This window comes from Streptomyces odontomachicola (assembly GCF_039605595.1).
In the GTDB taxonomy this organism is placed as follows: domain Bacteria; phylum Actinomycetota; class Actinomycetes; order Streptomycetales; family Streptomycetaceae; genus Streptomyces.
Window position 1 is genome coordinate 282434 of sequence record NZ_JBCFOK010000008.1, and the last position, 57187, is coordinate 339620.

Sequence of the window (57187 nt, forward strand, 5' to 3'; positions counted from 1 at the left end):
GGGTGCGGGGTGCCGTACGCGATCGGCGCGAAGTTCGCGCACCCGCACCGTCCGGTGATCGCGCTGGTCGGGGACGGCGCGATGCAGATGAACGGCATGGCCGAGCTGATCACCGCGGCCAAGTACCGGCACTCCTGGGACGACCCGCGTCTCGTGATCGGCGTGTGGAACAACCAGGACCTCAACCAGGTCACCTGGGAGATGCGGGCCATGGCGGGCTCGCCGCAGTTCGAGCCCTCGCAGCACCTGCCGGACGTGTCGTACGCGGCGTTCGCGCGCTCGCTGGGCATGACCGGGGTGCGCGTGGAGAAGCCGGAGGAGGTCGAACGCGGCTGGCGCGAGGCGCTGGAGGCGGAGGGCCCGGCGGTCGTGGAGTTCCTGACCGACCCGTCGGTCCCGCCGATCCCGCCGCACGCCGACTGGGACCAGATGGAGGCCACGGCCGAATCCCTCCTCAAGGGCGACCCGGAGCGGGCCTCGGTGGTCAAGCAGGGCGTGAAGGCGAAGGTCCAGGAGTTCTTGCAGGGCAGCAAGCCGCATCCCTCGGAGTCGCGGCCCGACAGCGGAGAGGGTGACGTGTGATGGAGCCGCATCCGACGCCCCACGTGGTCGACGGCAGGCCCGAGCTGCGCCTGGACCACTCGCGGGCCCCGGTCCTGGAGGCGCTGGCGGAGTGCAAGCGCGGCATGCCGGGCCGCAACTTCACGCCGCCCGGGCACAAGCAGGGCGCCGGCGTGGACGCGCGGGTGCGGCAGGTGCTCGGCGACGGCGTGTTCACCTCGGACGTGCTGGTGATGAGCGGCCTCGATGACCGGCGGATGTCCAACGGGTACCTGCGGCGGGCCCAGGAGCTGATGGCGGACGCGGTCGGCGCCGAGCACACCTTCTTCTCCACGTGCGGGAGTTCGCTGTCCGTCAAGTCCGCGATGCTGTCGGTCGCGGGCCCCTACGACAAGCTGCTGGTGGCGCGGAACGCGCACAAGTCGGTGGTGTCCGGCCTCGTGCTGGCCGGCATCCAGCCGGTGTGGGTGCAGCCGCGGTGGGACGCGGGGCACCACTTCGCGCATCCGCCGGGCCCGGAGGAGGTGCGGGCGGCCTTCGCGCGGGACCCGGACGCCAAGGGCATGGTGCTCATCTCCCCCACCGCGTACGGGAGTTGCGCGGACATCAGGGGCGTCGCCGAGGTGTGCCACGAGCGGGGCAGGCCGCTGATCGTGGACGAGGCGTGGGGCGCGCACCTGCCGTTCCATCCGTGGCTGCCGAGCTGGGCGATGGACGCGGGCGCCGACGTGTGCGTGACCAGCGTGCACAAGATGGGCGCCGGGCTGGAGCAGGGCTCCGTCTTCCACCTCCAGGGCGATCTGGTGGACCCGGTGCTGCTGCGGATGCGCGAAGACCTGCTGGGCACCACCAGCCCCTCGGTCCTCGTCTACGCGGCACTGGACGGCTGGCGCCGCCAGATGGCCGAGCACGGCTATGAGCTGCTCGACGCGGCGCTCGGGCTGGCCGGGCGGCTGCGCCGGGAGATCGCCGCGCTGGCGGGGCTCGTTCCGCTGGGCGCGGCCGAGCTCATCGGCCCGGACCGCGCCTTCGACCACGACCCGCTGGCACTCGCCGTCGACGTGTCGGGGCTCGGCACCAGCGGGTACGGGGCGGCCGACTGGCTGCGCGAGTACCGGCAGCTCAACGTGGGGCTCGCCGACCACAGGCGGATCGTGGCGAACCTGACGCACGGGGACGGCGAGGAGTCCTGCATGGACCTGCTGGACGCGCTGACCGAACTGGTCAAGCAGCGCGACGCGCTGCCCCCGCCCGCCGGCATGCGGGTGCCCTCGCCCGCCGGCCTGGAGCAGGACATGGTGCTGCTGCCGCGCGACGCGTACTTCGGGCCCGTCGAACAGGTGCCGGTGGAGGACGCGGCCGGCCGCATCGCCGCCGAGTACGCGAGCCCGTACCCGCCGGGCGTGCCGGCCGTGGCCCCCGGCGAGCGGATCAGCCGCGAGGCGGCCGACTACCTGCGCAGCGGCGTGCGGGCCGGGATGTACGTGCCGGACGCGGCCGACGCGTCGCTGCGGACGCTGCGCGTGGTCGCCGAGTAGGCGCCGGGGGACCGCGCAGGAACGCCTCGTCGCGCGGCGGCGAGGGCCCGCCCCGTACTACCCCTGCGCCGGGTCGGGTTCCGTGACCCAGCCCGCCGTCAGGATCAGGCCCGTCGCGCGGTGTACGGCCACGAACCCGAAGGGGCGGTCGAAGCGGACCGCCACGGACCTGGCGCGCTGGGGCGGGAGGCCCGCGGCGCGGACCATCCCGACCGCCGTCACGGCCGCGGCGTAGAAGCCCTTCGCCGAGAAGGTCGCCGTGACGCTCTGCTGGGCCGAGCCCACGGCCAGCGGCTCGCGGCGGCTGATGCCGGGGAAGTGGCCGCCCTCGTCGTACCGCCCGGCCGCCGTCGCGAGCCCGAACTCCGCGGCGTCCGCCAGCAGATCGTGCCGCGCCTCCACGGTGAACGGCGGCAGCGAGGCCGACAGCACCGAGGTCCCGTCGAAGGACGGCGTCTCGGCGACGCTCACCCCGGGCCCCGGCGTGCCGAACGGGAGCCTGCTCCCCGGCACGATCCACGGCGCCGAGTACGGCATCCGGGCCCCCGCGGCCAGCACCGCGCCCGGCGCCATCTCCGGCGCGCCCAGCAGCAGTTGGACGTCGACGCCGGTGTCGCCCCGCACCGTCAGCCGGGTCACGGCGCCCGCCGCGGTGTCCGCCACGTCGAGCTCGTCGAGGTCGGTGCCCGCGCGCGAGAGCTGCGCGCGCGGCCGCCGCATCCACGGCTCGTACTCGGTCATCATCCGCGGCGCCGCGGTGAACTCCCGCTCCCACGTGGTGTTCAGCACCAGCGCGCTGGCCAGCACGAGCAGCGTGGCCGGCTCCAGCACCACCGGCATGGAGCGGATGCGGCCCGCGGTGTGCTCGGAGGCCCAGGCGTCCAGGCGCTCGCGGTCGCGCTGCGGGGCGCCGGTGAGTTCGCCGTGTGTGCCGTACGGCAGCGCGGAGACCCAGTCCTTCTCCGGCTCCACCGAGGCGCGCGCCCAGAGGCCGAGCGCGGCGTCCATGCCCTCGATGCCGTTCAGCAGGCGCATCAGGCCTGTGGCGAGGTCCGCGGCGCGGTCCGGGTCCACCTCCAGCACGCCGGCCAGCTCGCGGCGCACCTGCGCGTCGCCGCCGGCCGCGAGGCCGGCGAGCAGCGGCCACAGGCCGGCGGCGGTGAACACCGTTCCCGCGCCCTCCCTTTGACCGCCCGACCCGCCGCCCGAGCCGCCCGGCGCCGCCAACTGCGCCCAGCGCGCGGTCATCTCGTTCACCGAGCGCACCGTGGCCGCGTCGCCCGGGCCGCCGTACCCGCCGCGCTCCTCCGCCCCCTGCTGCGTCATGCCGCTCCGTCCCTTCGCACCCGCTGCTCCGCACCCGCGTCCGCCGCCCGGACCAGCGGCCCGGGCGGGTCCGAGCATACGGACACGGCGACGTACGCGGCTGCTGTCACGGCACGAGAAGTCGGGGCACGGGAAACCCGCCCCTCGGTCACGGCACGAGAAGCCGCGGCACGAGAAGTCGCAGCACGAGAAGTCGCGGCACGGGAAACCCTCCCCTCCGTCGCGGACGGTGGACGCGGCGGAGGGGAGGGAGGCTGAAGGGACGGAGCGGACGGAGCGTGCACGCCAACCGGGCGCCGGCGCAAGGGTGCCTCTCCCCCGCGCCGCCCTCGCACGGCACGTTCCGGAACCCCTCCGTACCCGCTCAGGGCCCGGCTCAGGCCCTGGTTCAGGTTCGGTTCAGGCGCGGTGGTGCGTGCCCCGCGGAACGTTCTCGGCGGCCGTGGGCATGTCGCCCAACCCGTCGGCGGCGTGCGGCTCCTGTGCCGCGTGCTGCCGGTGCTGTCGGTGCGACTCGCGTGAGCCGTGCGGCTCGTGCGCCGCGTTGCGCAGCGCGAGCGAGGCGGCGAACAGCACGGCCGCGACGATCAGGAACGCCGCCCACCCGGGCATCACCAGCGTGAGGAGCAGACCGACCGCCAGAGCCAGCGCGCCGCCCCCGTACAGCGCGGAGGCCGTAGCTCCGCTGTAGAGCCTGAGCGTGCGCCTGCGGGGCTGCTGCCGCATTTCTTCGCGGAGTTCCGCCTCGGCGACCCTGATCTCCTGTCGCACGATCCGGGCCACCGGCTCCGAGATGTCCGTCGCCGTGGCACCCACGCCTTCGGCGGACCCCGCCCTCGGATACATCTCCTTGTCACCCATGCGAAGCCGAGTACCCCCGACTCCCGCTCTAATCCGGGGATGTGCGACGGATTGCGGGTGCGGGGGCGGCCGGGCGTGCGTACGCCTCCGCGAACGGCCCTCCCCATGTGAACGGCTCCGGGCGCGGGGGCTGAACTCACCCGTGCCCGGAGCCTTCTCTCCCACAGGGCCAAGCCGCTCGCTCTCGGCCGCCGTCCGGGTGCCCCGGGGTGGAGGGGGCAAACACGCCGCGCTCCCGGGCCGGAGCCCTGCCGGAGTCCCGGCCTGGAGCCCCGGCCGGAAGCCCCGCCGGAGTCCGGCCCGGAGCCCTGCCGGAGCCCGGCCCGGCGCGGCGGCGCCTCAGCTCTCCCGCGCCCGCGCCCCCGCCCGGGTGCGGCCGGAGGCCACCGAGCGGCGCGGGTTGCGGCGCAGGTACTCGCCCTCGAGCTGCGCGGTGCGGGCGTTGTGCGCGGCGAGCGCGTCGGAGGAGCCGTACAGGAAGGTGTCGTGACGCGTGCGGTGCACGGTCTCCAGCTCCTTGAGCAGCTGACTGTCGGACAGCTTGCGCGGGTCCACGCCCCGCTCGCCGTCGACTATCCCGGTTGTCGTCGTTTCCACGGCTCCGTCCCCTTTCGTACGGCTGCGTCCAGTGTCACCCAGAGGGCCGCGGGTACCCAGCCGGAGAGCCGGATGATCCGGAGAAGCGGGAGATTCCGCGCAGGAGAGTGCGATGACTGAGAACTTCGGCAAGAGCAACGCGCTGAACGTGCACCGCGACGACGAGGCCAAGCGCGAGATGCAGGGGCGGCTGCGCCACGTGTACCCGACGCGCGCCGAGGAGTGGAACGACCCCGAGCCCGGCGCCGACGACGATCCGGAACTGGCCGAGGGCCCCGTGCCGGCGGCCGGCACCGCCGATCCGCAGGAGTCGGCCGACGAGGCGCTCCGCTTCGATCTGGCACGGCACCTGGGGCGTACGACGTTCCCCGCCGACCGCGACGGCGTCCTGCGCACCCTGGAGGACGCGCACGCGCCCGAGCCGCTCGTGGACACCGCGCGCGGCCTGCCGGAGGACGGCGGCACGTACCGGAACGTCCAGGAGGTCGTCACGGCGCTCGGCCGCCGCCCGCGGGTCTGAGCCACCGTGCCCGGCCCCGGTCTGAACCCCGGGGCGCCGGGTACTCGCCGCGGCGACCGCAACCACTACGAGAGAGCGAAGGCCAGAGGCAATGCCACAGTTGGTGAGGGACGTCATGACCCCGGCCGCCACCTCGGTGCGCCCGGACGCCTCGCTGGTGGAGGCCGCGCAGCTCATGCGCGCGCAGGACATCGGCGACGTGCTGGTCACCCAGGAGGGGCGGCTGCTCGGCCTGATCACCGATCGGGACATCGCGCTGCGCGCGGTGGCCGACGGCGTGGATCCGCTGACCATGACCTGCGACGCGGTGTGCACGCCCGAGCCGGTGACGGTGTCGCCTGACGACGCGGCGACGGCCGCCGTCGACCTGATGCGGGCGCACGCCGTGCGCAGGCTGCCGGTGGTGGAGGACGGGCGCCCGCTCGGCGTCGTGAGCATCGGCGACCTGGCGGAGGAGCGCGACCCGAACTCCGCGCTCGCCGACATCAGCCGCGCGGGCCCCGACGAGCCCGAGATCATCGAGGGACCCGAGGTGACGGCCTGAGCGCGAGCCGCCGCACCGGAGCGGGCCGGCCGCGCACCGGCCGCACCGGGGGCGGCACGGGTCCGCACGGCGCCCTGTCCGGGGAACCGCTCCCCGGGCAGGGCGCCCGTACCGCGTGGGGCCCCGCGGACCACGAGCGGCGGAGCACCCTGGCGTACCGGCTCTCCGCCTGGGACCGCGGCCTCTTCCACCAGGTGGCGCGGCGGCACTGGCCGGGCGCCGAGAGCGTGCTGCCCCGGCTGAGCCGGAGCGCCAACCACGGGCGGCTGTGGTTCGCGCTGGCCGCCGGGATGGCCGCGACCCGCACCCGGAGCGGACGGCGCGCGGCGCTGCGCGGCGCGGCCTCACTGGCGGTGGCCTCGGCGACGGTGAACGTGCTCGGCAAGCGCTCGGTGCGCAGGGCGCGCCCCGTGCTGGACGCGGTGCCGGTGATCCGCAGGCTGCACCGCCAGCCGCACACCACCTCCTTCCCCTCGGGGCACTCGGCCTCGGCCGCGGCCTTCGCCGCGGGCGTCGCGCTGGAGTCGCCGCGCTGGGGCGCGGCGCTGGCGCCGGTCGCCGCCTCGGTGGCGTTCTCGCGCGTCTACACGGGAGTCCACTACCCGAGCGACGTGCTGGCGGGCGCGGCCCTGGGCTTGGGCGCCGCGCTGGCCGTACGGGGTCTCGCGCCCACCCGCGGCCAACTCCCGCCGCCCGCGCGCCCGGTGGCCGAGGCGCCCGCGCTGCCCGAGGGCAAGGGCCTGGTGGTGGTCGCCAACTCCGTCGCGGGCGCGACGCGCGCCGGGCGCACCCCGCCGCTGTCGGTGACCAGCCCCGAGACGGCGGTGCGGCGCGTGCTGCCGCGCGCCGAGGTGGTGGTGCGGGAGCCGGAGAACGCGGAGACGGAGGACGCGGAGGCCGAGGATCCCGGCGGGCCCACGGAGGCGCGCCGTTCGCTCGCCGCCGCGCTCGACGAGGCGGCGCGGCGGGCGCTCGCGCTGGGCGGCGCGCTCGGCGTGTACGGCGGCGACGGCACCGTGAACGCGGCGGCCGCGGCGGCCGTCCGCTACGGGCTCCCGCTGGCCGTCCTCCCCGGAGGATCCCGCAACCACTTCGCCCTCGACCTGGGCATCGGCACCCCGGAGGACACGGCGCGCGCGGTGCGTTCCGGCGCGGCGGTCGCGGTGGACCTGGGCCGGTTCAGCCCGGGTCCGAACGGTGCACCGCACGGCTTCTTCGTCAACACGCTGAGCCTGGGCTGCTATCCGGAGCTGGTGCGGCTGCGCGAGCGCTGGGCCCCGCGGATCGGCGCGGGCCCAGCGTCGGTGCTCGCCGCCTGGCGCGTGCTGCGCACGGACCGCCCCGTGGTGGCCGGGCTCGCGGGCCGGCCGCGCTCGCTGTGGCTGCTGTTCGCGGGCAACTGCACCTACCGGGGCGTGGGCCTCGCCCCCGTACACCGGCACGACCTGGCGGACGGCCTGCTGGACGTGCGGACCGTACGGGGCGGGCGGCTGGCCCGTACGCGGCTGCTGTCGGCGGCGGTCGCGGGCGCGCTCGGGAGGCGCCCGCGGCACCGTTCGGCGCAGCTCAGGCGGCTGCAGATCACCGGGGTCCCGGAGGGCGGACTGCTCGCGTACGACGGCGAAGTGGCGCCCGCACCACGGGAGTTGACGCTCGACAAGGAGCGCGAGGCGCTGACCGTGTACCGGCCGCCGGAGCCCTAGCCCCTTCAAGACGGCTGCTCACATGGTGAAACAACCTTGCTCGCATGCCGAGACGCGTCGTTAAGTGGATGCATGGCACAAGAGACCGCCGTGTACACCCACGGCCACCACGCGTCCGTCCTGCGCTCCCACCAGTGGCGCACCGCCGCCAACTCCGCCGCGTACCTCACGGGCCATCTGCTGCCGCACATGCGGCTGCTGGACATCGGCTGCGGACCCGGCACCATCACCGCCGACCTCGCCGAGCTGGTGCCGGACGGCCATGTCACCGGCCTGGACGCGGCGGCGGGCGTCCTGGAGAAGGCCCGCGCGCACGCGGACGAGCGCGGCGTGAAGAACGTGTCCTTCGAGACCGGAGACATCCACCGACTGCCGTACGAGGACGACTCGTTCTGCGTCGTGCACGCGCACCAGACGCTCCAGCACGTGGGCGATCCGGTGGGCGCGCTGCGCGAGATGCGGCGGGTGTGCAAGCCCGGCGGCATCGTGGCGGCACGGGACGGGGACTACGGCGGGATGTTCTGGTACCCGGAGGTGCCGGGCATGGCGGAGTGGCTGGACCTGTACCGCAGGGTCGCGCGCGCCAACGGCGGCGAGCCGGACGCCGGGCGCCGGCTGCACGTCTGGGCGCGCGAGGCGGGATTCACCGACGTGACGGTGTCCACCAGCACCTGGCTCTACACGACGGAGGAGGAGCGCGCGTGGTGGAGCGGCCTGTGGGCCGAGCGCCTGGTCGCCTCGTCCTTCGCGGAGTCGGCGGTGAACGGGGGCCTGGCGACGGAGGAGGAACTGCGCGGTCTGGCGGACGCGTGGCGCCGCTGGGGAGCCGAGCCCGACGCCTGGTTCAGCATCGTCAACGGAGAGATCCTCTGCCGGGTGTGAGGAGATCCTCCACCGGGTGTGACGGCGACTGCCGTCCCCAATTAGGCTCCCCCGCATGGACATTGTGGGGACCTCGCTGCGGGTGTGCGTGGACGATCTGGACGCCGCCGTGCCGGTGTACGAGAAGCTCTCGAACGCGGAGGCGGTGCGCTTCGAGCAGGGACCGGTCACGGTCGCGGCCGTCGGGCCGTTCTTCCTGATGAGCGGGCCCGAGGGGCATCTGGAAGTGCTGCGCAAGATCGTGGCGACCATCGCGGTGCGCGATGTCGAGGAGGCGGTGACCGACCTGGAGGCGGTCGGCGCCGACATCATCGCGGGCCCCAACTCGACGGGCACGGGCCACAATGTGATCGCCCGTCACCCGGACGGCTCGGTCTTCGAGTACGTGGCGCAGGCGTGACATCTCGTACGTGAGGCTCCCGGGGCGCGCGCCCCGGGACCCTCACGTACGACGTACCGCGCGGGCTCAGTCCACGTCGAGCACGAGCTTCCCGCGTACCCGGCCCTCGGCGCTCAGCCGCCAGGCCTCGGCCGCCTCGGCGAGCGGGAAGGACCGCTCCACGGCGACCTTGAGCTTGCCCTGGTCGGCCAACTCGCCCAGTTCCGCGAGCCCTTGGCCGTCCGGGCGCACCCACACGTAGTGGCCGCCGCTCTCGGTGACCCCGGCCTCGGCGATCGAGGCCACCCGGTCCGGGCTCTTCACGAGCTGCCGCGACACCTCGACGGCCTCGCCGCCGACGAAGTCCAGCGCCGCGTCCACGCCACCGGGCGCCAGTTCCCGCACGCGGTCGGCCAGCCCGTCCCCGTACTCCACGGGCTCGGCGCCGAGCTCGCGCAGGAACGCGTGGTTGCGCTCGCTCGCGGTGCCGATGACGCGGGCGCCGCGTGCCACCGCAATCTGCACGCCGAGCGAGCCGACACCGCCGGCCGCCGCGTGGATCAGCACCGTGTCGCCCTCGCCGGCGCCGACGCGCCGGATCGACTGGTACGCGGTGAGCCCAGCCAGCGGGACGCCGGCCGCCTCGCGGTGGCTGAGCGAAGCGGGCTTGCGCGCCAGCATCCGGACGCTCGCCGAGACCTTCTCCGCGTACGCGCCGAGCTGCGCCCAGTCCTTCCTGACGTACCCGAACACCTCGTCGCCGACGGCGAATTCGGTCGCGTCGAAGCCGGTGGCCTCGACCACACCGGACACATCCCAGCCGGGGATGAGCGGGAAGCGGGTCTCCATGATCCCGTCCAGATAGCCCGCGCCGAGCTTCCAGTCGACCGGGTTGATCCCGGCGGCCTTGACCCGGATCAGAACCTCGCCGGGCGCGACCTTCGGCTCGGGCTGCTCGGTGAGCTCCAGCGCCTCGGGGCCGCCGTACTGCTGCTGTGTGATCGCCTTCATGCAGGGTTCAACGATGCGACGGAGTCACACATTCCGGCTGGTCACACGGATGGCCCCGGGCGGGAGGCGCCCGCCCGGGGCTGGGCTGGGCTGGGTGCGCGGCAGCACCGGGCGCCGCGGCACCGCGAACGCCCGCCGCCGTCACGGCGTCACGACGATCTTGCGGCCCTTTCCGTCGGCGAAGCGCTGGAGTGCCGCGGGGTACTCCCCCAGCGGCATGCGGTCGGAGATGAAGACGTCGGGGTCCAGGACGCCGGCGGCGAAGAGCTCGGCGGCGCGCTCGTAGCTGTGCAGGACCGCCATGGAGCCGGTGATGGTGATCTCCTGGTTGTAGATCTTGTACGGCTCGATGGTCGCGGTCGTCGCGTAGTCCGAGACGCCGAACTGGAGGAAGGTCCCCGCCTTGGCCACCCGGCCGATCCCGTCCTGGATCGCCGCCGCGTTGCCGGTCGCGTCCACGACCAGGTCCCAGCCCTGCGGCCGGTCCAGCTCGTCGGGGCCGGCCGCGGAAGCCGAGACGCCGAGCTGCTTCGCGGTCGCGAGCCGGTCGGGGTTCAGGTCGACCACGTCCACGCTCGCGGCGCCTGTGCGCTTGGCGAGCTCCAGCATCATGAGGCCCATGGTGCCCGAACCGTAGATGAGCACGTGCGAACCGAGCTGCGACTTGAGCACGTCGTAGCCCCGTACCGCGCAGGACAGCGGCTCGATCAGGGCGGCGTCCTCGGTCCGTACGTGGTCGGGGAGCCGTACGCAGTTGGCGACGGGCGCGACGGCGTACTCCGCTGCGCCGCCCGAACGCGTCACGCCGATCGCCGCCCAGCGGTCGCACAGGTTGTTGTGGCCCGTGCGGCAGTAGCGGCACTCGTAGCAGTAGAGCGAGGGGTCGACCGCGACCCTGTCGCCCTCGCGCAGCTCGCTGACCTCGGAGCCCACCGCGGCGATCTCCCCCGCGAACTCGTGCCCCGGGATCACCGGCAGGGTCGGCGCGAACTCGCCCTGCGCGATGTGCAGATCGGTGCCGCACAGCCCGCAGGCCGCGACCTTCACCACCACGTCGCGGGGCCCCGGAGTGGGCTCGGGCACGGTCGTCAGGGTCACCTTGCCGACGGATTCGACGAGTGCGGCCTTCATTTGACAGCTCCTAGCGACAGGCCCTGGACCAGCTTGTCCTGGGCGGCGAACCCCGCGGCGAGCACCGGCAGGGAGATCACGAGGGACGCGGCGCACACCTTGGCCAGGAACAGGCCCTGACTGGTGATGAAGCCGGTCAGGAAGACCGGCGCGGTCTGCGCCACCACGCCGGTCAGCACACGCGCGAACAGCAGCTCGTTCCAGCTGAAGATGAAGCAGATGAGGGAGGTCGCGGCGATGCCGGGGGCCGCGATCGGGGCGATCACGCGCAGCAGGATGGAGGGCAGCCGCGCGCCGTCCACCTTCGCCGCCTCGATCAGCGCGACCGGCACCTCGGCGAGGAAGGACTGCATCATCCACACCGCGATCGGCAGGTTCATCGAGGTGTAGAGGATGACCAGCAGCCACACGTTGTCCAGGAAGTTGGTCTGCTTGGCGAAGAGATACACCGGCAGCAGGCCCGCGACCAGCGGAAGCATCTTCGTGGAGAGGAAGAAGAAGAGGACGTCCCGCCACTTCTGCACGGGCCGTATGGACAGCGCGTACGCGGCGGGCAGCGCGAGAACCAGCACGAACAGGGTCGAAACCACCGAAGCCGTCAGGGAGTTGGCGAGCGCGGGCCAGGGACTCGCGCCGCCGCCCGCGCCGAAGAACTCGCGGTAGCTGTCCAGGGTCAGCGGCGCGGTCAGCGACGGCGGGTTGGTCGCCGCGTCCGACTCGGAGTGGAAGGAGGTCAGTGCCATCCACGCGATCGGCAGGAAGAACGCGATGGCGCAGAGCCAGGCCAGCAGCCCGAGCAGGCTGTTGGCGGTGCGCGGCCGCTTGCCGAGGCCCTGCGGGCGTACGGGAGTTGAGGCGGCCGTCGGGGCCGAGGTCGCTGTGGCACTCATGCGCGGGACTCCTCGCGGAACAGGGACGAGACCACCCGCAGCGCGAAGGTGGCGATGATCAGCGAGCCGATGACCACCAGCACACCGGCGGCGGAGGCCCGCCCGTACTCGTGCCCCTGGTAGAAGGTCTGGTAGATCGTGTACGGCAGGTTGGCGGTGCCCAGACCGCCCGAGGTGATGGTGAAGACGGCGTCGAAGTTCTGCACGATGTAGACCGAGCCGAGCAGCGCGCCGAGCTCCATGTAGCGCCGCAGATGCGGCAGCGTCAGATAGCGGAAGATCTGCCAGGGCCCCGCGCCGTCGATGCGCGCCGCCTCGATCGCGTCGGCCGGGCGCGACTGGAGCCCGGCCAGCAGGATCAGCATCATGAACGGCGTCCACTGCCAGACGAGGGACGCCTCGACCGCGGTCAACGGCATCTCCGCGACCCAGTCGGGCTGCGCGGCGCCGTCGCCGAAGATCCAGGTGAGCAGGCCGTTGAAGAGGCCGTACTCCGGGTTGTAGAGCACGTGCTTCCACAGCAGCGCCGCCGCGACCGGCACGACCAGGAACGGGGCGATCAGCATCGTGCGCACGATGCCCCTCCCCCGGAACCTTCGGTCCAGCAGCAGCGCGAGGACGAGCCCGAGCACGAGGCTGACCAGCACCACCGTGACGGTGAGCAGGATCGTGGTGATGACCGAGTCGCGCAGCGCCGGTTCGGTCAGCACCTCCTGGTAGTTGGTGAACCACCCGAAGGTCCGCTCGTCCGGGTAGAAGGCGTTCCACTCGAAGAACGAGATGACGAGCGTCGCCGCGAACGGGAGCTGGGTCACCAGGATCAGGAAGACCAGCGCGGGGAGGAGCGGGCCGCGGGCCGCCCAGGCGCGCAGCCGGTTCGGGGGTCCGGTGCGGCGCTTGGCGTCCGGAGGGGCCGTCGTGCCGGTGCCCGGTGGGGTGCTGGGTGTGGTGGCTGCGGTGGTCACTGGGCCTCCCGCCCCTCGTAGTCCTTGGAGACGACCTCGGCGAGCTGCTGGGAGTTGCGCAGCGCCTCCTCGGTGGACTGGCGCCCCGCGATGGCGGCGCTGATCTCCTGGGAGACCTTGGTGCCGAGGTCGGGGAATTCGGGTATGCCGACGAACTGCACGCCGGGCGCGGGCCGCTTCTGCACGCCGGGGTTGCGCGGGTCGGCCTGCGTGACGGCCTTGCGCGTGACCTCGCTGAACGCGGCGGCCGTCCGCTTGTATTCGGGGATGCGGTACGTGGAGGCGCGCTTGCCGGCGGGGACGTTGGCCCAGCCCGCCTTCTCACCGGCCAGCCGCTCGTACTCCTTGCTGGAGGCCCAGCGGATGAACTTCCACGCCTTGTCCGGCTTCTTCGACGCCTTCTGCAGCCCCCAGGCCCACGAGTACAGCCACCCCGAGGACTTGGTCTTCTCGACCGGCGCCGGTACGTAGCCGATCTTGCCCTTGACCGGGGACCCTTCGGCCTCCAGCGACCCGGCGCCCGCGGTCGCGTCGTACCACATGGCGCTCTTGCCCTGCGTCATGTTGTTGAGGCACTCGGCATAGCCCGACTGGGCCGCGCCCGCCTCGCCGTGCTTGCGCACCAGATCCACGTAGAACTTGGTGGCCTCGCGGAATCCCGGCGACTTCGGGTCGTCGATCCGCGCCTTCCAGTCCTTGTCGAACCACGTCCCGCCGAAGGTGTTGACCACCGAGCTGAGCGGCGCGGCCAGTTCGCCCCAGCCGGGCAGGCCGCGCAGGCAGATGCCGCGCATGCCCTTCTCCGCGCCGTCCGCCTTCGCCGCGAGGTCCGCCACCTGATGCCAGGTGGGGTGCGCGGGCATCTTCAGCCCCTTCTTCTCGAAGACGTCCTTCCGGTACATCAGGAAGGACGATTCGCCGTAGAAGGGCTGCGCGTACATCTGCCCGTCCTGCCCGCTCAGCGACTCGCGCACCGAGGGCAGGATGTCCTTCTGGTCGAAGCCCGGGTCCTTCTTCGCGTACGGGGTGAGCGGGCGCAGCCAGTCGTTCCTGGCGTAGATCGGCGCCTCGTAATTGCTGAGGGTCGCCACGTCGTACTGGCCCGCCTGGTTCGCGAAGTCCTGGCTGAGCTTGTCGCGTACGTCGTTCTCCGGCAGCACCGTGAAGTTGACCCTGATCCCGGTCTTCTTCGTGAAGTGCGCGGCCGTGAGCTTCTGGAGCTCGGCCATCTGCGGGTTGTTCACCATGAGGACGTTCACGGCGTCGTCGTCGGCGCCGGTGCCGCCGGCACCCGCGCATCCGGCGAGCAGTACGCCCGCCGTCGCGGCGCCGACGGCCGCATGGAGACGTCGGCGGCTCCTGGTACGCATAAGGGCTCCTGGACTTCTTTGTCGGAGATCGGGAGGTCGGGGGTACGGGGTGGTGCGGGGCGTGAGGGGTGCGGGGGGGGTGCGGGGGCTGCGGGGCGATATGGGTCGGTAACGGGAGATAGCGGACTCGTGAGGGTGGGCGGGGCCGCCGCCCGGCGGTGCGCGGCGGGACGGCGCCGGGCTGCTGCCGGGGCGGCGGACCCGCCGGTCAGGCGCGGATGACGTGCGGTCCCTGGAGCGAGTAGCGGCCCGCCTCGGTGGCGGACAGGCCGGTCGAGGTCACGATCGCCTCGAAGTCGCCGACCTCGGCGAACCGGCAGAAGCTCACCGCGCCGAACTTGGTGTGCGTCCCGGTGAACACCCGCCGCCGCGAGGCCCGCACCGCCTGCGCCTTCACCTCGCTCACCGCGGGATCGGGGGTCGTCAGTCCGTGTTCGCGCGAGATGCCGTTGGCCCCGATGTAGGCGAGGTCGATGACGAAACCGGCGAGCATCTTGGTGGTCCAGTGGTCGACGGTGGCCAGGGTGCCGCCGCGCACCCGGCCGCCGAGCAGCAGCACGGTGGTCTGCTCGGCCGAGGCGAGGGCGCTGGCCGCGGCGAGCGAGGCCGTCACCACGGTGAGGGGGCGGTCCCTGGGCAGCGCCTCGGCGACGAGCTGCGGGGTGAAGCCCTCGTCGATGAAGACGGTCTCCGCCTCGCCGAGGAGGTCGGCCGCCGCTGCGGCGATCCTGCGCTTCTCCGGCACCTGCACGGTGGTGCGGAACGCGAGGGTCGTCTCGAAGCCCGCGCTCTCCACCGGGTAGGCGCCGCCGTGCGTGCGGCGCAGCAGGCCGTGCTGCTCCAGTACGCGCAGGTCGCGCCGTACGGTCTCCTTGGCGACGCCGAGCTCGGTGGCGAGCCGCGCGACGTCGACCGAGCCGGCGCGGCGGGCGGTGCCGACGATCGTGCGCTGGCGTTCCTCCGCGCTCATGGTGTGCGTGCTCCTCTCCTGGTGGGGCCGTTCGGGCACGTGCTTGCCCGTTCGGGCCCGCGGGGAGAGTTCTACCTTTTCGCGGGTGTGGTCACCAGGTCCGGTGCGGGCTGGATCACGCCCGCTTCCGCCCGCCCGGGCTGGCCCCTGCACCGCAGGTGAGCCTCCCTACGCACTTTTCCCCGCCCCTCTCCCGGGCCCGTTTCCCCTTCCCCGGACGCCCGTCTCCTCAGACCCGCCCGTACGGTCACCCTCCCGCCCCCCCCACTTAGGTGTGGGCGTGCGTTCCGCCGGTTCCCCGCTCCGAGGTGTGGGCGTGCGTTCCGCCGGGGCGGAACGGGCGGGCACACCGGAACCGCCAGCCGCGAGGCCCCGCCCCCACGCACCCAACGAACGCGCTCGCCGCGGGCGTTCACGGGGCTGCGCCCCGGACCCCGTCGGGTGCGTGGTGGCGCGGAAGCTAAGGCCGCATGCGGAAGTCGTAGTGGTCCGGGAGGGGGTCGGACGTTATCGACTGCCACGTTTCGTGGAGGGTCTCGTCGCCCTCTCGGAGGTCGGGGACCTCGAAGCCCTCCGCGAAGACGGCACGGGCGCCGGACAGATCGCCCAGCGCGACGAGCACCTGCGCGCGCAACAACCGAAACCGACCGCGCGACCGCACCCCCCGCGGCAGCGCGTCCAGCACGGAAGCGGCCTCCTCCCCCAGCCCCGCCTCCAGCAGCGCCCCCACCGCCTCCCGCCCCAGCGAGGCCAGCGCGGCCGTCCACGCCTCCGCCCCCGCCGCGCCCTCCGCGTCCGCGCGGCAGTCGGCGAACGCCTCCTGGTAACGCCGCGCCGCGCGCCCCACGTTGCCCTCGCGCAGATCGGCCAGCGCGAGGCACCGCAGCGCCGGCCACTTCGCGTTCCGCGCGACCGAACGCTCCCAGCTCCGCACCGCCTGCGAACGGTCGCCCGCCGCCCACTGCGCGACCCCCAGGTGATAGTCCAGCTCGTGCCGGTCGAGCGGCCCCGCGTCGGCCGACTCCAGCAGCGCGCGCCACTCGGGCGAGACCAGCGTCGGACCTGGCGGCAGCACCTTCGCTGGACCCGGCAGCAGCCCCGTGTGCAGCAGCTCGGCCCACGGCTCCTGCTCGGGCCCCAGCGTGTCCCGCGCGAAGGGGGTGCCCGGCAACGCGTACCCGCCGCGCAGCACCTCCAGCGCGCCCCACCCCGAACCGGCGTACAGCGCGGGCACGTCCGGCGCCGGGTCCACATCCGCCTGCGGCCGCCACACCTCGTACGCGGCCTCCACCGCGGCCCGCGGCAGCGCCTCCTCCAGCCGCTCGGCCGCGTGCCCGCGCGCCGCGGCCCAGTCGCCGCCGTGCGCCGTGCCCGGGTCGCAGCGCAGCGGCCCGTACGCCTCCAGCCAGGCGAACTCCTCGCCCGCCTCCAGCGCCACATGCTCCAACTGGGTCCGCGCCAGCCCCGCTTGGATCTCCGCATAGCCGGGCGTGCCCGGCTCGGTCAGCCACTGCTGCCAGCGCCTTCCGCCCGTACCGCTGCCCCACACGAACAGCTTCCTGCCGCGCAGCACGTCCGTCGACGTCTGCACCAGCCCCCGGCCCCCGCCGTCCAGCGAGGCGATCCACCGGCGCTCGCCGTCCGGCACCTCGTAGAAGAAGTCCGCCGGATACTCGCTGCGCAGCGGGTACGTGCGGTCCGCGCCGCGCCACTCCGGCACCGGCACCAGGCTGAGGCTGCGTTCGTAGCCGAAGTGCCAGGTCTCGTCGGCCGGTACGAGGACGCGGGTGTGCTCGTCCTCCGGCACGGCGATGTTGGACCACCAGTAGACGGGGACGGTGCGGTCGTGCGGATTGCGGATGCGCACGCCCACGTACAGGAAGTCGGAGTCCTCGGGAAGCCACAGGTCCACCTGGAACGGGGTGTCCCGCAGCCGCTCCCACTCCCACAGCCGCAGCATCGCCCCGTCGCCGCCCGGCGCCGGTACCTCGGCCGCGTGCAGCGGGGCGCAGGAGAGGGTGGTGTGGCCGGTGGCGCCGATGTTCCACTCGATGCCCCCGGAGAACCAGGCCCCGTTCAACGCGAAGCACGCGGGCTGGAACACCGGGTTGGAGTAGAGCAGTTCGCGCCCGGTGGGCTTGTGGAAGAGCGAATACACCCGGCCGCCGAGCCCGGGCAGCACGGTGGCGCGCAGCTTCGCGTTCTCCAGCACCAGGGCGTCCAGCGCGGCCGGACGCCGCTCCCTCCCGTACCCGTCCAGCACCGGCACGGGCAGCACGCTGCGCAGCGGCGCGTAGCCGACCTGTCGTGCCATCCGCGGGGGCAGCGCGGCCCGTTCGCTCTCCTCGATGCGGTGCGCCTCGTCCAGCGGCAGCAGTGCGGGCAGCGGATTCTCCGGGCCGAGGGCCGCTGCGGGCAGGGTGAGGGTGGTCCGGCGTACGGCGGACGTGGCGGCCACGGGCGACCTCGCTCTCCTCGAAGGCAGCCGGCGCCATGCCGGCCCCGCGACCATGGAACACGCTCCGCACCGGCCTGAACAGCCCCCACCCCAGGCCCCGTCGGCCCACGTCCCTCACGTCACGGACAGCCCTCCAGCACCTCCTCCAGCAGCCCCGCGAGCAGCCCGGCTCCGGGGAGCGGGGCGCCGGGGAGCACGGTGCCCGGCTCGCGGTCAGGGTCGTACACGGTCAGTGTGAGACCCGCGCAGCGCGGGGAGGCGGCGAGCGGCCGCAGCAGCTCCCGCACCTCCTCGGCGCCGAGTCCGCCGGGCTCGGTGCTGTCCACCGCCGGCAGCACCCCGGGGTCGAGCACGTCGGCGTCCATGTGCAGCCAGAAACCGTCGAGTCCGGAGTCCTCCAGGCGCTTCAGCGCGCCGCGTGCGACGGCGTCCGGGCCGCGCTCGCGCACCGTGGCGACGGTGGAATACGCGATGCCGAGCCCGGTCAACTCGCGCTGTGCGTTCTCCGGTTCGTCCCAGGCGTCGCGCAGGCCGAGCAGCACCAGGTCGGCGTCCCGTATGTAAGGGCCAAGCCCGTCCAGGTCGGCGAGGTCGGGCTGGCCGCGCCCGGTGACCAGGGCCACGGCCTCGCCGCCCGCGGCGCCGATGCGGTGCGCCGGGGCGTTGCCCGGGTGCCGGAAGTCGTCGTGACCGTCGACATACGCCAGTCCGTACCGCCCGGTGCGCCGCAGCGCGAGGCATGTGCCCAGGGCGATCGAGCAGTCGCCGCCGAGCACGACGGGGAAGTCGCCGCCCCTGATGTGCGGTTGGAGCCGGGCGGCCAGACCCTCGGCATACGCGGCGAGCTCGGCGGCGTGGAACACCCCGTCGCCCGGCCGCCACGCCCCCGTGCCGTACGGCGGCGGAACCACCACTCCGCCCTCCACCGCGCCGAGCCGCCGGGCGGTCCCGGCGTCCCGCAGCGCGCCCGCCAGCTTGTGGCAGCCGGGGACGGCGCCGGGCGCGGGCGCGCGCAGCCCGAGGTTGGACGGGGCGTCGATGAGCACGGTGCGGCGGGACACGCGGATCAACTCCCCTTGGGTGGTGGTGTGGTGCGCACCGCATACGCGGCCGCATAGCCCTCCGGCGCGGCTATGTCCGCCAGATGCCAGCCGGGCGGGGAGGCCGGGCCCTCGGCAGCGGTGCCGACGGGGGTCACCGAGGGGTCTTCGCCCAGGCCCGTGCCGGTGCCCTTGAGATACGCCTCCTTGCGGCTCCAGCAGCGCGCGAAGGCGGCGGCGCGCTCGGACACGCCGTCCAGCGCGGCGAGTTCGGCGCGCTCGGACGGGTGCAGGGTCGTGGCGACCTCGTCCACCGTCTCCGCGCGGGGGTGCTCCTCCACGTCCACGCCCACCGGAGCGGCGGCGAAGCCGAGCAGCACCACGTCCCCCGCGTGCGAGAGGGAGAAGTGCGGGCCCTCCCCCGCCAGCGCGGGCCGCCCGTGCGGTCCCCCGCACACCGGGCACGGCTCGCGCACGAACTCCAGCGCCTCGGGGCGCTCCCCGGTGCGGGCGGCGAGCTCGCGGCGGAGCGCCACATGCGCCGTGCGGTAACGGTCCCGGTCGGCGGCGCGTATGAACCTGGACACGCGCTCCCGCTCCTCCGCCGACAGCAGCTCCTCGGCGCGCTCCGCCTCGGCGGCGTACGCGGAGACCCGCAGCATGCGGAGCTCCACCGGCGGCGCGGCGGGGGCGGGGCGCGGGCCCGACGGGGTGGGCGAGGGCGAAGGTGCGGTCATATGGCGAAGGTACACGGGGGGTCTGACAACGGGCCCCGGACCGCGATCACGAGGCGGCCTCACGGGACCGGGGCGGCGAGCGCACGGAGCCAAATCGCCGAGCGCACGGGGCCAGAAGGCCGAGCGCACGGAGCCGGACCGCGGGACCGGATCGCGGGACCGGCTCACCGGGCCGGCCCGCGAGGCCGCTTAGACTCGCGGCATGGCGGACACGGTCATACGGCGGGCGCAGCCGGCCGACGCACTGCGGCTCACCTCGCTGGTCCACGCTTCGCGCGCGTACGGCGGGCCCTACGCATCCATTCTCAGCGGCTACAGCGTCTCCCGCGCGTACGTCGAGCGCGAATGCGTCTACCTCGCGCTGGACGCGGCGGGGGACGGGCCGCGCGGCGGCGGACGGGGCCGGCGCGGAGGGAGCGGCGGTGAACTGCTCGGCTTCTACGCGCTGTTGCCGCACACCGAGCCACCCGAGCTGGACCTCCTGTTCGTCGCCGACGCGGCGCAGGGGCGCGGGATCGGCATGCTGCTGGTCGACCACATGCGGGAGCAGGCGCGGGAGGCGGGCCTGGAGCGCGTGACGGTCATCGCGCACCCGCCCGCCGAGGGCTTCTACCTGCGCGCGGGCGCCCACCGCACCGGTACGCGGCCCGCCTCTCCCCCGGCCGTCCGCTGGGAACGGCCCGAGCTGTGCTTCGAGCTGTACGAAGGCGGGGACGAAGGCGGCTCCGGCGGCGGAGAGGGCGGTCCGTGGCGGCGCTGATCCCCGATGACCTGCCCGTCGTCACCACCATGGGCCGGCACGAGAGCGGCCGCGCGTGGCTGGAACGCCTCCCCGAGCTGATCACCGAGCTGCGCGAGCGGTGGCAGATGCGGCTCGGCGCGCCGTACCAGGGCGGCAGTTGCTCCTGGGTGGCGCCCGCCGTGCTGCCGGACGGCGGGCACGCCGTGTTCAAGGTGTCCTGGCCGCACCCGGAGATGCTGACCGAGCCGACGGGCCTGCGGCTGTGGGACGGTCGGGGCGCGGTGCGGATGTACGCGTACGACGCCGAGCGGTACGCGCTGCTGCTGGAGCGCTGCGAGCCCGGTACGGAGCTGGCGCGCAGCCACGAGGTGCCCGCCGAGCGGCGGCTGCGCGAGGCGTGTGCGGTGCTGCGGGAGCTGTGGGCCGCTGACCCTGCGGGGGCCGGTCTGGGTACGGTCGCCGAAGTGGCCGGTGAGTGGGCCGACTTGGCGGAGGAGCGCGCGGGGCGGCAGGGCTGGCCGCCCGAGCTCGACGCCGGTCTGTTCCGTACGGCCGCCGACCTGCTGCGGGACCTGCCGCGTACGGCCGGGCGCGACGTGGTGGTGCACGGTGACTTCAACCCGGGGAATCTGCTGGCGGCGCGGCGCAGTCCGTGGCTGGCCATCGACCCGAAGCCGATGTCCGGCGATCCGGCCTTCGATCCGTGGCCGCTGATCGAGCAGGTCGACGACCCGTTCGCCACGCCCGACCCGCGCCGCACGCTCCGCCGCCGCACGGCACTGGTCGCCGACGAACTGGGCGAGGACGTGTCCCGCGTACGGGCATGGGCGGTGGCCCGCCACGTGGAGTACGTCCTGTGGTCGGTCGACGAGGACGAGACGCTGGAGCCGAGCGTTCAGCTTTTGCGCCAGGCGCGGGTCCTCGCAGAGGTGGCGCGCCTTTAGAGCGTCCCGCTCTGACCGCCGACGGCTGCCCCGCGTGGTTGCTTCCCGCTGCGGCGGGATTCGGGTTTGTGGTTGCGCCCGGCTTGTGAGTGACGGCCCGCCCTACGACGCTCCGCGCCTCCGGCCGGGCCTTGCCCTGGCCTGCGGCGTCCGCCGGGTGACGTACGAACCGTCGCGACACGCTTGTGGGAGCCGCCTGTGTCACCTGCGCACCGGCACGTGGTGGATCCCCGCACGGCGTACGACCTCGCGGGCACGGGTCCCGGCGCGCTCCAAGAGCGCGCGGTCATCCCACCCCCGCGGCCGCCCCTCCCAGAGGCGGAGGACCCCACCCACGAACACCGCCGTGATCTGGTCGCGGTTGCCCAGCCGCACGAGATCCCACAACGGGTCCCAGGACGGCGTCAGCTCAGGCACCCGCATGTCCACGAGCAGGAAGTCGGCGGCCGCGCCCTCGGCCACGCGCCCCGTCGTCCCCCGCAACCCCAACGCGTCAGCCCCGCCCGAAGTGCCCATCTCCAGCCACATGTGCCCGCCCCCGCACACCGAATCCCCGGTGGCCAGCCCCGCGCTCAGCCGCTGCGCGCTCTCCGCCGCGTCGACGAGCCGGAAACCGTCACCGCGGGTGCCGTCCGTACCGGTACCAAGGCGTACCCCCATCTCCCGCAACACCCCCGCCTGCGCCACCGCGTTGCCCTTCCACGCGCTGGCCACGGGGTTGTAGCTGACCGCGGCCCCGGAGTCGGCCAGCATCCGCATCTCGCCGGGCGTGAGCATCGTCGCGTGCGCGCCCAGTGTGCGCGGCCCCAGCGCGCCGACATGGTGGAGCTGCTCGACGGGCCGTCGCCCCACCCGCTTCAACGAGCGCTCCACGCTGGCCAGATGCTCGTTCACGTGGATCTGGAAGACCGCGCCGGCCTCCTCGCACAGGTCGGCGGTCTTCTTGAGGACGGCGTCGCTCGCGTCCTCGGGCACCGGTACGGCCAGTGACGGGTGCACCAGATGGGCCCCGTCCCAGCGCGACAGGTGCTCCTCGCCGCCCTTGCCGTCGGAGACGACCTTGCCGAGTACGCAGCGGATCCCGGCCGCGCGCGTGCCCTCGGCGAGCGCCGCCACGTCCACCGGCGCGCGGGTCCCCGCGTCGGCGACCGTGGTGAAGCCGCCGCGCAGCGACTCCAGCGCGGCGAGCTGTGCCGAGAGCCGCGCGCTCTCCTCGTCGAGCGCGCGCTCCAGGGGCTCCCACACCGTCTTGAAGATCTCGGAGGGCTGCCCGAACGACTGCGCCTTGCCGAAGCTCTGCGTCAGGTGGTGGTGCGCGTCCACGAAGCCCGGCATCAGCAAGTGGCCCTCGGCGCGCACCGGGTGGAGCCCCGGGTGCGCGGCGGTCACGCGTTCCGCCGGCCCGATGTCGCGGAACACGCCGTCCTCGATCACCACGGCCTGCCCGGTCACGGGCTTGTCCTTGCCGGGCAGGAGGAGCAGTTCCGGCAGGAGAAGGAGCGGCTCCTGGCGCCGCCCGCCGTGCCCAGCACCGCGTTCCAGTTCCTCGGGCCGCAGCGGCGCAGGCTCCGCACCCTGCCGCGACGCCGCTCCGTCCTGCCGCGACACCGCTCCGGCCTGCCCCGGCGCCGTCTCGCCCGCTCGCGACGCCGCCTCGGCCTGCGGCCCGGCTCCCGCGCCGAGCAGCCCCGCCGTGCCGGTCAGTCCCACACCGGCCAGGAACCCCCGACGGCGTACCCCTTCGTTCTCACCGGCCCCATCGGCCTCGTACCGCTCGTTCTCGTACGTCATGCGCACCGCTCTCCCTCGTCCCGGCGGGATGGCGCGCCGACCCTAAGTCGCCCCGGGATGCGGAACAAGGCTTCCGTATCCCGGCAGCCGAAGCCCGGCGGGCCGAACCGGCGGATCTCCCCGAGAGCATCACCAAACGCGCTGATCAGAGCGTCGCCGCAGGTCACAGTGGGTGGCGTAACTTCGACGCAACACGGCGGCCCTAGCGTCGGGCACCGGGTGGCGAGGACGGACCGACGGGAGCGAGGTGGGTGCGGCATGCTGCGGGCCGACGAGGCGCGCCGGGTGGCCAACGTGCTGCGGCGGCAGATCGCGCGCGGCGACTTCCCCGAGAGCGTGCTGCCCGACGAGCGCATGCTGACCGGCGAGTTCGGCGCCTCGCGCAACGCGGTGCGCGAGGCGCTCGCGCTGCTCGGCGCCGAGGGCCTGATCGAGCGGCGGCAGGGCGTGGGCACGGTGGTGGTCAGCCGCCCGTACGAGCATCCGCTGAGCGATCTGTCGGGGCTGGCCGAGGTGCTGCACCGGCACGGGAAAGTGGTCAACACGGTGCGCGAGGCCCGGCGTACGCGGCCGCCGGCCGAGGTCGCCCGGCGGCTGCGGCTGCCCGAGGGCGCTGAGGCGGTCTACCTGGAGCGGCTGCGCGAGCTGGACGGCGTACCGGTCTCCCTCGACTGCACCTATCTGCTGCCCGAGGTGGGCGAGCCGCTGCTGGCGCTGCCGCCCGCGCGGCTGCGGCACCACGACGTGTTCCATCTGATCGAGACCGCTGCGGGCGCGCCGCTCGGCGGCGCCGAGGTGACCGCGCAGGCCGTGGTCGCGGACGCGGCGACCTGCGCGGTGCTCGGCATGGAGCGCGGCGGCGCGGTGCTCGCGCTGGAGCGGCTGACCCGCCTGCGCGACGGCAGGCCGGCCGACCTGGAGTTCATCCACCTGCGCGGCGACCGCCTCACCCTGCACGCCGAACTCGACCCGAAACGACCGCACACCCGCAACAGCGGCAACGACAGCAGTCACGACAGACAGCAGGCACGGCAGGGGGACGCATGAGCGCCACCGGTGAACGCACGCCCCGCGGCCTCACCTTCGCGATGTGCCTGTGCGTCACGCTCGTCGTCGGCATGGTCTCGGCCGTCAACCTGTCCATTCCCGGACTGTCGGCCGATCCCATGCACCCCTCGGCGCAGGCCGTGCTGTGGGTGGTGGACGGCTATGTCGTCGTGTTCGCCTGCCTGTTGATCCCCGCGGGCGCGCTCGCCGACGGGCGCGGGCGCAAGGGGACGCTGCTGTGCGGGCTCGCGCTGTTCACCGCCGGCAACGCGGTGTGCGCCCTCGCGCCCCAGGTCGGCGTGCTGATCGCGGGCCGGATGCTCAGCGGCGTGGGCGCCGCCGCCGTGCTGCCCACCACGCTCGCGCTGCTCGTGCAAGGGCTGCCGGCTGCGCAGCGTCCTCGCGCCATCGCGGTCTGGGCGTCGATGACCGGGCTCGCCGCCGTACTCGGGAACGTCGGCGGCGGCGCCGCCATCGAATACGGCACCTGGCGCACGCTGTTCGTCTGCATGACACCGCTCGCGCTCTGCGCGCTGCTGCTCGTCGCCGTGGTCGCGCCGGCCGCGCCGCGCAGCCCGCGCCCGGTCTCCCCGCTGGGAACGTCCCTGCTCACGGCCGGTTTCCTGGCCCTGCTGTACGGGATCGTGTCCGGGCCGCAGAACGGCTGGCTCAGCCCGTCCGTGCTCGGCGCCTTCGCGGTGGCGGCGCTCGCGCTGTTCGCCTGGGCCCGGCACGAACTGCGCTCGGCGCACCCCCTGTTGGACCCGCGGCTCTTCGCGCTGCCCGGGGTGCGTGCGGGCGCGCTGGGCATGGCGTTGCTGTTCACCGGCATGTTCGGGCTGTTCCTGCTGAACGGCCAGTACCTCCAGTACGCCAAGGGGTACGGACCGCTCGGCGCCGGCGTGCGGCTGCTGCCCATGGCGGCCGCACTGCTCGCCGGGCCGCGCTGCGGGCTGCTCCTGGAGCGGCTCTTCGGCCGCCGTACCGCCGCCTGCACCGGCATGCTCGTGCTCGCGGCCGGGCTCGGCACCGTCTCGACGGTCACGGCCGCGACCCCGTACGCGGTGTACGCGCTCGGCGCCGTACTCACCGCGCTGGGCTGCGGCATCGCCACGCCGCTGTTCTCCGACGCGATGATGTCGGCGCTGCCGGCCGAGCGCGCGGGCGTCGGCTCCGGGCTCCAGAGCCTGGCGCGGGAGCTGGGCAGCGCGCTGGGCATCGCCGTGACCGGCAGCATCGTCACGGCGGTCTTCACCGCGCGGCTGCCGGGGGCGCTGAGCGGGCCCGACGCGCCGACGACGGTGGCCGCTGCACGCGCGCGGGTGGCCGGGCACGGCGGCCCGGCCCTCGACTCCGCGATCGTGCGCGCCTTCACCGACGCGCTGCACGCGGCGACCCTCACGCTGGCCCTGGTCATCGCCGCCTCGGCGGTGCCCATCGCGCTGTGGACGGGACCTCGTACGCGTACGGAGGCGGACCGACCGGCGGGCGCCGCGACGGAGTTGGAGGACAGCTCCGCGCATTGACGCGGCGGGGCCCGTTCTACGCCAGTGCCGCCTCCTCGTACGTCAGCGTCCCCGACGCCGCGTCCAGCACCGCGGGCGCGCCGAGCGGCAGGGTGAGCGAGGTGGGATCGTGGCCGAATTCGAAGCCCGCGACCACCGGAACGCCGAGTCCTGCGAGCCGGTCCCGCAGCACCGCGCGCACCTCCTCCTGCTCGCCGCAGTCCGTCCAGGAGCCGAGCGCGATCCCGGCGACCCCCTCGAACCAGCCCGTGCGCAGCAGTTGGGTGAGCAGCCTGTCGATGCTGTACGGAGGCTGGGCGACGTCCTCCAGTACGAGGATGCCCCCGGCGGCCGAGGCGCGCGCGTGCGCGGTGCCGCGCTCGGTGGCGAGCAGCGAGAGGTTGCCGCCGAGCACGATGCCTCGGGCGCGGCCGGGCGCGAGCGCGGCGCCGTGCTCACCGGTGGTCAGGACCCGTGCGGCCTCCGCCTCGGGCTCGAACAGCGCCCGCCGCACGCCCTCCTGGGTGCCCTTGTCGGACAGGAACGACTCGGTCGCGATCATCGGCGCGTGCACCGAGCCCAGGCCCAGCCGCTCGGCCAGCGCCTCGTGCAGCACGGTCAGGTCGCTGTACCCGACGAAGACCTTGGGCCGCGCGGCCCGCAGCGCCTCCCAGTCGAGCAGGTCCACCATCCGCTGCGTGCCGTAGCCGCCGCGCGCGGCGAACACCCCGGCGAAGCCGTCCTCGCACCAGGCGTCCTGGAAGTCCCGCGCGCGGTCCTCGTCGCGGCCCGCGATGTTCTCGAACTCCGGGTGCGCGTCCAGGACATGGGGCATCACCACGGGCTCCAGGCCCCAGTCGCGCAGAACCCGCACGCCGCGCTCCAGACGCTCCCGCGGCAGCGAGCCACTCGGCGCCACGACGGCCACGCGGTCGCCGGGTACGAGCCTGCGCGGCCTGGCCAACGGGCCTCGGGCAAGGGTCACTCCACCCACTCCTCTTCCGACAGATGTTCGCCCCCGTACCCGCGCGACTCTACCCAGCCGGGAAGATCACGACCGCTCTCCGGGTTGCAGGGGGCGGCCCCGGTGAGGGAGGGGGCGTACGAGGTGCACGAGACGGCGGGAGAGCGGACCCATCGAGACCATCGACGGAACGGCACAGCGGGATGGCTCGACTCCCGCCCGTACGACTCCTTCCCGTACGACGGCGGATGCGGCGGCGCATGCGCTCGGCCGGGCGCCCGCTCCCGCGCTGGTGCTGTTCGGCGTGTGCGGCATGCAGTTCGGCGCGGCCCTCGCGCCGCGCATCTACCCGCAGGTGGGCGCCCCCGGCGTGGTCGCGCTGCGGCTGGCGGTCGCGGCCGTGGCGCTGGTCGCGCTGTGGCGGCCCGGGCTGCGCTGGAGCGGGCGCACCTGGGCCACCGTGCTCGCGGCCGGAACGCTGCTGGCCGGGCACCATCTCGCGTTCTACGAGGCCGTGGACCGGGTGCCGTTGGGTGCGGTCGCGACGGTGGAGTTCCTGGCGCCGTTCACCATCGCGCTGGTCGGGGCGCGCCGCGTACAGGACCTGCTGTGGGCGGCGCTCGCCGCGGCCGGAGTGGTGCTGCTGGGCAACGGCGGGGTCCCCCTGGAGGCCGCAGGACTGGCCCTTTCCGCCGCTGCCGCCTGCTGCTGGGGCGGCTACATCCTGGTCTCGGCCCGCCTCGCGCGGCGGGTCAGCGGCGGCCAGGGCCTCGCCCTCGCCGTCGCGTGGGGCGCGCTGCTGTCCCTCCCCTACGGCGTCGCCCACGCGGGGAGCGCGCTCCTGGAACCCCGCGTCCTCGCCGTCGCCGCCGTGATCGCGGTGCTCTCCAGCGTGCTGCCCTACTCCTGCAACCTGGAGGCGCTGCGTCGCCTCCCGCCCCGCGTCTTCGGCGTCCTCACCAGCCTGGAGCCCGCGGCCGGCGCGGTCTTCGGCCTGCTGCTCCTGGGCCAGCACCTGGCCTGGCCCCAGTGGCTCGGCATCGCGGCGGTGGCCTCGGCGTCGATAGGCGCGACGGCGGTACGAAGGCGCCGCCCCTCCACGTCCGCTAGCGGAAGGGGATGTTGAGCCAGGGGCTTCCGGGGTCGGAGGTGAGGATGTGGTGGGCCTCCCGCATCTCCTCGTACCAGCTCCCGAACTCCTCCTCGTCGAAGTGCAGGCAGCGGCCGAGCGCGAAGCCCACGGAGAGGTCCTTCCACGAGTGGTACTCGCGCGCGCAGTGCCTGCCCGCGGTGATCACGTGCCGCTCCGCCTCCTCCAGGGTGCAGTAGCGCGCGCCCAGGCCCCACAGGGCCATCGCGGAGGCGCGGCCCAGGTCCCAGGCGTCGGCGGAGCGGACGAACTGGTCGCCCTCCAGCAGGCCGTCGGCGCGGAAGCGCGCCTCATACCGCGTGATCCGGCCGATCAGCCGCTGCACGCCCACGATCTGGGCCTCGACCTCGGACTCCGGCCGCGGGTCGGACGTCACGCCGTCCGGGGTGATCACCACCTCGGAGGCGCGGCCGCGCAGGACGCGGGCGGCGGCCTGGCGCCAGTATTCGGTGTCGACGTGTCCGCCGAAGTCCCGGGCGAGACTGCGCCGCAGGCCGAGCACGAACTCCCAGACGGGGCTGACCATGTCGGCCTCCTGGAGCCGCCGCAGGGTCTCGGCCCACTCCTCGCGGTCGTGGATGCCCCACCACTCCTTGAGCATCCGGCGCTCGTCGATGTACCCGGTGCCGTGCCAGGCCATGGCGTTCCAGATGAGCCTGTTCTTCACGCTGAGCTGTGCGGAGCAGGCGAGGCCGTGCGCGACCGGGCCGTGCAGCGGTCCGCCGACGCGCAGCGTCCTGAGGCGTCTGGGCAGGTCCAGGAGCGGTACCTCCGACTGGTGCCTGGCCCATGCGTCGGACTGCGGCGGCGCGGCGGGCAGATACGCCTCGCACGGGGAACCGGGGTTCACCACGAGGAACGGCGGGTCGCTCTTCCGCCAGGTGCGGGCCAGCCAGCGGAGGGTCTCGGAGTGGAACACCTGGTCAGGACCGGGCGCGGGCAGCATCCCGGCCGTGTAGACCGGCCACCAGCTCTCCTTGGTCCGCGGCAGCCTGGTGAACACGGGATATATGCCGCCGTCCTCCGCCTTCTCCCGCACCACCTCGAAGTACAGCAACTCCCGCCCGAGCGTGGCGAAGTACGCGTCCCAGTCACCCCGCACCTTCGCGTCGTACAGCGCCTGCTCGACGTCGGTCGGCGCGACCCACCCCGGCGCGGACGGGGGTACGGATGGCTGCTGGGCCGCAGGCGGCGAACCCACAGGCGCGGCCGGCGAACCCGCACCCCGCTCCCCCTCGGCCTCCGGCGGTGGCCCGAATCCCGCAGGTGGCGGCCCGAACGACACGACGTACCCCCTCATTCCGCACGACAGCCGCAGCAGGCTACCCCGGCCCCGCGCGGCCCTACTCGCCCACCTCCCCGTCGGTCATCTCGCGCACGACGTCCAACTGGCCCACGTGGCGGGCGTACTCCTGGAACAGGTGGCACAGGATCCACGCCAGCGTGGGCGCCTCCTCGGCCGTGGCGAACCGGCCGCCCACCGCGGCGCGGGCGGCGAGCGGAGCGCCCTCCACGATGCGGCGCGAGTCGGCGCACTGCTCGCGGAAGGCAGCGAACACCGCCTCGGCGGACGCGTCGGCCGGCACACGCCAGCGGCCCTCCGCGTCGGCGTCGCCCCACGGCGCGGGCACGTCCTCGCCGAGGAAACCCCAGCGCAGCCAGCGGCGTTCGACGTGCCGCAGGTGGTGGACCAGCTCCAGCGGGGTCCAGCCCGAGGGCAGCGCGGAGCGGCGCAGCTCCGCCTCGGGGAGGCCGTCGAGCTTGCGCAGCAGGGCGTCCCGATACACGTCCAGATAGGCGGAGAGCAGGGCGTGCGGCTCGGCGAGTGTGTGGTCCGGCTCGCCGAAGGGGTCGGCCGCGGTGCCCTCGGCCGCGGTCACTTGCTCAGCTCCAGGGTGGGGACGTCCTCGCGGGGGGTGCCGAAGGTCTGGGCGTACAGGGAGAGTTCGGCCTCCAGCGCGTGGACGATCGTCTCGGCGCGGCGGAAGCCGTGGCCCTCGCCCTCGAAGGCGATGTACGCGTGCGGAACGGTGCTGCGGCCCACCCGTTTCAGGAAGCGCTCGCACTGGACCGGCGGACAGATCACGTCGTCCAGGCCCTGGAGCAGCAGGAACGGCGCGGCGATCCGCCCCGCGCGGGTGATCGGGGAACGCTCGCGATACCGCCCGGGGTAGTGCTCCAACGGGCCGACCAGGGACTCCAGATACTGCGACTCGAAGTCGTGCGTCTCGCCCGTGGCCCAGCCCTCCAGGTCGAGGATGGGGTAGCTGATGGTGCCGCAGGCGTACAGCCCGGCCGTGGCGGGTGCGGTGAGGGACGCGGCGCTGGTCCAGCCGCCCGCGCTGCCGCCGCGGATGGCGAGCCGCGCCGCGTCGGCCGTGCCCTCCTCGGCCAGGGTGCGGGCGACCGCGGCGCAGTCCTCGACGTCCACGACGCCCCACTGCTCGCGCAGCCGCTCGCGGTACTCCCTTCCGTAGCCGGTGGAGCCGCCGTAGTTGACCTCGGCGACGCCGATGCCGCGCGAGGTGAAGTAGGCGATCTCCAGGTCGAGTACGAGGGGGGCGCGGCTGGTGGGGCCGCCGTGCGCCCACACCACATAGGGCGGCGCCTCGTCGTCGGGCGCGCGGTAGGAGGGGTGGTGCGGCGGATACAGGTGGGCGTGGATCTCCCGTCCGTCGGGCCCGGTGAACGTGCGGATCAGCGGCTCGGGGTAGAACGACGGGTCGACCGGGTCCTCGTGCTTGGCGGCGACCACCAGGCTGTGCCCGGTGCAGGTGTCCAGCTCGACGATCTCGTACCCGCTGCGCGGGCTCGCGGCGATGCCGGAGACCCGGGTGTCGGTGACGGCGAGCTCGGGCGCCCACTCCGTCCAGGGGCCCGGCGCGTCCACCAGGTCGCCGGTCTCCGGGTCCAGGACGCCGAGGGTCATGGAGCCGCGCCCGTGCACAGTGGCGATCAGGCCGCTGGGCAGCGGCGCGAACCAGCGCTGCCCGATCTTCCAGATGCCCGCGGCGAACTCCTCCCTGCGGCGGCACAGCGCGGTGCGGGCACCGCCGCCGGAGTGCACGGCGTCGGCGCCGACCCGGTAGAGATTCCACCAGCCGCTGCGGTCCGATGCGTACAGCAGGGAGCCGTCGTGTGCCCACTCCGCCTGCGGTACGGACTCGCCGTCGCCGCCCGCGACAGTGCGCACCCCGCCCAGAGTCCCGTCCCCGTCGATCCGCGCGGTCTTCACCACCGTGCTGTCCCACGGCATGTCCGGGTGGTCCCAGCCGATCCAGGCCACGGAGCGGCCGTCGGGCGAGACGCGCGGGCCGGTGAGGAAGCGGTTGGCGTCACCGGGATTCAGCCCGCGCACGCGGGAGCGGTCCTCGGCGGCCGAGCCGTCCAACGGAACGGCGGCCAGCACCCGGCGCACCTCGGTGGCGCCGCTCCCGGTGAACTCCTCCATCACGCACCACACTTCGCCCCGCTCCACCAGCACCACGGGGTCGCACCAGCGCAGCCCCCCGGGCACGGCGGCGGAGAGCGGGGTGAGCGGGCGCGGGGCCCCGCCGCGGTCCGGCTCCACCGCATACATCCGCTGGTCGGCGAAGTGCGTGAACACCACGACGGGCCCGCCCTCGCCGCGCTGCGCGCCGGCCCAGGGGCGGCCGCCGTACTCGATGACGCGATTGCGCACGTTCCACGGGGCGGGGAGCACCGGCTCGGGGGCTTCGTGCCGGTCGGTGCGCAGCCGCATCAGGGCGCGCCTGCCGCCCTCCTCGGGGCGGGGCTCGGTCCACCACACCTCCTCGCCGACGGCGCCCAGATACTCGGGCCTGCCGTCGTGCGCGGCGACGAGCCCGGCGTCGATGGGGGACGGCCAAGTGCCGTAGGGGGCCTGGGTGATGACCATCTGCTGTCAGCCTCCTGGGAACGGACGGAGAACCGCGGGGGTCGCGGCGGGTGCGCCCTGTGCGGCGCGCGGCCAGGGCGGAACGGAGCCCTGGGGGGTCAGAGGGCGCGCAGCGCGCGGTCCAGGACGCGGACGCCGAAGTGCAGCGCGTCCACCGGAACCCGCTCGTCCACCCCGTGGAACAGCGCCTGGTAGTCGAAGCCCTCGGGGAGCCGGAGCGGGGAGAAGCCATACCCCGCGATGCCCAGGCGGGAGAACTGCTTGGCGTCGGTGCCGCCCGACATGCAATACGGCACGACGCGGGCGCCGGGGTCGAAGTGCTCCAGCGACTCCCGCAGCGCGGCGAAGGTCGGGCCGTCCACGGGGGCCTCCAGGGGCACTTCGCGGTGCTGGTAGTCCCAGTCGACGTCGGGTCCCGTCAGCCGGTCGAGGGTCTCGGTGAACTCCCGCTCGCCACCCGGCAGCACCCGGCCGTCGACGGAGGCGGTGGCGGTGCCGGGGATGACATTCACCTTGTAGCCCGCGTCGAGCATGGTCGGGTTGGCGCTGTTGCGCACCGTGGGCTCGACCAGCGAGGCGGCCGGGCCCAGCCGGGCCAGGAAGGCGTCCATGTCGAAGTCGGTCGCGTCCACGTCGGGGGCCGGCAGGCCGCGCGCGAGGGCGAGTTCGCCGAGCGCGGCGCGCACGGTCGGTGTCAGGCGCAGCGGCCAGTGATGCTCCCCGATGCGGTGTACGGCGGAGGCGAGTCTGCTCACGGCGTTCTCGCGGTTGACCTTGGAGCCGTGGCCCGCTCTGCCCCTGGCGGTGAGCCTCAGCCACGCGGTGCCGCGCTCCCCCGCCGCGACCGGATAGAGCCGCAGCCCGTCGCCCGCGTGGAAGGTGAAGGCGCCGGACTCGCTCAGGCCCTCGGTGCAGCCCTCGAACAACTCCGCGTGCTGCTCGGAGAGATAGCCCGCTCCATACTCCGCGCTGTCCTCCTCGTCGGCGGTGAAGGCGAGCACGATGTCGCGGCGCGGGCGGACACCGGCGCGCGCCCAGGCGCGGACGGTGGAGAGGACCATGGCGTCCATGTTCTTCATGTCGATGGCGCCGCGGCCCCACACGACACCGTCCCTGATCTCGCCGGAGAAGGGGTGCACGCTCCAGTCGGCCGGCTGGGCCGGGACCACGTCCAGGTGGCCGTGCACCAGCAGGGCGTCGGCTCCCGGGTCGGTGCCCTCGACGCGGGCGACCACGTTGGTCCGGCCCGGCGACTTCTCCAGCAGCCGCGGCGCGAGGCCCGCCTCGGACAGCAGCCGGGCCGCGTACTCCGCAGCGGGGCGCTCGTGGCCCTCGCCGTGGCCGTGGTTGGTGGTGTCCATGCGGATCAGCTCCGAGGTGAAGGTGACCACCTCGTCCAGTGCCCGCGCATCGATGTGCTCCGGCGCCGCGCCCCGCGAGGCCGCCTCGTCCCTGTCCGCTCCGCGCACAGCCACTCCGTCTCCCCCGTCGTACTCAGCCATACTGCTCCTCCACCGCTGACGAGACGACGGTCGTGACCGCCTTGAAGCAGCGGATTCCCTCATACATGTCCGGCGCGGTGTATCCCACCCGCCTCTCGCCCGTGCGCTCGACGCCCGGCACCACGGTGGCCGCTCCCGCCAAGTGCTCCGCGTCGAACTCCATCTCCACCTCGCGCGGCCGGGGCGGGGCGGGCGCCCTTCTCCCGGCGAGCGCCAGTGCCTCGCGCGCGGCGGCGCGGATGTCGGCGGCGGTGCGGGCCGGGGTGCGGCAGACCGCGGCATACCGCGAGACGTAGTCCTTGACCGCGACGGCGCGGGCGTCAGGGGCATAGCCCTTGGCGTCCTCGACGGTGCGGTCGTCGCCGGTCACGAGCACGACCGGCACCCCGAACTCCGCGACGACCAGGGAATTGAGCAGGCCCTCGCTCGCGCGCACGCCGTCCACCCACACGCCCGTGAGGGAGTTGGCCAGATAGGTGTGCGCGAGGACGCCCTCGTCGCCGGCGCCGGTGTGATACCCGACGAAGGCGATGCCGTCGGCGTCGCCGTGCTGCACGCCCTCGACCATGCTCAGCGCCTTGTGCCGCCCGGTGAGCATCTGTGCCCGCTCGTCCAGCTCCTCCAGCAGCAGATTGCGCATGGTCCAGTGGGCCTCGTTGATGAGGACCTCATCGGCGCCGGCGTCGAGGAAACCGCGCACCGCGGCATTCACGTCGGAGGTGAACATCGACCGGCAGCGCTCCCACTGAGGAGTGCCGGGCAGCACGTCGGCGGGCCAGGTCACGCCCGTGGCGCCCTCCATGTCCGCACTGATGAGGATCTTCATGCCCGGAACGTTACGCGGTCGATGATGCCCGTAACACCCCTGTGGATAACTGCCCGCGCGGTATGTCGCCGCACCCTCCCGCCGCGGCGGAACACGGTGTTTCCGCCGCGGCGGAAGACGACACGAAGGGCGGTCGGCCATCGGTGACAGGCCGCGCGGTCCGATCCGGGCCGCGCCGTACGACACGCCCTGGGTCCGCGAGGCGACACGCCCTAAACCCGCGAGGCCACCAGCCAGTTGCTCGGCAGCGTCACGTACGAGCCGTCCTCCTCGGAGACCGTCAGGCTCAGCGGCATCGTCCCGCTGGCCAGGACGGTGAGCCCCTCGCCGCGGAAGTACGCGGGCAGCTCCTCGTCCGGCATGTCCATCGGCTCGATGCCGTGCCCGAAGATCGCCTCCAACTGCGGCGGAGGCCCCTCCTCACGCCCCATCAGCCGCAGCATGACCTGCTTGGCCGCCGCCGCGGGCTCCACCACCAGCGCGCACCCCCGCTCGCCGATCAGCGCCGCGAGTGAGGAGGCCACCGTGCGCCGGTCGTCCGGCTGGGCCTGGTGCAGGACGCCGCGCATGTAGACGTCGGCGTCGCCGAGTTCGTCGTGGAGTTCCCGTACGGCGGCGAGGTCGGTGGCGTCGAGCTGCCGGAACTCCACCCGCGGCGCCTGACCCCCGCGCCCCGCTCTCCCCCGCTCGCCCAGCTCCTCGCGCGCGGCCTCGGCCGCCTTCGCCGCCCGCTCCACCGCCTCGCCCGACAGGTCGAAGCCGAGCACCCGCGGATAGCGCTCGGCGAGGAACAGCGTCTGCGTGCCGTTCCCGCAGCCCGCGTCGATCATCGGCAGCCCGCCGTGGGAGTAGCGCTCCAGCAGCGGCAGATGGAGCGCGGCGGTGCTGTCGGGAGCGGCGTCCCAGGCCACCGAGCCCGCTCCGGGCGGCGCGTCCCTCCAGAAGCTCTCCCAGGACTCCGCGTACCGCATCGAGACGTTCATGGGTCTCCCCCAGGCGCGTGGTTGAAGATTGCAGGGATCAGGGAGTATGTCCCTCAACTGTCCCCGCAACCAGGGGGTTTGCGCCCCCTCGGGGCCCGGTTCCGTGGCCGTGTCAGGGGCGCACCGCCGCGTCCACCCGCGCCCCCGGCTCCCGAACGGGCCCTGAGCAGGCCCCTCAGCCCGGCAGCGCCTGCTCGCACCACACCGTCTTGCCCCTACGGGTCCGGCTGGTGCCCCATTCGCGCGCGAGGCGGCTGACCACCCGCAGCCCGCGTCCGTACTCGTCGTCGGGCGCGGCATCCACCAGCACCGGCAGCGCCGGGTCGGCGTCGGTCACCTCGAACTGCAGCGCATCGGCCCGTACGAGGCGGAGCTCGGCGCGCTCGCCGTCCGCGTGCCGTACGGCGTTGGTGAAGATCTCGCTGGTCAGCAGCACCGCGGTGTCCTCGACCGCGCCGCCGTCCAGGCCCCAGGAGGCGAGCTGCTCGCGGACGAGTTCGCGTGCGCGGCGCACCGCGCGCGGCTCGCGGGGCAGCCGCCAACTGGCCACGTCCTCCAGCGGGATGCCGTTCAGCCGGGCCATCAGGAGCGCCACGTCGTCCTTGCGCCCGCCGCGCTCGGAGAGGGTGCTGCGGGCCAGCGCGCGGATGATCGTGTCGCAGGCGTCGTCCATGGAGGCCGCGGGGTGCGCCGCCGACTCGCACAGCGCGGCAAGGCCCTCGCCGATGTCCGAACCCCGCACCTCCACCAGCCCGTCGGTGCACAGCACCAGCCGGTCGGAGGGCCGCACGGGGACGGTCACCGTCTCGAAGGGAACGCCGCCGACGCCGATCGGGGCGCCGGTGGGCAGGTCGAGGAGCCGGCTGGAGCCGTCGTCGGCGCGGACCAGAACGGGCGGGATATGACCGGCGTTGGCCATCCGCAGCTCGCTCCTGATCGGGTCGTAGACCGCGTACAGACACGTAGCGAGGTATCCGTCACCCAGCCGCTGCGCCAGGTCGTCCAGCTTGCGCAGCAGATGCGCGGGCTCCAGGTCGAGGGCCGCCATGGTCTGCACGGCGGTGCGGAGCTGGCCCATCATCGCGGCCGAGTTGAGCCCGTGCCCCATCACGTCGCCGACCACCAGCGCGGTGCGCGAGCCCGGCAGCTTCACGGTGTCGAACCAGTCGCCGCCGATCCGTCCGAGCCGCGTGCCCGGCAGATAGCGGGTGGCCGTGTCGCAGCCCGCCATCCGCGGCTGGATGCGCGGGAGCATGCTGTCCTGGAGCGTCTCGGCGACGTTCTCCTGGTACGTGTACATGCGCGCGTTGTCGAGCACCAGGCCCGCACGCGCGGCGAGCTCGGCGCCGGTGACCCGGTCCATGTCGTTGAACTCCGCGCGCAGCGGATGCCGCAGCAGGATCATGAAGCCGAGCACCACGTCCCGCGCCTTGAGCGGGACCACCAGCATCGAGCGGTTGTTGATCAGCGGGCTGATGTCCCGCTTCTCGAACTGCGAGGCGATGCGGTTGCCCATCTCCTCGCTGATCCGCGGCACCAGCACCGGCTCGCCGGTCGTCATGCACTGGAAGAAGGGCGTCTGCACCGGGAACGGCATGGTCTCGCCGACCGGCACGACGTCGTCCCAGCGGCCCGGCTCGTCGTTGTGCTCGACCGCGACCCGGTGCCACATGGTCGTGGCGTCGGGCGTGCCCTCGGGGAAGCCCTCGCCCGCGACGACCTGTTCGCGCAGATAGGTGCCGGCCACGTCCGTGAAGCGCGGCACCACAGCCTCGCTGACCTCCTGGATCGTACGGGCCAGGTCGAGGGATGAACCGATGCGCCCGCTCACCTCGTTGAGGAACTCCAGGCGCTCGCGCACCGCCGCGTACTCGAGGTCGGACTCCAGCTCGTGGGCCGCGGCCTCGGCGGCCTCCGGGTCGATGTCCCGCTCGGCGGCGGCGCGCAGCAGCCGCGTGCGGCGCTCGACCCGGCGCGGCACGCCCCAGTCGGGCGTGACCGGCACCCGGTCGTGGCTGCTCACCTCCAGCACCGGATAGCCCAGCTCCAGCACCTGCGCGACGATCCTGGCGCCCTCCTGCGGGCTCATGCTGGGCAGGATCTGCGGCAGCTCGCGGGCCAGCCGCTCGGCCCCGGGGAAGTCGGTGTGCAGCGCGAACCCGGGGACCACGCGCCGCCGTTCGACCTCGGCGCCGGCCGGCTCCAGCGGCTCTGCGCCGACCGCCTCGGCGCCCTCGAGCCGCGCGCCCGCGGCCTCAGCACCCTCGGGCCGCACGTCCTCCGACAACGCGTCCGCCGACCGCGCGCCCTCCGACAGCGTGTCCGCCGATCCGTCCGCCGCGGCCCCGTCCTCCACAGCCTCGTCTTCCGCGCGCCCGTCCTCCGCGGCCGCTTCCGCCGGGTCGATATGGATGCGCGAGGCGTCGGCCGCCAGCACGAGCAGCCGCCCGATGCCGGGCCCGATCAGCGGATACGCCCACCAGACCAGGTCGCCGTGCCGCCCGTCGGCGCTGCCCGAGCGCGCCCACCCCGCGGTGGGGAAGCTCGTACGGCCGCCGAGCGAGGCGTCCCAGTCGGCGCCCTCGCCGACGCCGGTCACCGGCGTGCCGGGGCCGCCCAGCTCCTCCAGCGCGCCGGACACCGGCATCAGATCGGCGGCGGGCATCCCCACCGCCTCCTCGCGCGTGTGCCCGAAGAGCCTGCGCGCCCCGCTGCTCCAGTGCGAGACGGCACCCTCGTCGTCGACGACGACCACCGCGAGCGGAAGGCGCCCGGGCATCCGTGCCCGCGCCCCTCCCACCGCATCTCCTCCCGCACGTTCCATGGGGACGCTCTCCCTTCCCGCACCGGCCGACTCCACGGTACGGCGGCAGGTGCGCGCCGTGCGGGGCAACGCCGGAATCGGTGGTGCGCCGGGCGCACGCGCACCGCGCGCGATCGCGCCGGAAGCTCTCCCGGAGCGGCCGCCCGGCACGTCCGCAGCCCCGCGAACGTTCAGTCCTCGTGCCCCAGTTGCAGGTCGCGCTCGGTCCTTCCGCCCCCGGCGATCTGCAGCACGGTGGCCACCGGCGGATAACCGGAAGCGACCACGGTGTACTCCCCCGACGCCAGATCCACGAAGCGGAACCCCCCATCGGCCCCGGTGGTCGCGGTGTCCACCACGTTGCCCGCCGCGTCCAGCAGCGTGACCCGCGCATCCTCCACCGCACGGCCCCCGTTGGCCCGCACCGTGCCCCGCAGCACCGCACCCCCGGCGAGCTCGATGTCCTGCCGGGTCTCTCGCGAGGCCTGCACCGAGACGGGCAGTGCCGCCGGCCGGTACGCGGGCGCGCTCGCCGCGAGGGTGTATTCGCCCGCCACCAACTCGCCGATCACATACCCCCCTTCGCGCCCGCTGCGGGTGCTGGCCACCACGTCGCCGCGCACGTCGGTGAGGGTGACCGAGGCGTCCCGCACCGGGAGCCCGTCGGCGGTCAGCACGTTCCCGGCCAGCCGTCCCGCGCCGCCGAGGACCACGTCCAGCTCGACCGGGTGCTCGCCCACGCTCACGCTGACCGCCTGCGGCTGGTGCCCTCCGGCGGCGGCGATCATCACGTACGCGCCGCTGCCCGGGGTGCTCAGCGCGTAGCGCCCGTCGTCGCCGGTGGCGCCACGTCCCACCTGGCGGCCCGAGGTGTCGATCAGGGTCAGCGCGGCGCGCGGCACCGTGCTCCCGTCGTGGTGCCGCACGCTGCCGCAGACCGGTACGCCGGCGGGCGGGCACTCCACGGTGGTGCGTACCTCGGCCGAACGTGCCGCGGTACCGCGGGTGCCGGGGACGTGCGGTCCGGGTGCCGTGCCGTCGCCTGCGGTGGAGCCGGGGACCGGGGCGTTGTGGGACACCAGGGTTTTCTCCTTCAGGAAGAGGGCGAGCAGGAGCCCGAGGAGGAGCACCGGCACGAGGTAGAGGAAGATCCGCGGCATGGCGTCGGCGTACGCGCGCACGTACCCCTCGCGCAGCGGCTCCGGCAGCGCGTGCACGAGCTGCGGGGTCACCGACTGCGGGTCGGGCAGCCGTACGCCGGGGTCCGGCGGCAGCTCGCGCCGGAGCCCCTCGGCGAGCCGGTGGGCGAAGAGGGTGCCGAAGACGGCGGCGCCCGCGCTGCCGCCCGCCTGCCGGAAGTAGTTGTTGCCGCTGGTGGCGGCGCCGAGGTCGGTCGCGGGTACGGAGTTCTGCACGGCCAGCACCAGCACCGGGACCACGAAGCCGATGCCAAGGCCGAGCACGCCCAGCCAGAGGCTGTAGGTCTCGCGCGGTGTGTCCTCGCCCAGCCCCGAGAGCAGCCACATGCCCTCGGCCGCCAGCGCGCAGCCCAGCACCACGAAGACCTTGTAGCGCCCCGTACGCGAGATGAGCTGCCCGGAGAGCACGGAGGCCACCACGACCCCGCCCATCATGGGCACCATCAGCAGCCCCGACTCGGTGGCGCTGACGCCCTCGACCATCTGGAGAAAGGTCGGCAGATAGCTGGATGCGCCGAAGAGCGTGACGCCCACGGCGGCGCCGATCAGCCCCGTGAGGGTGAAGACCTGGTCGCGGAAGAGCCGCAGCGGCAGGATCGGTTCGGCGGCCGAGTGCTCGACGATCAGGAAGAGCAGCAGGCTGGAGAGGCCGCCGGCGCCGAGCCCGAGGATCACCGGGTGGTCCCACTCGTACGTGGTGCCGCCCCAACTGGTCAGCAGCACGAGGCAGGTGGAGAACACGCCGAGCAGCAGCGGGCCGATCACGTCCATCCGGCCGCGGTCGCGCGGCCGGGGCATCCGCAGCACCAGACCCACCACGAGCAGGGTGAGCAGTCCGCCCGGCACGTTGAGGTAGAAGCACCAGCGCCAGGAGTACGCGTCGGTGAGCCACCCGCCGAGCAGCGGCCCGGCGATGGAGGCGAGCCCGAACACGGCTCCGATCAGGCCCATGTAGCGGCCGCGCTGCCGGGCCGGGACGATCTCGCCCATGATCGCCTGGACCCCGATCATGAGCCCGCCCGCGCCGGCGCCCTGCACCGCGCGGTAGATCACCAGCTCGTCCATCGACCCGGCCCAGCCCGCGAGCCCCGAGCCCAGCAGGAAGACCACGATGGAGAACTGGAAGACGTTCTTGTGCCCGAAGAGGTCGCCGAGCCTGCCGTACACGGGCATCACGACGGTCGTGGCCAGCAGGTACGCGGTGACGACCCAGGACATCCTGTCCAGGCCGTGCAGTTCGCCGACGATGCGGGGCAAGGCCGTGGCCACGATGGTCTGTTCGAGCGCGGCCAGCAGCAGCGCGAGCATCAGCCCGAGGAAGACGAACCGCACGCGGCGGGGGCTGAAGCGCGGCCCGGCGTCCTCGCCGCCGCTGCCGTCCTCCTCGGGCGCCGGCTCCTCTTCGTACGTCTGGCCTGCGAGTTCGGGCCCCGGGGCCGGTGGCCCCTGCCCCGGCTGCGGGCGCGGCGCGAGCACGGGCGGCGCCTGCCGTGACGCCGTGGGGTCGTACGCGGCCGGCGCGTGGGTCGCTGCCTGGGCCTGAAGGTCGTCCTGGGCCGCCGCGCCGTGGAACTGCTCGGCGCCCCCGGGAAGTTCCGGGATCTCCAGGCTCACTTCGACGACCGCCGGGGACCGGTCGCCACCACCGAGAGTCGTCCCGCTCATGGCTCTCCCCTTGTCGCGCCGTCCTCGGATTCCGGTGCAGCTTTTTCGCATCACGCGACAAGCCACAGCAAGTCCGGCACGCGGGCGGGGGAGTCGGCACGCGGAGGCCCCAACTCCCCCGCCCGGGGCGCCCGTCAGGCGCTCATCAGGGGCTTTCGCGGCGGGGCGGCACGCCCGGCGTACGCCCGCGCCGCGGGGAAAACCACTCGTAACGGTGAGGGTCCGCGGGCGGTCGTGCGTCACCGCACCGTCCACCGCGCCGCGGACCCCCGCGGTCACTTCTCCGTCTCGGAGGCGAGCTTGGCGAGCAGCTCGTCGTAGATGCGGCCGAGGCCCTTGGGCGCGAAGGTCTTCTCGAAGAAGCCGCCGATGCCGCCCGCGCCGTTCCAGGTGGTGGTGACCACGACGCGGGAGGTGTTCTCGGCGGCGCCCGGCGTGACCCGCCAGGTGGTGACCATCGAGGAGTTGCGGTCCTTCTCCACCAGCTCGCCCTCGGCGGGCTCGGTGACGTCCAGCAGGCAGTCGCGCACCCGCTTGCTGGTGGCCTGGAGCTTCCAGTGCACGACGGTGCCCTCGCCGTCGCCGCCCTCGCGCACCTCGTACTCGCTGAACTGGCCCGGCAGCAGCCTGCTCCGGGTCTCGCTGTAGTCAGCGAGCGCGTCGAACACGTCGTCCGGCTTGGCCGCGATCTCTCGCTGCGTGGTGGCCTCGACCTGCGCCATTGCTCCTCCTGTCGTACGCGCCTGGCGGGGCTTCCGGCGGTCACCGCGGCCCCGGCGGCAAGCCAATCACCATCCCGCCGCCCACCAAAATCCAGCTTGACAGCCCTGGAGGGAACAGGTGTTCTATTCGAGTACCGGGGGTCGCACACGGCACGGAAGACCATCGAGGAGGCTGCATGCGCTGGGACAACCTGAGCGACGACGGGGCGTCGGGGCCCGGCGCCCTGTTCGGCACCGGCACGGTGACCAGGCAGTTCGACACCCCCGAGTTCCGCGGCGTCACCTTCCACGAGGTGCGGGCCCGCTCGGTGGTGAACCGGGTGCCCGGCGCCTCGCGGATGCCGTTCGAATGGACCGTGAACCCGTACCGGGGCTGCACCCACGCCTGCGTCTACTGCTTCGCGCGCGGCACCCACCGGTATCTGGACCTGGACACCGGCGAGGGCTTCGACTCCCAGATCGTGGTGAAGGTGAACGCGCCCGAGGTGCTGCGCCGCGAACTGGGCGGGCGCGGCTGGCGCGGCGAGCACATCGCGATGGGCACCAACGTCGACTGCTACCAGCGGGCAGAGGGCCGCTATCGGTTGATGCCGGGCATCCTCACCGCGCTGCGCGACTACGCGAACCCCTTCTCCATCCTCACCAAGGGCACGCTGATCCTCCGCGACCTGGACCTGCTGCGTTCGGCCGCCGCGGTCTCCGACATCGGGGTCTCGGTGTCGGTCGGCTTCCTCGACGAGGAGCTGTGGCGCACGGTCGAACCCGGCACCCCCGCGCCCGAGCGCCGCCTCGACGTGGTGCGCACCCTGAGCGAGCACGGCATTCCGTGCGGGGTGCTGATGGCCCCCGTGATCCCGTTCCTCGGCGACGCGCCGGACAAGCTGCGCGAGACCGTGCGGGCCGTCGCCGCGGCCGGGGCCTCGTCGGTGACGCCGCTCGCGCTGCATCTGCGGCCCGGCGCACGGGAGTGGTTCATGCAGTGGCTCGCCGCACACCACCCCGGCCTCGTACGGCACTACGAGGCGCTGTACGCGGACGGCGCGTACGCGCCCAAGTGGTACCAGCGGCGGATCACGCGCCAGGTGCACGAGCTGGCGGAGGAGTACGGGATCGGCCCCAGCGGTCCGCGCGGGCACCGTGCCGTGCCGCCGCAGAGCAGTTCAGGGCCCCCGCTGTGCCCCCGCCCCGAGGAGGGCACCCAACTCAGCCTGCTGTGAGCGCCGTTGACCTGCGCGTCCGCCCGCGATCAGGTGGCCGAAAAGGGATGGCGCGGGACCCGCGACCGGGACATGATGCGCGGATGCCGCATCTCACACACGTCGCAGCGCCCCCGGGCGTCGCCCCCGGCAACGGCTACAGCCATGTCGTATGGGGCGAGGGCCGGTTCATCGCCCTGTCGGGACAGATCGCGCTGGACGAGAAGGGCGCGCTGGTCGGCGAGAACGACCCCGCTGCACAGGCGCACCAGGTCTTCGAGAATCTGGGCCGCTGCCTCACCGAGGCCGGGGCCACCTTCGCCGACGTGGTCAAGCTGACCTTCTACGTGACGGACGTGGCCCACCTCCCCGCCATACGGGAGGCACGGGACGCGCACGTGGACACCGCGCACCCGCCGGCCAGCACCGCGGTACAGGTCGCCGCCCTCGTACGCCCCGAACTCCTCATCGAGGTGGAGGCGTTCGCACTGCTGCGGACCTGACTAGGCCGCGGCGGGCGTCGCGCCCTCCGGGGCGTGTCCGAGTACGGCGCGCACCGTCTTCCGTCCGCTCTCGCGCATCTGGACCGACCAGCGGCAGGCGAGCGCCGAGACGATCGCCATGCCCCTGCCGTGCGGGCGCACCTGGCTCTGCGGCAGCTCCACGGGGCGTCCGGGGCCGCTGTCGTCGACCTCGATCGTGATGCCGCCGCCGCGCCGCACGATGCGCAGCTCCTCGGCGCCGCTGGCGTGCCGCACCGCGTTGGTGACCAGCTCGCTCACCACGAGCGCGACGTCGGAGACGTACGAGGGATCGGTGATGTGCCAGTGCGTGAGGCACTGCTTCGCGAACGCACGGGCGGAATGGGCGGTTTCAGCGGAGTCGGCCTGATACAGCGGAAGCCGCCTCACCTGCGGACCGCCGCCTTCCCCCCGGAAGTGCTGCTCCCCCTGGAGCTCGCCACCCGCGAGGGTCTCCTCCCCCGGGTGCCGCTGGGTCGCTGTGGCCTGGGAAGCCACTGTTCATCACGCTCCTGCCGTTCTCGCCGAGCCGGTTTCTCGCTGACAACTGACACCAGAGCTCCGTCGCAGCCGTCGTACCCAGTAAGGCGAGATTTCCAACTCCGGCCTGCCCGTATCTGCCGGGCGGCCCGTCCCTGGGGCGTACACCTCCTCGTGTGCCCCCCTTCACCTCTCACCCGGATCCGGCCGGGCAAACCCGGTGAGGATGTCCGGTATCACGGAGTGGATCAGCGCATGACGCACAAGCGCACCACCTGGACCGTTTTCCGCTCCGCCGAGCCGTCCCCACTACGGGGTGGTGCGCCCGCGCGGCGCCCGCGCGGGCCGCGAAACCCGCCGTTGTACGGCGTCGTGCCGGGACGGCGACCGGGGACGGCATACCGCAGGTGTCCCCTCATTCCAGACGGACCCGCCCCAGATCGTCCGCACCGCGGCCGAGGGCGGGGCACCGGCTCCTCCGCCCCCGGCGCCCCGCAGGCTCAGCGGCGGCGCCCCGTCACCGGGATGCGGGCGCGTGCGGCCTTCGCCGCCGGGGAGAGCCTGTGGTGCTCGGCCGCCGCGTCCAGCACCGGGATCGCGCGCCGGTCCCCCAGCGCGCCGAGCCCCTGCACGCACGCCTCCGCGATCGGCCAGTAATGGACAGGACCGATCAGCAGCCGCTGGAGCACCGAGATCAGGGTCGGCACCGACTCGGGCGCGCGCAGCGAGGTGAGCAGCCGGACCGCGTGCAGCGCGTACCCGGTGCGCAGCTCGTTGCTCGCGAGCGCGGCCGCGGCGCGCGCGGTGCGCGGATCGCGCAGGCGCGCGAGGGCGTGCGCGGCGGTGGCGCAGCGCACCGGGTCGCGGTAGTTCAGCATGAAGATCAGCGTCTCGAAGGCGCGCGGGTCGCCCGCGGCGCCGAGCGCGAAGGAGGCCAGCTCCCGCGCCCACAGCGGCCGTCCCGGCTCGGTGAGCACGGAGGCGAGGAGGTCCCGCGCATCCGAGGTGTCCGCGCGGGCGAGCTTCACCAGGCGCTCGAACTCGGCGGGTTCCGCCTCCACCCGTACACGATCGATCAACGCGCTGAATGCATCGGCCACTTGACCCTCCTCCCCCGGGCAGTCCACTCGTCCGGTGCCGCACAGCCCTGAAGAAGCCATACCCCTGGCTTTCTGGTTACCCACGAGTTACGGTGCTCAGCAGAGCGGCACGGCCGCTCAGGCGGTCTGGTGACGCAGCCGCCGCAAGTGCCGTCGGTTCGGTTTCGAGTACGGCGCGGCCCCGGGGCAGGGCCGTCCGGTCACGCACCACAACTCCCGTACCGCACGCGTGCTCTCGCACCCTCACCTCCCACTCGGCAGTGCCTGCGCCGTCCCCGCGGACAGCCGCGCGGACGCCGCACCGCTGCGCCGCACGCATGCGACGGGCACCCCTCATCCTCGTCGTCACATTCTGGAGTCCCGTGATGGACCGTCCGCCCCTGAAGCCTCTGCACACCGTCGCCGTCGTCGGCCTCGGCACCATGGGCACCGGCATCGCCGACATCCTCGCCCGCTCGGGCCGCGAAGTCATCGGCATCGACACGAACGAGGACGCCGCGCGCGCTTCCGTGGCCGCGCTGGAGTCCTCGACGGCGCGCGCGGTGCGCCGCGAGCGGATGACCGAGACCGAACGCCGGGACGTGCTGGCCCGGTTCCGCACCTTCTCCGAGATCCAGGCGGCGGCCGACGCCGATCTGGTCATCGAGGTCGTGCCGGAGGACTACGACACCAAGTGCCAGGTGTTCGCCGCACTGGACACCGTCGTGAAACCGGACACCGTCCTCGCCACGGGCACCAACGCGCTCTCGGTCACCCGCCTCGCCGCGGACTCCGACCGGCCCGAACGCGTCCTGGGCCTGCACTTCTTCAACCCGGCGCCGGCCATGCGGCTGGTCGAGGTGGTCTCCTCGGTGCTCACCTCGCCCGAGGCGGTGGACGCGGTCACCGCGCTCGCGCGCGAGCTGGGCAAGGAGCCGATCGCGGTCGGCGACCGTCCCGGATTCGTCGCCGACGGCCTGCTGTTCGGCTATCTCAACCAGGCGGCGGCGATGTACGAGGCCAACTACGCCTCGCGCGAGGACATCGACGCCGCGATGCGGCTCGGCTGCGGGCTGCCGATGGGCCCGCTCCAGCTCCTGGACCTGATCGGCATCGACACGGCGCGCACCGTCCTGGACGCCATGTACGCCGAGTCCCACGACAGGCTGCACGCGCCGGCGCCGGTGCTGCGGCAGCTCAGCGACGCGGGCCTGACCGGGCGCAAGGCGGGCCGCGGCTTCTACACGTACGAGGCTCCCGGTTCCTCCGAGACCGTGCCGGACGCGCTGACGCCGGACGCCGCCGGCGAGGCGGCGGCCGGGCGGCCCGTGCGCGCGGTCGGGGTGGCCGGTTCCGGGACGATGGCGAGCGGGATCGCCGAGGTCTTCGCCAAGGCCGGGTACGCGACCGTGCTGGCCGCGCGCAGCGAGGAGAAGGCGCAGGCGGCCAAGGAGCGCATCGGGAAGTCCTTCGCGCGCGCCGTGAAGAAGGGCCGGATGACCGAGGAGGCGCGGGACGCGGCCCTCGCACTGATCACCCCCGCCGGCTCGCTGGACGCACTCTCCGAGGTGGACCTCGCGGTCGAGGCGGTGGCCGAGGACCTGGAGGTGAAGCGGCAGCTCTTCGCCACGCTGGACAAGGTCTGCAAGCAGGGCGCCGTGCTGGCCACCACGACCTCCTCGCTGCCCGTCGTCGCCTGCGCTCGCGCGACCTCGCGCCCGCAGGACGTGGTCGGGATGCACTTCTTCAACCCGGCGCCCGCCATGAAGCTGGTCGAGGTGGTGCGCACGGTGCTCACCTCCGACGAGGCGCGCGCGACGGTCAGCGAGGTGTGCGGGAAGGTCCGCAAGCACCCCGTGGACTGCGGCGACCGCGCGGGGTTCATCGTGAACGCGCTGCTCTTCCCGTACCTCAACAACGCGGTGAAGATGGTCCAGGAGCACTACGCCTCGCTGGAGGACATCGACGCCGCGATGAAGCTCGGCGGCGGCTACCCGATGGGCCCCTTCGAGCTCCTGGACGTGGTCGGCCTGGACGTCTCCCTCGCCATCGAGCAGGTGCTGCACGCCGAGTTCCGCGACCCGGGCCTCGCGCCGGCGCCGCTGCTGGAGCACCTGGTGGCGGCGGGATGCCTCGGCAGGAAGACGGGGCGCGGCTTCCGCGAGTACGCGGCTCGGTGATCCGGGCCGCAGGGTGGGGCGGGCTGCTGGAGCCTTCGGGCGGCGGTCCGCCCGGTCCGCCCGAGGGCCCCGTGACGCCGTGTAACGTTCCACACATGTCCGAGCCCGTGAAGCCCTCCCGCACCAGCGCAGCGTCCACTCAGCGTCTCCGGATGCGCCGCGAGCTGGCGGCCGCCGCCATGGAGCTTTTCGCCACGAAGGGCTACGAGGCGACGACCGTCGACGAGATCGCGGCCCAGGCAGGGGTGGCCCGCCGCACCTTCTTCCGGCACTTCAGGTCCAAGGAAGAGGCGATCTTCCCCGATCACGACGACACCCTGGTCCGCGCCCAGGCGGTGCTGGAGGCGGCGCCCGCGCACGAGAACCCGCTGGACACCGTGTGCCGCGGCATCAAGGAAGTCATGAAGATGTACGCGGCCTCGCCGAAGGGCAGCGTCGCGCGCTACAAGCTGACCCGCGAGGTGCCGGCGCTGCGCGAGCGCGAGATCGCCTCCGTCGCCCGCTACGAGCGGCTGTTCACCCGCTATCTGCTCGGCCACTTCGACGAGGCCGCGCACCGGGACGGCAACGACGATCCGCTGCTCGCCGAGGTCGCCGCGTCCGCCGTGGTCACCGCGCACAACCACGTACTGCGCCGGTGGCTGCGCAGCGGCGGCGTGGGCGATGTGGAGGCCCAGCTCGACCACGCCTTCGCGATCGTCCGCAAGACCTTCGGCACCGGCTTCGGCGCGAACCGCCTGGCCTCCGGCGAGGAGCCGCCGGTCGCCTCAGCGTCCCGCGAGGGCGAGGTCCTGGTGACGGTGGCGCGTACGGATGCGCCGTTGCCGGAGATCATGCGGACCATCCAGGACGCGCTTCAAGGCTGACCGCTTCATGTTCCGCGCCCGGTGAGGGTGTTGGGCCCTCACCCCTGAGCCGCTGTTCCGCGTGCCCGCAAGCCCCCTTTGGTGCTTGCGGGCACGTTGCTTTTCGACCGCCGGCCACTTGGCGAGTGGTTGCGTGCCGCTGCGGCGGAGGGGGTTGCCGTGTCTCTTGCTGCGCTCCTGACCTGCGATGATCGATGATCGCTCATTTGCGCGCGGCATGAATCACATGAAGTTTTTGGCACGCAGTGCCTTGTCGTCCGGCACTGGGTGTCATACGTTGAGGGAAGTCCGGGCGCTGCCCCCGCGGCACCACAGCCGCGCGCGTCAGGACCGCCGCGTCACCGGCACGTACGACTTCCGCGCTCACCCGCGCACTTCGCACCACTGAACCGAACTGGGCGCCGACACCGACGGCACTGCCTCACACCCGACGACCCCTCAAGCGTGCTCCCTCATCCGCGCTTCGCCGGAGGCAATCCGTGAACAAGATCCTCGACGCGATCCTCGCGTCCACTGGCAACAACAGCGGCTCCGCCGCGGCGACGGCCGACGACTTCGCCAACCTCCCTCTCCCGGAGTCGTACCGCGCCGTGACCGTGCACAAGGACGAGGCCGAGATGTTCGACGGCCTCGACTCGCGGGACAAGGACCCGCGCAAGTCCCTGCACGTCGACGACGTGGCCGTGCCCGAACTGGGCCCGGGCGAGGCCCTGGTGGCCGTGATGGCCTCCTCGGTCAACTACAACTCCGTGTGGACCTCGATCTTCGAGCCGATGTCCACCTTCGGGTTCCTGGAGAAGTACGGCCGCTCCAGCCCGCTGGCCAAGCGCCACGACCTCCCGTACCACGTCATCGGCTCCGACATGTCGGGCGTCGTGCTGCGCACCGGCCCCGGCGTGAACGCCTGGCGGCCCGGCGACGAGTGCGTCGCGCACTGCCTCTCGGTCGAGCTGGAGTCCGCGGACGGGCACAACGACACGATGCTCGACCCCGAGCAGCGCATCTGGGGCTTCGAGACCAACTTCGGCGGCCTGGCGGAGATCGCGCTGGTCAAGTCCAACCAGCTCATGCCCAAGCCCGCGCACCTGAGCTGGGAAGAGGCGGCCGCTCCCGGACTGGTCAACTCGACCGCGTACCGCCAGCTCGTCTCCCGCAACGGCGCCGGGATGAAGCAGGGCGACAACGTGCTCATCTGGGGCGCGAGCGGCGGACTCGGCTCGTACGCCACGCAGTTCGCGCTCGCCGGCGGGGCCAACCCGATCTGCGTCGTCTCCAGCGAGGAGAAGGCGGAGATCTGCCGCAGGATGGGCGCCGAGGCGATCATCGACCGGCGGGCCGAGGGCTACAAGTTCTGGAAGGACGAGCACAACCAGGACCCCAAGGAGTGGAAGCGCTTCGGCAAGCGCATCCGCGAGCTGACCGGCGGCGAGGACGTGGACATCGTCTTCGAGCACCCGGGCCAGGAGACCTTCGGCGCCTCGGTGTATGTGACGCGCAAGGGCGGCACCATCGTCACCTGCGCCTCCACCTCCGGCTACATGCACCAGTACGACAACCGCTACCTGTGGATGTCGCTGAAGAACATCGTGGGCTCGCACTTCGCCAACTACCGCGAGGCGTGGGAGGCCAACCGCCTCATCGACAAGGGCAAGATCCACCCCACGCTCTCCAAGACGTACAGCCTGGAGGAGACCGGGCAGGCCGCGTACGACGTCCACCGCAACCTGCACCAGGGCAAGGTCGGCGTCCTCGCGCTCGCTCCCGAGGAGGGCATGGGCGTGCGCGACCAGGCCAAGCGCGAGAAGCACCTCGACGCCATCAATCGCTTCCGGAACGTGTGAGACGCACCCATGACGGAACGGAACAAGGACCGTCCGTGGCTCATGCGGACGTACGCGGGGCACAGCACCGCCGAGGCGTCCAATGAGCTCTACCGGCGGAACCTCTCCAAGGGGCAGACGGGGCTCTCGGTGGCCTTCGACCTGCCCACGCAGACCGGATACGACCCCGACCACATCCTCGCCCGCGGCGAGGTCGGCCGGGTCGGGGTCCCGGTCTCCCATCTCGGGGACATGCGGCGGCTGTTCGAGGGCATCCCGCTGGAGAAGATGAACACCTCGATGACCATCAACGCCACGGCCATGTGGACCCTGGCGCTCTACCAGGTGGTCGCCGAGGAGCAGGGCGCGGACATCTCGCTGCTGTCGGGGACGACGCAGAACGACATCGTGAAGGAGTACCTCTCGCGGGGTACCCACGTCTTCCCGCCCGGTCCGTCGCTGCGGCTGACCACGGACATGATCACGTACACGGTCAACCACATCCCGAAGTGGAACCCGATCAACATCTGCAGCTACCACCTGCAGGAGGCCGGGGCCACGCCGGTGCAGGAGATCGCGTACGCCATGTCCACCGCGATCGCGGTGCTGGACGCCGTACGCGACTCCGGGCAGGTGCCGCCGGAGCGGATGGGCGACGTGGTCGCGCGGATCTCCTTCTTCGTCAACGCGGGCGTCCGCTTTGTTGAAGAGATGTGCAAGATGCGGGCGTTCACCGAGATCTGGGACCGCATTACGAGGGAGCGGTACGGGATCGAGAACCCCAAGCAGCGGCGCTTCCGGTACGGGGTCCAGGTCAACTCCCTGGGGCTGACCGAGGCGCAGCCGGAGAACAACGTCCAGCGCATCGTGCTGGAGATGCTCGCCGTGACCCTGTCCAAGGACGCCAGGGCCCGGGCCGTCCAACTCCCGGCCTGGAACGAGGCGCTGGGCCTCCCCCGCCCCTGGGACCAGCAGTGGTCGCTGCGCATCCAGCAGGTGCTGGCGCACGAGAGCGATCTGCTGGAGTACGAGGACCTGTTCGCCGGCTCGCACGTGGTCGAGAAGAAGGTGGCGCAGCTCGTCGACGACGCCTTCAAGGAGATCGAGCACATCCAGGAGATGGGCGGCGCCATGGCGGCCGTCGAGTCCGGCTACCTCAAGTCGCAGCTGGTGGCCTCGCACGCGGAGCGGCGCGGCCGGATCGAGTCGGGCGAGGAGAAGATCGTCGGGGTCAACTGCTATGAGACCACCGAGCCTTCGCCGCTGACCGCCGACCTGGACACCGCCATCCACACCGTGGACCCGGACACCGAGGCCCGGGTGGTGCGGGCCGTGCGCGAGTGGCGGGAGAGCCGCGACGAGCCGTTCTGGCGGCAGGGCGAGGGCGATCCGGCGCTGTACCCGAGCGCGCAACAGGCCCTGGACCGGCTCAAGGAGGCCGCCGCGGGGGACACCAACCTCATGGAGGCGACCCTCGAATGCGCCCGCGCGGGCGTGACCACCGGCGAGTGGGCGGGCGCCCTGCGCGAGGTGTTCGGCGAGTTCCGCGCGCCGACGGGCGTGAGCAGCGCGCCGGTCGCGGTCTCCGCCGAGGAGGGCTCGGCGCTCTCCGACGTACGGCGCAAGGCGGAGCGCACCGCGCGGGACCTCGGCGTCGGCAAGCTGCGGCTGCTGGTCGGCAAGCCGGGCCTGGACGGGCACAGCAACGGCGCCGAGCAGATCGCCGTACGGGCGCGCGACTGCGGCCTGGAGGTCGTCTACCAGGGCATCAGGCTCACGCCCGAGCAGATCGTGTCCGCCGCCGTCGCGGAGGACGTGCACTGCGTCGGCGTGTCCATACTCTCCGGCTCGCACGCCGAGCTGGTGCCGGACGTGCTGCGCAGGCTGCGCGAGGCCGGCGCCGACGACGTGCCGGTCATCGTCGGCGGGATCATCCCCAACGCCGACGCGGAGGCGCTGCGCACCGCGGGTGTCGCGGCCGTCTTCACGCCGAAGGACTTCGGCATCACCGAGATCATCGGCCGTATCGTCGACGAGATCCGTACCGCGAACAAGCTCGACCCCCTGGAGGTCCCCGCATGACTGAGCAGGTCAACCGCCTTCGCCCCCGGCGTTCGTGCCTGGCGGTTCCCGGAAGCAACCCGCGCTTCCTGGAGAAGGCCCAGGGCCTCCCCGCCGACCAGGTCTTCCTGGACCTGGAGGACGCGTGCGCGCCGCTGGCCAAGCCGGACGCCCGGCACACCATCGTGAAGTTCCTCAACGAGGGCGACTGGACCGGGAAGACGCGCGTGGTGCGGGTCAACGACTGGACGACGGAGTGGACGTACCGCGACGTCGTCACGGTCGTCGAGGGCGCGGGCCAGAACCTCGACTGCATCATGCTGCCGAAGGTGCAGACGGCCGACCAGGTCGTCGCGCTCGACCTCCTGCTCACGCAGATCGAGAAGACCATGGGCTTCGAGGTCGGCAAGATCGGCATCGAGGCGCAGATCGAGAACGCGCAGGGCCTCAACAACGTCAACGCGATCGCCGAGGCGTCCCCGCGCACCGAGACGATCATCTTCGGCCCGGCCGACTTCATGGCCTCCATCAACATGAAGTCCCTGGTGGTGGGCGAGCAGCCGCCCGGCTACCCCGCCGACGCCTACCACTTCATCCTGATGAAGATCCTGATGGCGGCCCGCGCCAACGACCTCCAGGCCATCGACGGGCCCTACCTCCAGGTGCGCAACATCGACGGCTACCGCGAGGTGGCCCAGCGCGCCGCGGCGCTCGGCTTCGACGGCAAGTGGGTGCTGCACCCCAGCCAGGTCGAGGCGTCGAACGAGATCTTCTCGCCCTCCCAGGAGGACTACGACCACGCCGAGATGATCCTCGACGCGTACGACTACTGCACCTCGGAAGCGGGCGGGAAGAAGGGCTCGGCGATGCTCGGCGACGAGATGATCGACGAGGCCAGCCGCAAGATGGCGCTCGTCATCTCCGGCAAGGGCCGCGCGGCCGGCATGCAGCGCACCACCACCTTCCAGCCCCCGGAGGCCTGAGCCCATGCAATTCGGCCGCACCTACGAGGAATTCACCGTCGGCGACGTCTACAAGCACTGGCCCGGCAAGACGGTCACGGAGTACGACGACCACCTCTTCTGTCTGCTCACCATGAATCACCACCCGCTGCACATGGACAGCAACTATGCGGAGCGGACGACCGATTTCGGGAAGAACGTCGTCGTCGGCAACTACATCTACTCGCTGTTGCTGGGCATGTCCGTTCCGGATGTGTCGGGCAAGGCCATCGCCAATCTCGAGATCGAGTCGCTGAAGCACGTGGCGCCGACCTTCCACGGCGACACGCTCTATGGCGAGACGACGGTCCTGGACAAGATTCCGTCCAAGTCGAAGAACGACCGCGGAATCGTCCACGTGGAGACCAAGGGCTACAACCAGGACGGCACGCTCGTCTGCGTCTTCCGGCGCAAGGTGATGGTGCCCACCGAGGCGTACGTGAAGGAGCGCGGCGGAGAGCAGCCGGGCCGCCCGGAACTCCGGGAGCCTGCTCCGAAGGGCGGTAAGTGACATGGGGCGCCTGGCGCAGACCGACGGGCTGACGGAGATCCAGCGGGAAATACTCTCCACGGTCCGCAGCTTCGTCGACAAAGAGATCATCCCGGTCGCGACGGAGCTGGAGCACAAGGACGAGTACCCGGCCGAGATCGTCGAAGGGCTCAAGGAACTCGGCATCTTCGGCCTGATGATCCCCGAGGAGTACGGCGGCCTCGGGGAGTCGCTGCTCACCTACGCGCTGTGCGTGGAGGAGATCGCCCGCGGCTGGATGAGCGTGTCCGGGATCATCAACACCCACTTCATCGTGGCGTACATGATCAAGCAGCACGGCACCCAGGAGCAGAAGGACCACTTCCTGCCCAGGATGGCCACGGGCGAGGTGCGCGGCGCCTTCTCCATGTCCGAGCCGGGCCTGGGCTCGGACGTGTCGGCGATCACGTCCAAGGGCGTGAAGGACGGCGAGGAGTACGTCCTCAACGGCCAGAAGATGTGGCTGACCAACGGGGGCTCCTCGACGCTGGTCGCGGTGCTGTGCCGCACCGACGAGGGGCAGCCGGAGGGCACGGCGCCGCACAAGTCGATGACCACGTTCCTGGTGGAGAAGGAGCCCGGCTTCGGCGAGGTCCGCCCGGGGCTCACCGTCCCCGGGAAGATCGACAAGATGGGCTACAAGGGCGTCGACACCACCGAACTGGTCATGCAGGATCTGCGGATTCCCGCGGACCGCGTGCTCGGCGGCGAATCGGGCCGCGGCTTCTATCAGATGATGGACGGCGTGGAAGTCGGCCGCGTCAATGTCGCCGCGCGTGGCTGCGGAGTCGCACAGCGTGCATTCGAGTTGGGCATCGATTACGCGCAGCAGCGCCACACCTTCGGAAAGCCGATCGCGAAGCACCAGGCCATCCAGTTCAAGCTGGCCGAAATGGCCACCAAGGTGGAGGCCGCGCACGCGCTGATGGTGGGCGCCGCGCGGAAGAAGGACTCCGGGGAGCGCAATGACCTGGAGGCGGGCATGGCCAAATACCTCGCCTCCGAGTACTGCAAGGAGGTCGTGGAGGACTCGTTCCGCATCCACGGCGGGTACGGTTTCAGTAAGGAGTACGAGATCGAACGCCTCTACCGCGAGGCACCGATGCTCCTGATCGGCGAAGGAACCGCCGAGATCCAGAAAATGATCGTGGGCCGCCGGCTGCTGGAGGAGTACCGCTTCCAGGGTTGATTGTCCCTTTTTCGGGGTGTTTTCTTGGCGCCGCGCACGCGACCAAGATCACACCCCGGACTGGGACCTCGGACACTGACTGCCGCTCTGGCTTGCCCAGTTGGCACCGGTACCCGATAACATCCCCGGAAAGCCGCCGTCCCCCCTACCATCCGCGGCTCCCTCCGCTACGAAGGTCATCCATGCCCCACAGCCCATCCTCTGCACCCAGCGCTCGTATGCGTCTTGCGCGCGGAGCGTCGCCGTGGCTCCTCCCGACCGTCGCGACCGCCGCGGTCGGTCTGCTGCGCGCCCGGCGTTCCAAGAAGGCCGCAGCCGTCGCCGTTCCGGCCACCGCGCTCGCCGCGGGAATGCTGTGGTTCTTCCGCGACCCGGAGCGCGAGATCGCGCCGGGCCGGGTGATCTCTCCGGCCGACGGCGTGGTGCAGAGCATCATGCCGTGGAAGGACGGCCGCACCCGTGTGGCGATCTTCATGAGCCCGCTGAACGTGCACGTGAACCGCGCCCCCGTGAGCGGCACGGTGACCTCCGTGGAGCACATCCCCGGCGGCTACGTCCCGGCGTTCAACAAGGAGAGCGAGTTCAACGAGCGGGTGGTGTGGCACTTCGACTCCGAGCTCGGCGATGTGGAGACCGTGCAGATCGCCGGCGCCGTGGCGCGGCGCATCGTGCCGTACGTGCCGCAGAGCGTGAAGGTCGAACAGGGCGAGCGCATCGGGCTGATCCGCTTCGGCTCCCGAGTGGACGTCTATCTGCCGGAGGGAGTCGAGGCCGCCGTCGAGGTCGGCCAGGCCACGACCGCGGGGGTGACTCGACTTGACCGTGATTGACCCGGATACCCAGGCCGCATGGGTGCCGGAGACCGACGAGGACGACGATGAAATGCCGCTTTCGACGCGGCTGTCGATAGCGGACACGCTGACGCTGGGGAACGCCACCTGTGGCTTCATGGCGGTGTACTTCACCACCACCGGCGTCCTCATCCCGCACCTCACCGGTGCGGACGACGGCGGGATGGCCAAGCACAGCGCGGCCACCGCCGTTCTGCTCATGCTGCTGGCGTCCGTCTTCGACCTCTTCGACGGGCTGGTCGCGCGCAAGCTGCGCAGCTCCGCCATGGGCGCCGAGCTGGACAACCTCTCCGACCTCATCAGCTTCGGGCTCGCGCCCGCGTACTTCGTGGTCACCTGGGGCATGGTCGCCAGCGACGCGCACCAGAAGGTGTCGGTGATCGCCGCCGTCGTGGTGATGCTGGCGGTGGTGCTGCGGCTTGCGAGATTCTCCTGCGTGACGCTGCCCGGGGGCATCTTCCAGGGCATGCCGAGCCCGTTCGGTGCGCTGACCGTCGTCTCGATCGTGCTGCTCGAACTCCCCTTCCTGCCCACGCTGCTGGCGATCATCGGGGTCGCGTGGCTGATGGTGAGCCGCGTCGAGTACCCCAAGCCGCAGGGGCGGCTGGCCGTCGCCATGCTGAGCTGGATCGTGCTGAGCATGGGCATGTTGACGGCCTGGGCCTTCGAAGCGCCGGGCGGCGAGCTGCTGTTGCAGACCGGCTGCGCGCTGCAGGTGGTCATCGGCGCGATGATTCCGCTGTTCGCGACCGCGCGCCGCGTGCACAACTTCCGCGACAACCGGCGGGAGGCACGGGCGGCAGCGCAGGGCGGCTGACGCGGAGGCGGCTACGCCGCCGATTCGCCGTTACACGTTGAGGGGCCCGGTCATGACGACCGGGCCCCTCGGTGTTGTGTGGGCATCTGCACGGCTTGCGAGCTGCGCTCTGCGTCCTCGCGTACGAGGTTGTGGGCAGTCGTTCCGTCGAGGCGGAACGCACGCCCGCACCTCGGAGCGGGGACGGTTACAGGTTGTCCTCGGCCAGTTGAGCTGCTGCCTGCTCCAGGAGCGGGCCCGCCTCTGCGATGCAGCGCTTCGGGTCGGACTCCAAGTCCGTCAGCGCATACGCGCGCTCGATGCCCGCACCCTTCAGCGCCTTGCGGTCGATCGCGAGCCGCCCGCACACCGCGTACACCGGCTTCCCCGCCTCGCGCGCCGCCGCGGCCACACCCGCCGGCGCCTTGCCGTGCAGGGTCTGCTCGTCCAGCGACCCCTCGCCGGTGATCACGATCTCGGCGCGCTCCAGCGCGGGCCCGAAGCCCAGCACCTCGAACAGCACCTCGATGCCGGGCCTGAACCGCGCGTTCAGCCCCACCAGCGCGCCGTACCCGATGCCGCCCGCCGCCCCCGCGCCGGGCGACTCCGCGATCTCCAGCGCGCGCTCGCCCACCGCCTCGGACAGGATCTTGGCGAAGTGCTCGAGGCCCGTGTCCAGTACGGCCACGTCCTCCTCGCTGGCGCCCTTCTGCGGGCCGTACACGGCGGGAGCGCCCTTCGGCCCCGTAAGCGGGTTGTCGACGTCGCTGGCCAGGACCACATCGACGTCCTCGAGCCGGGAGTCGAGCCCGGACAGGTCGGCCGAGACCATCTCGCGCAGCGGCCCGCCGCCGTGCGGCACGGGGTCGCCGTCCTCGTCCAGGAAGCGGGCGCCGAGCGCCTCCAGCATGCCCGCGCCGCCGTCGGTGGTGGCGGAGCCGCCGACGCCGAACACGATCGTGCGCGCCCCCGCGTCGACCGCCGCGCGGATCACCTCGCCGGTGCCGTACGTGGTGGCGGTGAGCGGCGCGAAGGCGCCGGGCGGCAGGTGCTGGAGCCCGGAGGCCTCGGCCATCTCCACGATCGCGGTGGAGCTCCCGGCGTCCAGCGCGAAGGCGGCGGTGACCGGCGCCCCCGTGGGCCCGGTGACCTGGGTCTCGTGGCGCTCGAAACCGGCCGCCACGGCGGCCGCGACGGTGCCGTCCCCGCCGTCGGCGACGGGCAGCGACTCCACCTGCGCCTCGGGGCGCACCCGGTGGATGCCGGCCGTCACGCGTTCGGCGACCTCGACGGCCGTCAGCGACCCCTTGAACTTGTCCGCGGCGATCAGCACGCGCGCCGTCGTTGTCATGTCTATCTGTCCCTGGCTCTCTGTGCGTCGAACAGGCAGTCGC

49 protein-coding genes (1 of these 49 only partly in view) are annotated in these 57187 nt (G+C 72.9%); 23 read left to right on the forward strand and 26 right to left on the reverse strand.

The features are described 5' to 3' along the window. A protein-coding gene (locus ABEE00_RS17525) for a thiamine pyrophosphate-requiring protein (protein WP_345746436.1) crosses the window boundary here: on the forward strand, positions 1-582 show its final stretch. Its footprint begins 1254 nt before the window's first position; the window shows 582 of its 1836 coding nt (coding positions 1255-1836); its start codon lies beyond the left edge, outside the window; it ends in the stop codon at positions 580-582. Beyond that, positions 582-2099 carry an aminotransferase class I/II-fold pyridoxal phosphate-dependent enzyme gene (locus tag ABEE00_RS17530; protein WP_345746437.1) on the forward strand — a complete coding sequence of 506 codons (1518 nt, stop codon included), beginning with the start codon at positions 582-584 and terminating at the stop codon, positions 2097-2099. Before ABEE00_RS17525 ends, ABEE00_RS17530 begins: the two co-directional genes overlap by 1 nt. A 57-nt stretch (positions 2100-2156) precedes the next feature. On the opposite strand, the gene ABEE00_RS17535 is transcribed toward ABEE00_RS17530, so the two are convergent. The 3 genes from ABEE00_RS17535 to ABEE00_RS17545 all read right to left on the reverse strand — a co-directional run bounded on the left by ABEE00_RS17535 (position 2157) and on the right by ABEE00_RS17545 (position 4883). Further along, positions 2157-3425, reverse strand: a complete 1269-nt coding sequence (locus ABEE00_RS17535) for a serpin family protein (protein ID WP_345746438.1) — start codon at positions 3423-3425, stop codon at positions 2157-2159. Positions 3426-3824: 399 nt separating this feature from the next. After that, entirely contained in the window at positions 3825-4286 is a 462-nt protein-coding gene (locus ABEE00_RS17540) for a phage holin family protein (RefSeq protein ID WP_345746439.1), read from the reverse strand. Positions 4287-4625: 339 nt separating this feature from the next. Then, complete coding sequence (locus ABEE00_RS17545; RefSeq protein WP_345746440.1) at positions 4626-4883, reverse strand: DUF6158 family protein; 258 nt, start codon at positions 4881-4883, stop codon at positions 4626-4628. Between the two features lie 112 nt (positions 4884-4995). On the opposite strand from ABEE00_RS17545, the gene ABEE00_RS17550 reads away from it, so the two are divergent. The 5 genes from ABEE00_RS17550 (at position 4996) to ABEE00_RS17570 (ending at position 8932) form a co-directional block, all read left to right on the forward strand. Next, positions 4996-5403 (forward strand): DUF2795 domain-containing protein, encoded by a 408-nt coding sequence (locus ABEE00_RS17550; protein WP_345746441.1) that lies wholly within the window; start codon positions 4996-4998, stop codon positions 5401-5403. Between the two features lie 91 nt (positions 5404-5494). Further along, the gene (locus ABEE00_RS17555) at positions 5495-5947 is read left to right on the forward strand and encodes a CBS domain-containing protein (RefSeq protein WP_345746442.1); all 453 of its coding nucleotides are present in this window, start codon (positions 5495-5497) and stop codon (positions 5945-5947) included. Between the two features lie 149 nt (positions 5948-6096). Further along, positions 6097-7650, forward strand: a complete 1554-nt coding sequence (locus ABEE00_RS17560) for a bifunctional phosphatase PAP2/diacylglycerol kinase family protein (RefSeq protein WP_345746506.1) — start codon at positions 6097-6099, stop codon at positions 7648-7650. A gap of 72 nt (positions 7651-7722) precedes the next feature. Next, a complete protein-coding gene (locus ABEE00_RS17565) occupies positions 7723-8532 on the forward strand; it encodes a methyltransferase domain-containing protein (protein WP_345746443.1) in 810 nt (269 codons plus the stop codon). A 55-nt stretch (positions 8533-8587) separates the two neighbouring features. Next, on the forward strand, positions 8588-8932 hold the full coding sequence (locus ABEE00_RS17570) for a VOC family protein (protein WP_345746444.1): 345 nt from the start codon (positions 8588-8590) through the stop codon (positions 8930-8932). Positions 8933-8998: 66 nt separating this feature from the next. Here the strand turns inward: ABEE00_RS17570 and ABEE00_RS17575 are convergent, their stop codons facing one another. The 9 genes from ABEE00_RS17575 to ABEE00_RS17615 all read right to left on the reverse strand — a co-directional run bounded on the left by ABEE00_RS17575 (position 8999) and on the right by ABEE00_RS17615 (position 19483). Continuing rightward, complete coding sequence (locus tag ABEE00_RS17575; RefSeq protein WP_345746445.1) at positions 8999-9922, reverse strand: NADP-dependent oxidoreductase; 924 nt, start codon at positions 9920-9922, stop codon at positions 8999-9001. A gap of 141 nt (positions 9923-10063) precedes the next feature. Then, on the reverse strand, positions 10064-11053 hold the full coding sequence (locus ABEE00_RS17580) for a zinc-dependent alcohol dehydrogenase family protein (protein WP_345746446.1): 990 nt from the start codon (positions 11051-11053) through the stop codon (positions 10064-10066). Continuing rightward, positions 11050-11943, reverse strand: a complete 894-nt coding sequence (locus tag ABEE00_RS17585) for a carbohydrate ABC transporter permease (RefSeq protein ID WP_345746447.1) — start codon at positions 11941-11943, stop codon at positions 11050-11052. The genes ABEE00_RS17580 and ABEE00_RS17585 overlap by 4 nt, the downstream gene beginning before the upstream one ends. Next, positions 11940-12908: a carbohydrate ABC transporter permease gene (locus ABEE00_RS17590; RefSeq protein ID WP_345746448.1), complete on the reverse strand. Its 969-nt coding sequence runs from the start codon at positions 12906-12908 to the stop codon at positions 11940-11942. The genes ABEE00_RS17585 and ABEE00_RS17590 overlap by 4 nt, the downstream gene beginning before the upstream one ends. Continuing rightward, on the reverse strand, positions 12905-14278 hold the full coding sequence (locus ABEE00_RS17595; protein ID WP_345746449.1) for an ABC transporter substrate-binding protein: 1374 nt from the start codon (positions 14276-14278) through the stop codon (positions 12905-12907). The genes ABEE00_RS17590 and ABEE00_RS17595 overlap by 4 nt, the downstream gene beginning before the upstream one ends. 208 nt (positions 14279-14486) lie before the next feature. Further along, positions 14487-15248, reverse strand: a complete 762-nt coding sequence (locus tag ABEE00_RS17600) for a DeoR/GlpR family DNA-binding transcription regulator (RefSeq protein ID WP_345746450.1) — start codon at positions 15246-15248, stop codon at positions 14487-14489. Between the two features lie 460 nt (positions 15249-15708). Then, on the reverse strand, positions 15709-17706 hold the full coding sequence (locus ABEE00_RS17605) for a DUF5107 domain-containing protein (protein WP_345746451.1): 1998 nt from the start codon (positions 17704-17706) through the stop codon (positions 15709-15711). Between the two features lie 119 nt (positions 17707-17825). Then, positions 17826-18767: an arginase family protein gene (locus ABEE00_RS17610; RefSeq protein WP_345746452.1), complete on the reverse strand. Its 942-nt coding sequence runs from the start codon at positions 18765-18767 to the stop codon at positions 17826-17828. A 5-nt stretch (positions 18768-18772) separates the two neighbouring features. Then, complete coding sequence (locus ABEE00_RS17615) at positions 18773-19483, reverse strand: 4'-phosphopantetheinyl transferase family protein (RefSeq protein WP_345746453.1); 711 nt, start codon at positions 19481-19483, stop codon at positions 18773-18775. 202 nt (positions 19484-19685) lie between these two features. On the opposite strand from ABEE00_RS17615, the gene ABEE00_RS17620 reads away from it, so the two are divergent. Together ABEE00_RS17620 and ABEE00_RS17625 are read left to right on the forward strand one after the other, a co-directional pair. Continuing rightward, positions 19686-20243: a GNAT family N-acetyltransferase gene (locus ABEE00_RS17620; RefSeq protein ID WP_345746454.1), complete on the forward strand. Its 558-nt coding sequence runs from the start codon at positions 19686-19688 to the stop codon at positions 20241-20243. Then, on the forward strand, positions 20231-21169 hold the full coding sequence (locus ABEE00_RS17625; protein WP_345746455.1) for an aminoglycoside phosphotransferase family protein: 939 nt from the start codon (positions 20231-20233) through the stop codon (positions 21167-21169). Before ABEE00_RS17620 ends, ABEE00_RS17625 begins: the two co-directional genes overlap by 13 nt. Positions 21170-21370: 201 nt before the next feature. Here ABEE00_RS17625 and ABEE00_RS17630 read toward each other — a convergent pair whose 3' ends face one another. Then, a complete protein-coding gene (locus ABEE00_RS17630) occupies positions 21371-22960 on the reverse strand; it encodes an amidohydrolase family protein (RefSeq protein ID WP_345746456.1) in 1590 nt (529 codons plus the stop codon). 258 nt (positions 22961-23218) lie between these two features. Here ABEE00_RS17630 and ABEE00_RS17635 point away from each other — a divergent pair, with 258 nt between their 5' ends. Continuing rightward, a complete protein-coding gene (locus ABEE00_RS17635; protein WP_345746457.1) occupies positions 23219-24007 on the forward strand; it encodes a GntR family transcriptional regulator in 789 nt (262 codons plus the stop codon). Next, positions 24004-25533 carry an MFS transporter gene (locus ABEE00_RS17640; RefSeq protein ID WP_345746458.1) on the forward strand — a complete coding sequence of 510 codons (1530 nt, stop codon included), beginning with the start codon at positions 24004-24006 and terminating at the stop codon, positions 25531-25533. The genes ABEE00_RS17635 and ABEE00_RS17640 overlap by 4 nt, the downstream gene beginning before the upstream one ends. Positions 25534-25549: 16 nt before the next feature. On the opposite strand, the gene ABEE00_RS17645 is transcribed toward ABEE00_RS17640, so the two are convergent. Further along, on the reverse strand, positions 25550-26497 hold the full coding sequence (locus ABEE00_RS17645) for a S66 peptidase family protein (protein ID WP_345746459.1): 948 nt from the start codon (positions 26495-26497) through the stop codon (positions 25550-25552). Between the two features lie 292 nt (positions 26498-26789). Here ABEE00_RS17645 and ABEE00_RS17650 point away from each other — a divergent pair, with 292 nt between their 5' ends. Beyond that, the gene (locus tag ABEE00_RS17650) at positions 26790-27602 is read left to right on the forward strand and encodes an EamA family transporter (protein ID WP_345746507.1); all 813 of its coding nucleotides are present in this window, start codon (positions 26790-26792) and stop codon (positions 27600-27602) included. On the opposite strand, the gene ABEE00_RS17655 is transcribed toward ABEE00_RS17650, so the two are convergent. The 9 genes from ABEE00_RS17655 to ABEE00_RS17695 form a co-directional block, all read right to left on the reverse strand. After that, entirely contained in the window at positions 27583-28911 is a 1329-nt protein-coding gene (locus ABEE00_RS17655) for a DUF1266 domain-containing protein (RefSeq protein WP_345746460.1), read from the reverse strand. The genes ABEE00_RS17650 and ABEE00_RS17655 overlap by 20 nt on opposite strands. A gap of 58 nt (positions 28912-28969) precedes the next feature. Further along, positions 28970-29506 carry a DinB family protein gene (locus ABEE00_RS17660; RefSeq protein ID WP_345746461.1) on the reverse strand — a complete coding sequence of 179 codons (537 nt, stop codon included), beginning with the start codon at positions 29504-29506 and terminating at the stop codon, positions 28970-28972. Beyond that, positions 29503-31524, reverse strand: coding sequence for a prolyl oligopeptidase family serine peptidase (locus ABEE00_RS17665; RefSeq protein WP_345746462.1), 2022 nt, complete (start codon positions 31522-31524; stop codon positions 29503-29505). The genes ABEE00_RS17660 and ABEE00_RS17665 overlap by 4 nt, the downstream gene beginning before the upstream one ends. Positions 31525-31622: 98 nt before the next feature. Continuing rightward, positions 31623-33026: a M20/M25/M40 family metallo-hydrolase gene (locus ABEE00_RS17670; protein ID WP_345746463.1), complete on the reverse strand. Its 1404-nt coding sequence runs from the start codon at positions 33024-33026 to the stop codon at positions 31623-31625. After that, positions 33019-33852 carry a M55 family metallopeptidase gene (locus ABEE00_RS17675; RefSeq protein ID WP_345746464.1) on the reverse strand — a complete coding sequence of 278 codons (834 nt, stop codon included), beginning with the start codon at positions 33850-33852 and terminating at the stop codon, positions 33019-33021. The genes ABEE00_RS17670 and ABEE00_RS17675 overlap by 8 nt, the downstream gene beginning before the upstream one ends. 212 nt (positions 33853-34064) lie before the next feature. Then, positions 34065-34835, reverse strand: coding sequence for a class I SAM-dependent methyltransferase (locus tag ABEE00_RS17680; protein ID WP_345746465.1), 771 nt, complete (start codon positions 34833-34835; stop codon positions 34065-34067). Positions 34836-35010: 175 nt separating this feature from the next. Next, positions 35011-37614, reverse strand: coding sequence for an ATP-binding SpoIIE family protein phosphatase (locus ABEE00_RS17685; RefSeq protein ID WP_345746466.1), 2604 nt, complete (start codon positions 37612-37614; stop codon positions 35011-35013). Between the two features lie 215 nt (positions 37615-37829). After that, positions 37830-40502, reverse strand: coding sequence for an MFS transporter (locus tag ABEE00_RS17690; protein WP_345746467.1), 2673 nt, complete (start codon positions 40500-40502; stop codon positions 37830-37832). Between the two features lie 275 nt (positions 40503-40777). Then, positions 40778-41224 (reverse strand): SRPBCC family protein, encoded by a 447-nt coding sequence (locus tag ABEE00_RS17695; RefSeq protein WP_345746468.1) that lies wholly within the window; start codon positions 41222-41224, stop codon positions 40778-40780. A gap of 176 nt (positions 41225-41400) precedes the next feature. On the opposite strand from ABEE00_RS17695, the gene ABEE00_RS17700 reads away from it, so the two are divergent. Beyond that, entirely contained in the window at positions 41401-42441 is a 1041-nt protein-coding gene (locus ABEE00_RS17700; protein ID WP_345746469.1) for an Rv2578c family radical SAM protein, read from the forward strand. 83 nt (positions 42442-42524) lie between these two features. Further along, positions 42525-42923 (forward strand): RidA family protein, encoded by a 399-nt coding sequence (locus tag ABEE00_RS17705; RefSeq protein WP_345746470.1) that lies wholly within the window; start codon positions 42525-42527, stop codon positions 42921-42923. On the opposite strand, the gene ABEE00_RS17710 is transcribed toward ABEE00_RS17705, so the two are convergent. Both ABEE00_RS17710 and ABEE00_RS17715 read right to left on the reverse strand, forming a co-directional pair. Continuing rightward, entirely contained in the window at positions 42924-43439 is a 516-nt protein-coding gene (locus ABEE00_RS17710; protein ID WP_345746471.1) for an ATP-binding protein, read from the reverse strand. 482 nt (positions 43440-43921) lie between these two features. After that, complete coding sequence (locus ABEE00_RS17715) at positions 43922-44521, reverse strand: HEAT repeat domain-containing protein (protein ID WP_345746472.1); 600 nt, start codon at positions 44519-44521, stop codon at positions 43922-43924. Positions 44522-44886: 365 nt separating this feature from the next. Here ABEE00_RS17715 and ABEE00_RS17720 point away from each other — a divergent pair, with 365 nt between their 5' ends. From ABEE00_RS17720 to pssA, 9 genes are all read left to right on the forward strand, one after another. After that, complete coding sequence (locus ABEE00_RS17720; protein ID WP_345746473.1) at positions 44887-46680, forward strand: 3-hydroxyacyl-CoA dehydrogenase family protein; 1794 nt, start codon at positions 44887-44889, stop codon at positions 46678-46680. Positions 46681-46775: 95 nt separating this feature from the next. Then, entirely contained in the window at positions 46776-47546 is a 771-nt protein-coding gene (locus ABEE00_RS17725; protein WP_345746474.1) for a TetR family transcriptional regulator, read from the forward strand. 479 nt (positions 47547-48025) lie between these two features. Next, positions 48026-49387 (forward strand): crotonyl-CoA carboxylase/reductase, encoded by a 1362-nt coding sequence (gene ccrA, locus ABEE00_RS17730; RefSeq protein WP_345746475.1) that lies wholly within the window; start codon positions 48026-48028, stop codon positions 49385-49387. 9 nt (positions 49388-49396) lie between these two features. Continuing rightward, complete coding sequence (locus ABEE00_RS17735; RefSeq protein ID WP_345746476.1) at positions 49397-51448, forward strand: protein meaA; 2052 nt, start codon at positions 49397-49399, stop codon at positions 51446-51448. Beyond that, a complete protein-coding gene (locus ABEE00_RS17740) occupies positions 51445-52410 on the forward strand; it encodes an HpcH/HpaI aldolase/citrate lyase family protein (RefSeq protein WP_345746477.1) in 966 nt (321 codons plus the stop codon). Before ABEE00_RS17735 ends, ABEE00_RS17740 begins: the two co-directional genes overlap by 4 nt. A 4-nt stretch (positions 52411-52414) precedes the next feature. Continuing rightward, positions 52415-52939, forward strand: a complete 525-nt coding sequence (locus tag ABEE00_RS17745; protein ID WP_345746478.1) for a MaoC family dehydratase — start codon at positions 52415-52417, stop codon at positions 52937-52939. A gap of 1 nt (position 52940) precedes the next feature. Next, the gene (locus tag ABEE00_RS17750; protein WP_345746479.1) at positions 52941-54146 is read left to right on the forward strand and encodes an acyl-CoA dehydrogenase family protein; all 1206 of its coding nucleotides are present in this window, start codon (positions 52941-52943) and stop codon (positions 54144-54146) included. A 182-nt stretch (positions 54147-54328) separates the two neighbouring features. Next, positions 54329-54976 (forward strand): phosphatidylserine decarboxylase, encoded by a 648-nt coding sequence (locus tag ABEE00_RS17755; RefSeq protein ID WP_345746480.1) that lies wholly within the window; start codon positions 54329-54331, stop codon positions 54974-54976. Further along, complete coding sequence (pssA, locus tag ABEE00_RS17760) at positions 54963-55814, forward strand: CDP-diacylglycerol--serine O-phosphatidyltransferase (RefSeq protein ID WP_345746481.1); 852 nt, start codon at positions 54963-54965, stop codon at positions 55812-55814. Before ABEE00_RS17755 ends, pssA begins: the two co-directional genes overlap by 14 nt. A gap of 187 nt (positions 55815-56001) precedes the next feature. Here pssA and ABEE00_RS17765 read toward each other — a convergent pair whose 3' ends face one another. Next, positions 56002-57144, reverse strand: coding sequence for a glycerate kinase (locus tag ABEE00_RS17765; protein WP_345746482.1), 1143 nt, complete (start codon positions 57142-57144; stop codon positions 56002-56004). Positions 57145-57187 lie beyond the last annotated feature (43 nt).

Coding starts and splice junctions, on each gene's coding strand:
- ABEE00_RS17585 (WP_345746447.1), bottom strand. CDS start 11,943: ATGAGTGCCACAGCGACCTCGGCCCCGACGGCCGCCTCAACTCCCGTA.
- ABEE00_RS17755 (WP_345746480.1), top strand. CDS start 54,329: ATGCCCCACAGCCCATCCTCTGCACCCAGCGCTCGTATGCGTCTTGCG.
- ABEE00_RS17695 (WP_345746468.1), bottom strand. CDS start 41,224: ATGGCGCAGGTCGAGGCCACCACGCAGCGAGAGATCGCGGCCAAGCCG.
- ABEE00_RS17540 (WP_345746439.1), bottom strand. CDS start 4,286: ATGGGTGACAAGGAGATGTATCCGAGGGCGGGGTCCGCCGAAGGCGTG.
- ABEE00_RS17735 (WP_345746476.1), top strand. CDS start 49,397: ATGACGGAACGGAACAAGGACCGTCCGTGGCTCATGCGGACGTACGCG.
- ABEE00_RS17665 (WP_345746462.1), bottom strand. CDS start 31,524: ATGGTCATCACCCAGGCCCCCTACGGCACTTGGCCGTCCCCCATCGAC.
- ABEE00_RS17555 (WP_345746442.1), top strand. CDS start 5,495: ATGCCACAGTTGGTGAGGGACGTCATGACCCCGGCCGCCACCTCGGTG.
- ABEE00_RS17575 (WP_345746445.1), bottom strand. CDS start 9,922: ATGAAGGCGATCACACAGCAGCAGTACGGCGGCCCCGAGGCGCTGGAG.
- ABEE00_RS17600 (WP_345746450.1), bottom strand. CDS start 15,248: ATGAGCGCGGAGGAACGCCAGCGCACGATCGTCGGCACCGCCCGCCGC.
- ABEE00_RS17580 (WP_345746446.1), bottom strand. CDS start 11,053: ATGAAGGCCGCACTCGTCGAATCCGTCGGCAAGGTGACCCTGACGACC.
- ABEE00_RS17535 (WP_345746438.1), bottom strand. CDS start 3,425: ATGACGCAGCAGGGGGCGGAGGAGCGCGGCGGGTACGGCGGCCCGGGC.
- ABEE00_RS17620 (WP_345746454.1), top strand. CDS start 19,686: ATGGCGGACACGGTCATACGGCGGGCGCAGCCGGCCGACGCACTGCGG.
- ABEE00_RS17740 (WP_345746477.1), top strand. CDS start 51,445: ATGACTGAGCAGGTCAACCGCCTTCGCCCCCGGCGTTCGTGCCTGGCG.
- ABEE00_RS17565 (WP_345746443.1), top strand. CDS start 7,723: ATGGCACAAGAGACCGCCGTGTACACCCACGGCCACCACGCGTCCGTC.
- ABEE00_RS17705 (WP_345746470.1), top strand. CDS start 42,525: ATGCCGCATCTCACACACGTCGCAGCGCCCCCGGGCGTCGCCCCCGGC.
- ABEE00_RS17700 (WP_345746469.1), top strand. CDS start 41,401: ATGCGCTGGGACAACCTGAGCGACGACGGGGCGTCGGGGCCCGGCGCC.
- ABEE00_RS17570 (WP_345746444.1), top strand. CDS start 8,588: ATGGACATTGTGGGGACCTCGCTGCGGGTGTGCGTGGACGATCTGGAC.
- ABEE00_RS17550 (WP_345746441.1), top strand. CDS start 4,996: ATGACTGAGAACTTCGGCAAGAGCAACGCGCTGAACGTGCACCGCGAC.
- ABEE00_RS17750 (WP_345746479.1), top strand. CDS start 52,941: ATGGGGCGCCTGGCGCAGACCGACGGGCTGACGGAGATCCAGCGGGAA.
- ABEE00_RS17595 (WP_345746449.1), bottom strand. CDS start 14,278: ATGCGTACCAGGAGCCGCCGACGTCTCCATGCGGCCGTCGGCGCCGCG.
- ABEE00_RS17690 (WP_345746467.1), bottom strand. CDS start 40,502: ATGAGCGGGACGACTCTCGGTGGTGGCGACCGGTCCCCGGCGGTCGTC.
- ABEE00_RS17765 (WP_345746482.1), bottom strand. CDS start 57,144: ATGACAACGACGGCGCGCGTGCTGATCGCCGCGGACAAGTTCAAGGGG.
- ABEE00_RS17650 (WP_345746507.1), top strand. CDS start 26,790: ATGCAGTTCGGCGCGGCCCTCGCGCCGCGCATCTACCCGCAGGTGGGC.
- ABEE00_RS17675 (WP_345746464.1), bottom strand. CDS start 33,852: ATGAAGATCCTCATCAGTGCGGACATGGAGGGCGCCACGGGCGTGACC.
- ABEE00_RS17725 (WP_345746474.1), top strand. CDS start 46,776: ATGTCCGAGCCCGTGAAGCCCTCCCGCACCAGCGCAGCGTCCACTCAG.
- ABEE00_RS17630 (WP_345746456.1), bottom strand. CDS start 22,960: ATGACGTACGAGAACGAGCGGTACGAGGCCGATGGGGCCGGTGAGAAC.
- ABEE00_RS17615 (WP_345746453.1), bottom strand. CDS start 19,483: ATGACCGCACCTTCGCCCTCGCCCACCCCGTCGGGCCCGCGCCCCGCC.
- ABEE00_RS17530 (WP_345746437.1), top strand. CDS start 582: ATGGAGCCGCATCCGACGCCCCACGTGGTCGACGGCAGGCCCGAGCTG.
- ABEE00_RS17720 (WP_345746473.1), top strand. CDS start 44,887: ATGGACCGTCCGCCCCTGAAGCCTCTGCACACCGTCGCCGTCGTCGGC.
- ABEE00_RS17670 (WP_345746463.1), bottom strand. CDS start 33,026: ATGGCTGAGTACGACGGGGGAGACGGAGTGGCTGTGCGCGGAGCGGAC.
- ABEE00_RS17640 (WP_345746458.1), top strand. CDS start 24,004: ATGAGCGCCACCGGTGAACGCACGCCCCGCGGCCTCACCTTCGCGATG.
- ABEE00_RS17745 (WP_345746478.1), top strand. CDS start 52,415: ATGCAATTCGGCCGCACCTACGAGGAATTCACCGTCGGCGACGTCTAC.
- ABEE00_RS17635 (WP_345746457.1), top strand. CDS start 23,219: ATGCTGCGGGCCGACGAGGCGCGCCGGGTGGCCAACGTGCTGCGGCGG.
- ABEE00_RS17685 (WP_345746466.1), bottom strand. CDS start 37,614: ATGCCCGGGCGCCTTCCGCTCGCGGTGGTCGTCGTCGACGACGAGGGT.
- ABEE00_RS17680 (WP_345746465.1), bottom strand. CDS start 34,835: ATGAACGTCTCGATGCGGTACGCGGAGTCCTGGGAGAGCTTCTGGAGG.